The following is a 56250-nucleotide window of genomic DNA, read 5'->3' on the forward strand; positions in this document are numbered from 1 at the left end:
TGGAGGGGTGATAAAAATATATATACGGTCATTTCCGGCCCGGCGACAGGCATTTTCAGCTGCGTACAAAATCAGGTTGTTTATTTGCTCGTGGACGCGTGGGCGATATCCGGCCGCCTGACCTTTTGGGTTTACAACAAACATCGGCGCGGCAACTCTCTCTAGAGGGGATTCGGACAACCCTAATGCGCCGCGTGGTAAAGGGTTGTTAGCATGCCTGCCCGGCTGTGCAAACCAGGCGGTCATCGCAACAGCCGAATGGGGCCGGGGTTATCTGAATCGCGCCTAAGGTTTCTCTCCGAAGCAGCCACCAGTCTTACACCTAGCGTCATCCGAAATCACCAACAGACAAGTAGGTGGTGACCTGGCAAGTGGCGTTAAGTTTCTTAACATAGCTGCAATCTCCGCCTTCTGAGGTGATGCCTTTAGTCGTCTGGGCCTACGCAGAAGTAGCAACTCCCTCTGAAATGAAATCCTGCGTCAGCTGAAAAAATTGAATTCTTTGAAAGCCTAGGGGCCGTCTTGAATCAGAACCGAGGTTGTTGGTTTGCCGTTTATCCTGTATGACTTGACTCCCGTCCCGTCAGCCGACAGGTTCTTAAAGATCTCAGTTTTTTTGTTCTTCAAGTGCGGAATCTCCTCAGGTGCTTTGTTCTCGATAAGAAAATCGTGCAGCATTTTGGCCGGGTTTTTCAAGAAAACGCGCTTCTTGGCGGTGTCGTGAATGAGGAACGGAGAATGAAATCCTTCGTTTAAAAGCCATGTTCGGAAATCATCGGAAATCGCTTCAAAGGAATCCTTGAGGTCGCTGAGCTCTTGAGAAATGCTGTGCCTTCTATGAAAATCATTCAGGTACTTCGTTGCCTCTCGGTCTGCCAAGTCTCGTCCCATAGAACGATAAAGCGCCACCTGGTTATTGAGGTGCTCCGCCATCCAGGACGTAACTGTGCTCCGGTAGCTCGTGGTGTTTTCGTTGAAGAGATCCCGCTCGTTAAGGGTCCCGGTCTTACGGATGAAGCTGAAACGCCGAGAGAACTGTTCCTCGACTCCATGATCAGTGGCCATATCCGGAACATTGTCCGCGGAGGTGAAAAGCTTCGCGAAAACGGGGACTTTCGATGCCAATTGATGTTTCGGTGCAAGCTCGAGTGTGTGCTCAAGCTGTTTGATTTCGGGTTTTATGGAATTAAACTCGTTTACAACGAGCACCCATGAACGTATGAAATCGCGAGGCGTCTTAGCGACCGGCGACCCTTGGAACATTTTTTGGATCTCCGTGACAGAGAGCTCTACCACAAGGCCGAGATCGGCTAAGCAGCTAGTGACAAACCCTTTCCCCCAGTCGGAGTCTGCACGCAGCCAAAGAAAGGCTTTTTTTCTGTCCCTAGAAAAGCGGGCGGCGGCAAACATATTGAGCACGTCGACACATTCCGGGAAGTGCTCCTTAAAATCTTCGATGATGCTTGGGTCTGGCTCGGTGGTCTTTTTAAAACCGGTGTGTGGGATTGTAATATGTACACTGTTTTGTTTGACTCTAACTCCGGGTTTGGAGGCGAACATATCTTCTCGCCACATGCTTCTGCTTGCCTGGGCTGTGGACTTGAGCTCGGTAAAAAACTCATCCCACGGCATCCTGGTGATACGGCGCACTTCTCTTTGTGTTTTGTCCCGAGAAGTTTTGGGGGGCTGTATAGAAATAACACGCGACTTGATGAATTCGGTGTTTGCAATATCTCCGAAGCGGTCTTTGAGAAAGCGAGGGACATCCTTCTCCTTCAAAACGACATAAGAACCGTCATCGTTAACACAAATAAAATCATATCTCGAGATGTCGAAAAAACACCGTTGGAAAGCGTTCTGGATGGGCGTTTTGTCGATGTTCAGGGCTTCAAGCTTGTCAGCGTCTTCCTCCTCGTCAATGTCCAGCTCACGACACATTGTTTCTTTGATCACACTTTGGAGGCGTGCTGCTTTTTCTGCGAAGGTATCATCGTCATCTTCAGGCTTCCAATAGGCTCCCGTGACCGAGCCACCCCAGAAGAGTGCCAAGGGCGAAACAGACATGTCCCCACGGATGGCCTGCAGGGCATTGTCCTTGTTTTTCTTCGAAGACTGCGGCCAAAGTGGGCCGCCGCGCACTTCGCTTGTAGGTTGCTTTAGCTGTGATTTCAGCATGATCCTGCCTCTTTCTAGTCGTTTGGTTGATGCCTCGGGTCTATGTTCAGGCTTGAGGCCTCGTCGAGCTGTTTGGGGCTCTGTAGGGACTAGGTGAGGCTGTGCAGAGAATCCGGGGTGTTGGGAAAAAAAATGGCCATCGGCGGATCGGCCGTTGGCATTGACTGGGCCGATGGTCCGGAGTCTTCGGCTCGGGCGTGCCGCGTCGAGCTGGAAGGTGGGAGCCTTGGCGGCGGGTGTGTTCGGCCCCGAGTCCGCGGGCCGGATTATGGTCAGCGAGTGCCCGAGCTTGTGCATCCGATGGCCGAACGGTGCGGGAGTGCTTGCCGTTGGTACGCGAGCACTTGGCCCCAAAAGAAGAGTGGAGCTGCTCGGCGATCCGGAGGTCTGGGCTTAGGTTTCTGGCTGGATGGGAAGTCTTGAAGGTCCGTCGAAGGTGCTCGCGCGCTCTGAAAGGAGCGGTGAGCAGTGCCACCGCTCCGCGGTCACGTTAAAGAGGAGATGTTGTGCTAGTCGTCATCCTGGTCCCGCGTGAAGGCATGTTCCTGGTTCTGCGCACACAGCCAAACAGCCTTGAAACGCTTCAAGAGGTCCTCTCGCTTGCGGATCAGTCGCAAAGCCTCCTGAATGAGTTCCTCAGTCTCTGGGGTATAGGTCGGGCTATTACGGATGCTTCGGAGTGGATAACGGATGGTCTTTGCGGACCAGACCATCAATCGCCCGTCCCGAGGCGAGGAGCCCCTGATATTCTTCTTGCTCGGCTTCGCAAACCATTGCTTCCACGTCGGGTGCGGGCAACCGGCGCAGTTTCGGCCGCAAGAGTTCATATACAAAAGAACGGCACCCGGAACTCTGTCTTGGGCAGCCCGCAGTTGCTGCTCGATGTGTAGGAGCTGCTGCGTGATCAACGCCACCAATGCAATGCAGTACTCCATTCGCTCGATTAGGCGGTCAACCCCGCCGGATTCGGAGCCATTCTGGTCAATTGAGTCATCGTCTGAACACATCCCGTCACTCCTTTATCAAAGTCCATACGTTGAGGGCATGCCTTCTCAAGACCCGGCGGAAAGCCCTGAATCGGATACTTCTCCGCTCTTGCGCTCGTCCATGCTGAGAACCGGTCAGGCATGGGGAGCGCGAGGCCCTTGAGTTCGGCTGCCTCGGCCCATCTCACGCAGAAACCTCGGTGCCGGTGGCCGCAGCTGGAAGGGCCGCCGGTCCGCCGGCCGTCCAGGCTGCAGGTAGGCACTCAAGATCCCCGCTGTGGTGATAAGGGAAGGGAGTGCAGAAAAAAGCGAGTGATCGAGATCGGGGAACCGGAGTTCGACAGCAAACGGCCCCAAAAGCGGCTTCCAACGGGTGCAGCGCTCCGTGGATCAGTGGGTTAGCCAGAAAATCGCGTCGCGAGCTGTTGTGCCAGGGGTAACGAGCGAGGGTGTTGGTCGGCACTGGAGACTGCGCTATTGTGGAATCCCATGTTCCTACGCGTATCCGGGGTCGGCAACCGAATACTGATGATGGCTGGGTAACTGTGAAAGCGCCGGAGGGCACCGATCTCCAACATGCCCTCGTCTACAATGGAGCTCCTTCTGGGGGATGGCACGGACCCGACTCGCTCAAGCAACTGGAGGTGACACCACCGACCAAATAGGCCATCGCGTCCGCGTAGTGCCAATCTGACCCACCCGAGAACGGCGGATCAAGCGGTTACGAGCGGATGTGTCGAACTCCGGGGGGAAGGCTTTGGGAGAGGCGACCAGCCAGCGCGCGCTGCCCTTGATCCGGCTACACTGCCACCGGGTTGAGGGGCTTGCAGCGAGGGCTGTGGCGGGCGTGGCGAGGAGCTCCAGACGGTAAGGGCCGTGCCCAGGGCGCCTGTTGGTTTCCCATGAGCCTGGCCCGGATCGTCAGCAAGGTGCCTGGAAAGGCCGGCTGCGCCCGTTCTCGGTGATGCCCCTCATCCCCTGGCGGGGATTTCGAGCGAGCGATGCACTCAGCCACGGAAACGGCACACCCTAAAGTTGGCGGTCGGATTATTGACATTGCCGCCTGGCCACGCCAATTGCGACCCACCTGCCGGGAGCCGTTGGCCATACAAGCCCCTACCTGCTATCCGACCGCGCTCTTCGAGTTAGCAGAAAAGGCTTGGCCTCGGGCGCCGGCTTCCCGGGCGACCTCAAGCACCGGCTCTTGCCGATGTTTCGCGAGCCACGCATCCACATCCTCGCGACGATAGCGGATCTTGTGACCCACCCTCACCCACGCAGGGCCAATCCGCTGCCGCCGCCACCGCTCAAGCGTTCGTTGTGACACGCAAAGATAGCCTGCCAACTCCTCAGTCGTAGCCAGTTCATCAACCATTGTTTTCAGATCCTTGATTGCTGCACGGATTGTGCTGTTGTTCAAGGACTACGGTGGGCGGTGCAGAAGACTGCTGACGGAGGGAAGCAGGCCAACGCCACGGGGCTTGAGCCGGGAACGAAGAAGCCGCTGAGCAACTGTGACTTTTCCGTGACTCAGGCCCCTTTTGTGACTCGGCACGTCGCCGCTTGGCCCCATAAACTACTGTTTTTGGCGGAGAGGGAGGGATTCGAACCCCCGGAGGGCGCATGCCCTCACCCGATTTCAAGTCGGGTGCTTTCGACCGCTCAGCCACCTCTCCTATGGAACAGGATGGTAGCGCACAGGCGCCACTGCGGGCCACCCGGGATACCGGCGAACGCCGCCCGGGTCAGTCCTCGGTACCGCCCGGCAGCGGGTATCGCATCTCAAGCGTGTTGCCCTCCGGGCGCCGCAGGTAACAGACCTGCCACATCAGGGCCTGGATGATCCGCAGCCCGCGGCCGCCCTCGTCCAGATCCACCGTGCCGCCGGACGCCTCCACCGGGGGCAAGTCCGGGCCTGTTGCCTCGCCCTCATCGTGGATCCGGACGATCAGCCAGTCGTCGTCTTGCCGGACGGTGATGCGCACGGTGTAGCCTGCTCGTTGGCCGTGGGCGTGGATGATGGCGTTGTTGACCGCCTCGCACAGGGCCTGCTCCACCGCTCCAGCCGCCTCCTCGCCCAAGCCCAGCTGCTCCGCCAGCCGTTGCCACGCCCGACAGGCTTCGGCCACCTGGCGCAGGTCGCTGTCGAGCTGCAGTTCCAGCAGTGGGCCCGCGTTCACGCCTTGGCCAGCTCAGCGACCGCCCGCTCGGCATCGGGATAGATGGGAAACACGCCCTGATCGAGCCGGGTCACCCGGAACAGCTGGACGACCTTGGGCGCGTGCACGCCGGCCAGCGCCAGCGACCCGGCGGGGTCGATGTTCTTGCGCAGCGACAACAACGCCGACAGGCCGCTGGAATCTACGAAGTCGACCCGGGCGAGATCGACCACCAGGCGGGTCATGCCGGCATCCATGGCCTCGAGTGCCGCCCGCTTGAACGCCGGTGCCTCGCTGGCGTCGAGCCGCTCAACATGAACCTCCACGACGGCCACCCCGTCTCGATCCGCGCGCCGGTACCCCATCCGCTCACTCCTTTGTGCTACCGCCCTGTTGGCCTGCCCCTAGGAAACGCAGACAGGCAAAGGTTACGTCATCGCTCGGGGGTTGGTCCGCGTGATCTTCCGTCATCCGCCGCACCCCCTGGATCACCGTGTCCACCGAGCAGCCGCGCCAGTCCCGCAGCGCCCGCTCCAGGGTTTCGGCCGACAGCGGGCAACCCGCGGCATCCTCCACGTCCACCAGCCCGTCCGTGTAGAGGAAGAGTAAATCCCCCTCCGCCACGGCGAGCCGACCCTCCTCGTAGCCCCCCCAGCCGCCGACACCCACCGGCAGCCCACCGGCCTGCAGGGGCAGACTCCCGCCTCGCTCGCGGATCAACAACCCGGGCGGGTGTCCGGCGTTGGAGTAGCGAATCTCCCCCGCCGCCGGGTCGTAGATGACCACCATCAGCGTGAAGAACTTATCGAAGCGCTCCAGCGGGAACGCCTCATCCAGGGCGTCGAGGATCGCCGCCGGTGAGACCTGGCGGCGCTCGGCAACCCACTGGCGGATCGACTGCGCCACCGAGACCGAAACCAGCGCCGCCGCCACGCCGTGCCCGCTGACATCCAGCATATAGAGCACGACCCGACCATCGTCGAGCGGGATCGCCCCGAAGACGTCGCCACCAAGGACCGCACTGGGCTGGAAATACCAGTCCAGGGTATAGCCGACATCCACTGGCGGCGGATCCAGCAGCAGGGACTGCTGGACCCGCGAGGCGACACGCAGCTCGGCCTCGATCTGCCGCTGCTGCACCTGCAACTGCCGGTGCTGGGCGGCAAGCTGATCTGAACGGGCCTTGAGCTTGGCGTGGGTGCCGACCCGAGCGCGCACCACGGCGCTGTTGAACGGCTTGGTGATGTAATCCACCGCCCCGCGGGCCAGACCGTCCGCCTCCTCCTCCCAGTCGCTGAGGGCGGTGATAAAGATGACCGGGATCGCCCGGGTTTGCGGATCACCTTGCAGGGTCTCCAGCACTTCATAGCCGGTGATCCCCGGCATGGTGATATCGAGCAGGATGACATCGGGCAGCGGCCCGCGGGCGATGATCGCCAGCGCCTGCTCCCCGCTACGGGCGATCAGGATGCGGTAGGCGTCGCCCAGCACCCGGGCGAGCAACTCCAGATTGATCGGCTCGTCGTCCACGATGAGGACGGTGGGCCGGTCCTCACAGCCAGCTTCCCTGCGATCCTTACCATCCATGCCATCCTCCGGCTGAGAAACGTCACGCCCCCCATGTTCGGGGCTACTGTCACTGCTACGATACAGGGCAAAAACTGGGGACGATAACGCTGTGCGCAGACGCAAGAACGGACTCTTCGCCCTCTTTGTGGTCGCCGTCGTTGGTATCACCGCAGCTCTCTACCTGCGCGCCCATCCCGACACGGTGCACTTCCGTGTCGCCGAGTGGCTGGGCCAGCTGGATCGGACCGACACCGCCACCGAGCATCTGGGCCGGAGCATCGAGGCCGGGCTGAGCCACCCCGACCGACTCACGGAGGCAACCCTGACCCTGCTCGGGCGGGATCACACGGAGCCGGCCTTCGTTGGGGCCTGGCGTCTGCACGAGAACGACGTCCTGGACCCGGACATGCGTGCCGCCCTGGCGGGGCACTTCGACCGCCTCGGCGAGCCGGAGCGGGCGCTGGCACTCTACCAGGCCAACGGCAGCCTCTCCCCGGCCGGCATCCTGCATCACGCCTCGCTGCTGCGCCGAAGCGGGCAGGAAGAGGCGGCCATCGGGCGCTACCAGGATCTGCTGCACAGCCTACCCACCGAGGACGTCGACACCCGTGCAAGGCGTGCCCCGGACGCCGAGACCACCGAGGCCCGGCTGGAGCTCGCCCGCCTGCTCGCCGAACGGGGCCGGCACGAGGAGGCGATCGGCGAGTATCGCCGGGTCCTCGACGACGAACCGGACCATCCCGCCGCCCGGCTCGGGCTGGCCCGCACCCTCTTCTGGGCGGGCGACATCGACGGGGCCGCCGCCGAGATCGGTCACCTGGAAACCGCCGAGCTGGAACCGCCGGACCGGCTCTTCCTGGCCGATCTGCAGCTCAGCCGGGGCGCCTATGAGGCCGCCATCGAACTCTACCGGGAGCAGCTCGACGCGGATCCCGGCGATGACGAGACCCGGTACAAGAAGGCTCTGGCGCTGGCCTGGTCAACCCGCTACGACGAGGCCATCGAGGCCTTCGACCAGCTCCTGGCGGCCCGCCCCGACGACCGGCAGCTGATGCGCCAGTTCGCTCAGGTCCTCACCTGGGCCGATCAGCCCGACCGGGCCATCGAGCTGCTGCAGCGAAGCCTGGAGGATTAGCGTGCCAGGTAGGATGCGAATCGCCGCCCTCGGCCTGGCCGGTACCGCGCTGATCCTCGCCACCGGGCTCTCCGGCGAGCGTGTCGGGGCGCAGCCACTGCCGGCCCCGGATCTGGCCCAAACCAGCCTGGTGGCGGCCCACGAGCACATCAGCGATCGCGACGCCCGTCAGCAGCTGGCGCGGCTGCTCTCCTGGCAGCCCGAGCGCCGCCCCGAGGCGTTGGCCGAATACCGGCGCCTGCTGCAGGAGACCCCCCACGATCCGGCACTGGTCTACGACACCGCGGAGCTGCTGCACTGGATAGGAGACGATGCAGCCGCCGCCGACCTGCTCGCCGCTCTGCCGGAGGGTGTCGAGCGAACCCGAGCCAGCCTGCTCCTACAGGCCCGGGCGGAGTTCGCACGGGGGCGCACCGGCCGCGCTCGCACTCTGCTTGAGGGGCTGCAGCCGCTGCGCGAGCGCGCCGAGCAGCAGCTCTACATCGCCACGCTGACCGCCTCCGGGGTGCTCCACGGCGCGGAAAACGCCCTGCGCGGGCTCCTCGACGAGACCCCCGGGGACCAGGAACTGCGGCGCCAGCTCGGTGACATCCTTCAGGCCCAGGGCCGGCCTTACGCCGCTGAGCACCACTACGCCCGCATCCTGGAGGCAGATCCCGGGAATGCCCGGGCATCGGCACGCCTCGAAGGGCTGGCCCACCGGGCGACACCCGGGCCGGCCGACGACCCGGAGCCGGAACCCCTGACTGCAGAGCCGCCGGCGGACCCGCGCAGCGACCGGGATTACCTCAAGGTCGCTGAACACGCCGCGGCCCGCGGCGAACGCGAGGCCGCCGAGGCAGCCGCGCGCCGGGCCCTGAGGCTGGAGCCGGAACTGACCCGGGCGGGCTACCTGCTCGCCGATCAGCTCATCGCCCGCGGCGCCCTGGCCGAGGCCGAGGACCCCCTGGCCACCATCCTGCAGCGCTTCCCCGATGCCACCCAGGCCGGCCTGACCCGGGCCCGGCTGGCGTCCTGGCAGGGCGACTACGAGCGCGCCCTGGAACTCTACGACACCCTCGCCGAGGCCAACCCGACGGATCCGACCTTCGCCGTAGAGGCCGCGCGCGTGGCGGGCTGGGCCGGGGATCGAAAGCAGTCCAAGGAGCGCTACGCCGCCTTGCTGAACCAACTACATAGCACCGCGGACGCCGAGGACGAGGCCTCGGCCCGTCCCGTGCTGATTACGCCCGCGCCCGAGAAGGCGCCGCTGCCAGCACCGGCCCACCCGGACTATCCGGCCCTCGCCGAGCACCGCGCCGTCCACCAGGAGGCCCACGCCAAGGCCCTGGTCCAGGACCGCCAGCCGCGGGCCGCCCTCGCCGTCCTCCAGCGTGCCGCACGCTTCCAGCCCCACAACCTGGAGACCGCCTTCGATCAGTCCGAGATCGAGTGCACCCTCGGCCTATGTGACGCCGAACGGGCCACCTACCGGCGCGTGCTCGAGATGGCACCGGGGCACGCCCAGGCCGGGCAGCGCCTGGCGCACCTGGAGCGCCGGCGCGGCCCGCGCGCCGGCGTCCACGCCGAGTACCGGGATGAATCCGGGCGCGACGCCGAACTGGAGATCCTCGGTCTCGGGGTTCATGGCAGCCTGCCAGTGGCCGCACGCGGGCGCGGCTACGTCTCGGTGGACCGGCTGCGGTACCGCTTTGATCCGGATGCCGACCCCGAACTCGAGCAGGCCCGGGGCAACCGGGTCCACGCCAGGCTGCGCAACGTGGTCAACGCACACCTGAGCTGGCGCGCCGAACTGGCGCACACCCGCTTCGACGACGCCGACGTAGACGACGCCACCGAAGGCCGCGCCGAGGCCGAGTACCACCCCGGTGACCGGGTCCGCACCCGCGTCGCGGTCGCCCAGGAACGGGTCCTGCGCAACCCGGCCACCGCCCTGGAACGCCTCGACCGCCGCCTGGTCGAGACTGAGCTGAACTACTACGCCGATCGCCATGTCGATCTGACCGCCACCGCGCGCGCGGCCCGCTACACGGACAGCAACCGCGGTGTCCTGCTGCAGTTCCAGCCACGGGTACGCCTGACCGAGCACCCGCACCAGCTCACCGGTGGGGCGACCTTCCAGTACCGCGACACACGGAAGAACGAAGAGGATTACTGGACGCCCCAGGACTACCTCGCCGCCGGCCCGTTCCTGGAGTGGCAACACGACCTGGCCGAAGTCTTCGGCTGCCGGGCGCTGAAGCACGAGTACCGGATCCGCCTCTCCGGGTATCGGGACAGCGAGCAGGATTCCGGGACGCGCCTGGCCGGCGCCTACCTCTGGGACGCCGGTGAGCACCTGCAGCTGGCCACCGACGCCTTCATCGAGCGCTCCAGCGAGTGGGATGCCGAGGGCGTCCGCCTGAGCGCCACCTGGCATTTCCATTGACCACCGCCCCCGGGCGGCTCGCCACAGGCCGGAGTCGATAACCCATGGGTCCACGCCGTCGCTTCCTGAACCGAAGCCTGCTGATCACCCTCACCGGCGCTGCCATCCTCAGCGTCTTCACCTATCTGATCGGCCGCACGGCGCTGTTCCTCTTCGCCGACTACCTCTGGTACGAGAAGATCGCCGCGGCGCTGCTGCTCTTCGCCGAGGCGTTCATCATGCTCCACGCCCTTGGCTACTTCCTGAACATCTACCACGCCAACCGCATCCGGGCCGTGGAACCGGCGGCTGCCGACGCCGAGGGCCACATCCCGGCAGCCACGGCACCGCGATTCAACTCAGACCAGGCACAGAAGGCACTGGCCAGCGACGACCCACCCGAGCTTGCGGTGATCGTCGCCGCCCACAACGAGCCCCTGTGGCTGATCGAAGAGACCCTGACCTGCTTCTACAACCTGACCTATCCCAACAAACGGATCTTCCTGCTCGATGACACCCGGTATGCCCCACCCGAGCAGCGCACGCCGGAGACGATCGAGTATCGCCAGCAGATCGAGGCGCTGTGCCAGCGCATCGGCGTGCACCTTTTCCGCCGCCCCTGGCGGGGTGCCAAGGCGGGGATGATCAACGACTTTCTCGCCTTTCTGAACGACCAGCCGCCGACCGGCTTCGAGTTCACCCGCAGCCCGCTGGATGACGCCCCCTTCAACATCGACTACGTGGCCGTCTTCGACGCCGACATGAACCCGCTGCCCGAGTTCGCCGAGCCGCTGATCGCCCAGCTCGAGAGCGAACCGGATCTGGCCTTCATCCAGACCCCGCAGTACTACTCGAACTTCGAGGGCAACCGCGTGGCACGGGCCGCCGGCATGCAACAGGCGATCTTCTACGAGTACATCTGCGAGGGGAAAAGCACCCAGGACGCCATGTTCTGCTGCGGCACCAACGTCATCTTCCGCCGCGCGGCACTCGAAGACGTCGGCGGCTTCGACGAAAGCTCAGTAACCGAGGATTTCGCCACCTCACTGCGCTTCCACGCCCGCGGCTGGCGTTCGGCGTACATCAATCGGCTGAGCGCCTTCGGGCAGGGCCCCCAGGACCTGGGCGGCTACTTCAAACAGCAGTTCCGCTGGGCGCTGGGGACCGTGGGGCTGTTCCGCACCATCCTCGGAACCATGATCCGCGCACCGCGGCAGCTCTCCGCGGCCAAGTGGTGGGAGTACACCCTCTCCGGCACCCACTACTTCGTCGGCTGGGTGTTCCTGATCCTGGTGCTCAGCCCGGTGCTCTTCCTGCTACTCGGTGTGCCGAGCTTCCTCGCCCGGGCCGACCTCTATCTACTGTTCTTCTTCCCCTACATCGTGCTCACGGTGACCCTGTTCTCCTTCGCCATGAGCCAGCGCAAGTACCGGCTGCGGGAGCTGGTCGGCGGCATCGTGCTCCAGGCCACGGCCTTCCCGGTCTACATGAAGGCCAGCCTGCTGGGCATCCTGGGGGTGCGCGGTTCGTTCACCATCACCCCGAAGGCCGGCAGCAGCGCCATCCCGCTGCGCTCGCTGTGGCCGCATCTGCTGCTGATCACCCTGTGCACGGCGGCCATCACCTGGGGCGTACTGCGTGCCGTCTTCGAGCAGGATCCTCTGTGGGCGCTGACCATCAACACCCTCTGGTGCGGCTACCACCTGGCGCTGCTGCTCGCCGTCTTCTACTTCAATCACCAGCCTGAGGAGCTGACGGCATGATCCACCGCCGACTGATCCGCTGGGCCGGCGGCACCCTGCTCGGCGCCCACTGCCTGCTACCGGCGGCACTGCCCGCGGGCAGCGCGCCGCCCGCCGTACAGCCCGTAGGCTTCGGCGTGGCCCTGGACGGGGCCGCCACCGGTGAGCGGCTGGCCGAACTCGAACAGGAACTGGCCCTGGGGCTCGATCTGGTGGTGATCTTCATCCAGTTCCCGCAGGACCCCGGATACGACAACTTCCCGGCGGAGCAGCTTGAGGCCATCCGCGAGGCCGGGGCGCGCCCGGTCCTGACCTGGGAGCCGATGTACATCCGCGATGGCGAGGAGCACGTCATCCCCGCCGAGGCCCTCACCGACGGCGGCTACGACGCCTACCTGCGCCGCTTCGCCCGGGGCATCCGGGAGTTCCCCGAGCCGGTGATCGTCCGCTTCGCCCACGAGATGAACCTCGAGCGCTACCACTGGGGCAGCGCCTCCGCCGAGGGCTTCGGCCCGTCGACACCGGCGCGCTACCGGGCCATGTTCCGGCATGTGGTGGAGGTCTTCCGTGACGAGGGGGCCGCGGACAACGCCCGCTTCGCCTTCAACCCCAACGCCGAGTCGGTCCCGTCGCCGGAACACGACCCGGACGCCGACTGGAACCGCCCCGAGGCGTACTACCCCGGGGACGACTACGTCGATCTGCTGGGGATGGACGGCTACAACTGGGGCACCACCCGCACCCGCGAGGAGCACGGCTGGGACAGCCGCTTCCTCCCCTTCGAGACGATCTTCGAGCCCCTTTACCAGACCCTGCTCGAGCTCGCCCCGGGCAAGCCGATCTACGTCTTCGAGACCGCCAGCGTCACCGACGGCGGCGACAAGGCCGCCTGGATCGAGACGGCCGCCGCCACCGCCGTAGCCTGGGAGCTGGCCGGGCTGGTCTGGTTCCACAACGACAAGGAGGAGGACTGGCGGCTCGATGCCGGGGTGCCATCCGAGGCCCTGGACCCGCTACGACGGATGCGCAGCGAGCCCGCCGCCCTGTTGGAGGGACGATCCCATGGTGACTGAAAGCGCCCGAGCGGCCATGGACGCCCGGCGCGAACTGCGCCGCCCGGTCGAGTCCATCGCCCTGCCGTTCCTCGGCTCGCGCGGCGAGGCCCTGCAGCCCTTCCAGTACCTGCTGCACGACGTCAGCAGCGGCGGGCTGGGGATCTTCCTGCCCGACTGGCTGGCCAGCCGGGAGCGGCTTCGGGAGGGGGACCAAATCTTCTTCCACGTCCCCTTTCGTTTCGGCGAGCGCATCCTCAACCGCGGCTACGTCGCCTGGCAACGCTGGTCCGCCGAGGAGGGCGGTCAGTGGGCCGGGGCCACCCTGACCAGCGGCACGCCCCTGCCCTATCCGCTCTACATCGCCCTGGACGCACGTGAGATCCGCATCGACCTGGGCCGCTTCGAGACGTCCGAGGCGCTGGCGCAGCGGATCGTCCACGACTCGGTGCTGCTCAAACGCGGGGTGCTGATCTACCTGCGCCACCTCGAGGCGCTCTTCTCACGCGTCAGCGAACTGCGCGGCGGGGACTACCGCGTCTTCCGGGAGGAGATTATCGGCGACGTCCGCCAGCGGATCCTGCGCAGCGTGGCCTACCTCGAGCAGTTCGACCCGCAGAGCAACGATGATACGGCGCAGCCGCCATCGCCCATCATCGACGCCATCGACCTCGACGAGTTCCGCGCCGCCATGGAGCCAGAGCTGCCCCTGGAGCTGTTCAACCACGCCCTCGGCGCCGAGAGCACCCGCCTCTACCTCGAGTCGATCAAGAAGCTCGAGCACCGGCTCTACCTCAACCACAACGCCTACGTCATGATCTATATCGCCGGGCTGCAGCCGCAGAGCGGTCGGCCCGACGACGCCCCCTAGCCGGGCTGACCGGCGTGCCGGGCGGCGGCACGTACGGCCTCCTGCACCAGACCCGGTCCGCGGTAGATCATGCCGGTATAAAGCTGGACCAGATCGGCGCCCAGATCCAGGCGCCGGCTCACGTCCTCGCCGGAGCAGATCCCCCCGGCGGCGATCAGGGCCGTACGCCGCTCGCGCCGGGCCGCCACCTGCTCAAGGACGCGCTCAGCCTGCTCGCGCAACGGCGCCCCGCTGAGCCCGCCGCTCTCGCGGCCCCGGGGATCCCGGCCCACCCCGGGGCGCCCCAGCGTGGTATTGGTGGCCACGATGCCGTCCACCCGGCGCTCGAGCAGGATATCCAAGGTGGCATCCAGCTCCCCGGCATCCCAATCCGGGGCGATCTTGACCACCAGGGGCACCCGCTTGTCGTGGAATTCGGCCAGGCGCTTGCGCTCGGTCTGGAGGCGATCGAGGAGGTTGCGAAGCGCGCCCTCATGCTGCAGATCGCGCAGCCCCGGGGTGTTCGGCGAGCTGAGGTTGATTGCCACGTAGTCGGCCACCCCGTAGACCATTCCCAGCGCCAGGGCGTAGTCCTCTACGGCCCGCTCGGGGGGCGTATCCCGGTTCTTGCCGATATTGATACCGATCACACCACGGTGCTGCGAGACTTCGAGCCGGCGGGCGAGCGGCTCGGCGCCCTGATTATTGAAACCCATGCGGTTGATCAGGGCCTCGTGCTCGGGGATCCGGAAGACCCGGGGGCGCGGATTGCCCGGCTGCGCGCGCGGGGTAACCGTCCCCAGCTCCAGGAAGCCAAAACCGAGCTTCTCGAGTACGTCCATGTACTCGCCGTCCTTGTCGAAGCCGGCGGCCAGACCGACCGGATTGGGGAAATCGATCCCCATCACCCGTCGGGGCACCGCGGGCAGGCCCCGCACCCCGGGCACAGCGGCGATACGCAGACCCAGGCGGGCGAGTCGCATGCTCACGCGGTGGGCTTGCTCGGGTTCGAGCCGGAATAGCAGACGGCGGATCAGGGCGTACATCGGACTCCTCGCAGCAGCGGTCGACCGGTTGGCGGCGCTATCTTACACTGCACGCAACGCCCTGTGAGGGGCCCCGTTCAGCCTGGAAGAATCGAGACCATGCCGCGCCCCCCCCGCTGGCCGATGCTCATGGCGGTGTGCCTGACCGCCCCCGTCCTCGCCGACGACTTCGAGCAGTGCGTCACCAACCTGCGCGCCGATCTCAAGGAGCAGGGCCGCGACGCCGCGGTGGTCGAGGAGACCTTCGCCGACGTCGAGCAGCTCGAGCGCATCCTCGAGCTCGACCGCGAGCAGCCGGAGTTCGTGCAGACCTTCCGCGAGTACCTGGACGCCCGGCTGACGGATCAGCGCATCGACCGCGGGGAGGCGATGATGGACGAGCACCGGGAACTGCTCTGGCGGATCCACGCCGACTTCGGCGTACCGCCGCGCTACCTCGTGGCGCTGTGGGGCATGGAGACCCACTACGGCAGCTACTTCGGTGAGGTGCCCATCATCGACGCCATGACCACCCTCGCCTGCGAGGGCCGCCGGGCGCGTTTCTTCTTCCACCAGCTCGACGCTACGCTGGCGCTCCTGGAGGATGGCAAGCTCGCGCGTGACGGCCTGCGCGGCTCCTGGGCCGGCGCCCTGGGGCACACGCAGTTCATGCCCACCACGCTGCGCGAGCACGCCGTGGACTACGACGGCTCCGGGCGCATCGATCTACGCGACAGCGTGGCCGATGCCCTCGCCTCCGGCGCCAACTACCTGCGGTCCATGGGCTGGCGCCCCGGCCTACGCTGGGGCCGCGAGGTCAGCCTGGCCGACGGCTTCAGCTTCGAGCACCTGGGCCTGGACGACCCCCAACCACTGGACGAATGGCAGCAGCTGGGCGTGCGTCGGGCCGACGGGTCCGACCTGCCGGAAAGCGACATCCCGGCCGCGCTGCTCCTGCCCATGGGGCGCAACGGCCCGGCGTTCCTGGTCTACGAGAACTTCCGCCGCATCATGGGCTGGAACGCCTCGGTCTCCTACGCCCTGTCTGTCGGCCTGCTCGCCGACCGGCTCGACGGCGCCCCGCCGCTGCGCGCGGACTTCCCCGACGAGCCGCCCCCGCGGCACAACGAACTGCGCCAGATCCAGGAAGTCCTCAACGAGCTGGGCTTCGACGCCGGCCCCGTCGACGGGCTCCTTGGCCCGCAGACCCGCGCGGCGCTGCGTGCCTATCAGCAGGATCGGGGGCTGCCGGCCGACGGCTACCCGGACCAGGCGATCCGCGACCGGCTCCTGGAAAAGGCGGATTGACCCCCGCTCACCCGTCGCGCCCGTCGGGGCCGAGCTCCTCGACCAGTGCGCGCAGGTAGGCGGCGATATCCCCCGACTCGTAGAGCCACTGTCCGTCGCCGCCGTCGGGGATGTAGAGGCAGGGCACCATGCGCTTGCCACCGTGCTCCTCGAGCTCGCGGGCGGCCTGGGGATCCTGGCCGATATCGCGGCGTTCCAGCTCGATGCCGAGGCTGCGCAGGGTCATGTTGACCCGCATGCAGAACGGGCACCATGACCGCTCATAGAGCACCAGCCCCGCCACCGCGCGGTCGATCCGACGCTGCAGGCGGCGCTGCTCGCCGGGGTCCTCGCTGGGGTCCGCTGCGGGGCGCTCGTCGCTCATGATCGTCGCTCCTCGATGGTTGTCGGGCTTCACATTCGCAGGATGTCATAGAATCGAAAAACCGCCCAGAGGCGGATTCTGCTAGCGTAGAAGGCATGCAAGAACCGACCGACCTCAAACAGCCCGAGCTCTACAACAACCGCCTGCTCAGCCTCCTCGAGTTCAACCGCCGGGTCCTGGAACAGGCCAGGGATCCGAGCGTACCGCTTCTCGAGCGGCTCAAGTTCCTGTGCATCCTCAGCACCAACATGGACGAGTTCTTCGAGATCCGCTTGGCCGGCGTCAAGCAGCGGGCGGAGCTCGGCTCGGTGCAGACCGAGGCCGACGGCCGCAGCCCCCAGGAGGTGCTGCGCGCCACCGGCTCAGTGGCCCACGAGATCGTCCACGAGCAGTACCGGGTGCTCAACGAGCAGCTGATCCCCGCGCTAGCCGAGCAGTCGATCCACTTCGTACGCCGCCAGGACTGGAGCGAGGCACAGCGCGACTGGCTGCGCCACTACTTCGAGACCGAGCTGCTGCCCATCCTCAGCCCCCTCGGCCTGGACCCGGCGCATCCGTTCCCCAAGGTGCTCAACAAGAGCCTCAACTTCATCGTCTCGCTCGAGGGCAAGGACGCCTTCGGTCGCAACACCGGCTACGCCATCGTTCAGGCGCCCCGCGCCCTGCCCCGGATCATCCAGCTGCCGGCGGCGGAGATCGACGGCGGCGGCCCGAATAACTTCGTTTTCCTCTCCTCGGTCATCCACGCCTTCGTCAACGACCTGTTCCCGGGCATGACGGTGCGCGGCTGCTACCAGTTCCGCGTCACCCGCAACGGCGATCTCTTCGTCGACGAGGAGGAGGTCGACGACCTGATGCGCGCGCTGGAGGGCGAGCTGCCGCAGCGCCGTTACGGCCAGGGCGTGCGCCTGGAGGTGGCAGCCAACTGCCCGGACGCCATGGCCGACTTCCTCCTCGAGGAGTTCGAACTCGGCCGCGACGACCTCTACCAGGTGGACGGCCCGGTGAACCTCAACCGCTTGATGGCCGTCTACGACCTGGTCGACCGCACCGACCTCAAGTACCCATCGTTCACACCGGGGCTGCCCGCGGTGCTGAGCACCGGGACCGACCTGTTCAAGGCCATCCGGCAGCGGGACATCCTCCTCCACCACCCCTTCCAATCCTTCCTGCCGGTGGTCGACCTGGTCCGCCAGGCCGCCCAGGACCCCAACGTCCTGGCCATCAAACAGACGCTCTACCGCACCGGCCCCGATTCGGCCATCGTCGACAATCTGGTCCGCGCTGCCCGCGCCGGCAAGGAGGTCACGGTGGTGGTGGAGCTGCGTGCGCGTTTCGACGAGCAGGACAACATCCGCCTGGCCAACCGCCTCCAGGAGGCCGGCGCGCACGTGGTCTACGGAGTAGTGGGCTACAAGACCCACGGCAAGATGATGCTCATCGTCCGGCGCGAGGGCGGCCGCCTGTGCAACTACGTGCACCTCGGCACCGGCAACTACCACTCGCGCACCGCACGGCTCTACACCGACTACGGCCTGCTGACCGCCGACCGGCGCATCGGCGAGGACGTGCGCAGCGTCTTCCTGCAACTGACCAGCCTGGGTCGGTTCAAGGATCTGCACCGCCTGCTCCAGGCCCCGTTCACCCTGCACGACGGCGTGCTCGCCCGCATCGAGCGCGAAGCCGAGCACGCCGCCGCAGGTCGCGGCGGACGGATCATCGCCAAGCTCAATGCCCTGACCGAGCCGCGCGCCATCCAGGCCCTTTACCGGGCCTCGCAGGCCGGGGTGGAGATCGACCTGATCGTCCGCGGCATGTGCGTCCTGCGCCCCGGGCTGCCCGGGGTCTCGGAGAACATCCGCGTGCGCTCGATCGTCGGCCGCTTCCTCGAGCACACCCGGGTCTTCTACTTCGAGAACGCCGGAACCCCGGAGATGTACGGCGCCAGCGCCGACTGGATGGATCGCAACTTCTTCCGCCGGGTGGAGACCGCCTTCCCCATCGACGACCGGGAGGCGCGTGAGCGCATCGGCAAGGACCTGGCCTACTACCTGGCGGATACCCAGCAGGCGTGGCTGCTCCAGGCGGACGGCTCCTACGTGCGCGCCCGGCCGGAGGGCGATGAAGAGACCCCGTTCAGTGCCCAACAGGCCCTGCTCGCCCACCTCGCCGAGGACGCCTAAACCTGGCCCGCGCGCCGGCGCCGCCCTAGCCGGCCGACTCGGCCAGCTCCAGGGTCATGCCGGCGCGCTCCAGGTAGCGCTGCTCCTGGGCCAGATCGGCCTGCAGCAGAGGATTGTCGGCCAACCACCCCGCCGGGAACCACAGGCGCATGCCGTCGCCCAGCGGCTCGACCCGTGGCTCGAGCACGCTGCCGTCGGCCCGGCCGCGGTGAAGCAGCACGGCCAGGCGCAGCACCACCGCCAGCCGCTTGCCGGTATCCAGCCACCGCTGCGGCAGGGCCTTCAGCTGCCCGCGGGCGAGCTTGCGGCGGTGGACCCGCACCAACAGGGCCAGCAGCTGCTGCTCCTGGCGGGAGAAGCCGGCCATGTCCGCATTGCGCAGGATGTAGGCACCGTGCTTGTGGTACTGGGCGTGGGAGATGTCCAGGCCGATCTCATGGAGCTGCGCGGCCCAGTCCAGGATGTCATGGTAGAAGCGATCGACCAGCCCCCAGCTAGGCGCCACCTGCTCCAGCAGCGTGGCCGCCGTCGCCGCCACCCGGTCGGCCTGTCCCGACTCCACCGAGTAGCGCCGGCGCAGCGCCGCAACCGTGTTGGCCCGGGCGTCTTCGCTGTGCTGAAGCATGCCCAGCCGGCCCGCCAGGTCGTGCATCACCCCCTCGCGCATGGCGCCGTCGGCAACCTCCATGCGCTCGATGCCCAGCGCCTCGAAGACGGCGCACAGCGCCGCCAGCCCAGCCGGGAAGACCTGCCGGCGGTCGCCGGACAGGCCCAGCCACTCGCCCAGGACTTCCGCATCGCCGGCCTCCACCGCCAGCCGGCGCAGTCGGCCCAGCGCCTCGGCGGTGATCCACCCCGGCGGCGACCAGTCCCGGCTGGCGCAGGCGTCCGCCGCGGCGCGCACGGTCCCGGAGGCGCCTACCGCACCCTGCCAGGCCGGCGCCCGAAAGGCCCCCTCCACCGGCCCGAGTTCGAGGCGGGCCAGAACCCCCGCCTCCCGGAACCGCCGCTCGGTGATGCGACCGTCGGCGAAACAGCGCCCGGTCAGTGACACACAGCCGAGATGGACGCTCTCCATCTGCTCGGCCCGGGGACCGCGGCCCAGGATCAGCTCGGTGCTGCCCCCGCCGATGTCCACCACCAATCGGCGGTGCTCATCGAAACCGAGGCTGTGGGCCACCCCGAGGTAGATCAGGCGCGCCTCCTCGTAGCCCGAGACCACCTCGATGGGGTGGCCCAGGGCGTGCTCGGCCTCCTGCATGAAATCGGCGGCATCGCGCGCGCGGCGCAGGGTGTTGGTACCCACCGCCCGCACCTGCTGCGCCTGCAGGCGGCGCAGCCGGTCCCCGAAGCGGGCCAGACACGCCAGGGCACGCTCCCGGGCGGCCTCGCTCAGACGCTTCTGCCCCTGCTCCAGCCCGGAGCCCAGGCGAACCGTCTCGCGCAGCCGGTCGATGACGCGCAGGGTACGGGTGGCCGGATCGATGCGCGCGACCACCATGTGGAAGCTGTTCGAACCCAGATCAACCGCCGCGATCACCTGCTCATCGTGCATCACTGCGCCACCTCCGACAGGTCGCTGAGTACCCGGGGAGGATAGTGACCGATCAACCGCGCCGCACCGGGGGCCGCCCCCTCGGGGAAGTCAAGCAGACAGACGGACGCCTTGGGGAAGGCGAGGAAGGAGACCGGCGAGCCGATCAGGGCGTGCCCGACCCAGCAGCCGAGATCGGGCTCGTGGCCCACCAGGGCCACCGGCGTCTCATCGATCCCGGCCAGCCACTGGAAGATGGCCGCGGGATCCCCGCCGGGGGCCAGCGCAGCCAGCTCGCGCCGGGCAGTAGACTCGGGGAAGGCGGCATCCAGGATGGCTGCGGTCTGCACGGCACGGGTCAGGGGGCTGTGCGCCACCAGCGGCAGGTGTTCGACCACCCGCCGCAGCCCCAGCGCCGCCCGACGCATGACCCGCTGCCCCTGATCCGAGACGCGGCGGGTCCGATCCCTGCCGTCGGGGGCCTGGTCGCGGGGTTCGGCAATGGCATGCCGAACCACCAGGACCGGACCCATGGAGACTCCCGTACGACTCAGGCCACCGACGAGGAGCGGTCGCCGCGCCCCACGTCGCGATCACCGGAGCCGACGCGCTCCGCCACCTCGCGCACGCCGGCGTCGCGGGCCATTTGCTCGAGGGTGATGCCGTTGAGGAAGTCGTAGATCTGCCGGCTCAGGTCGACCCACAGGTCGTGGGTCAGGCAGCGGTCGTCGTCGGCGCCTCCCTCACCAACGCTCTGCCCCTGGGCCGTGCCTTCATCCACTGCGGTGATGATCTGCGCCACCGAGATCTCGCCCGCCGGACGCGCCAGGCGGTAGCCGCCGCCGGGGCCGCGCACCCCGACGACCAGCCCGTCGCGACGCATGCGCGCGAACAGCTGCTCCAGGTACGACAGCGAGATGCCCTGGGTGTGGGAGATTTCCGCGAGGGTCACCGGCCCCTTCTCGCTGTTGAGGGCCAGCTCCATCATCGCAGTGACCGCGTAACGCCCTTTCGTCGACAAGCGCATAGCCAATTCCTTAACAAGATGGGGGGTATCTCTGGTTATAGCGGCCGGATTGCGTCCGGTCAAGGTCGATCCGTCGAACTCCCGGACTGCAGGCGAAATCCGTGCCCCTCGCCCAGGCTGAACCGCAGCCAGCGACTCAGGAACCGATTGCTGACCCAGCGCTGTTCCAGGCTGCCGGCCGGATCGCGCACCGTACGCCCGCCGGTGGCCATCACCTCGGCCACCCGGGCGTCGTGGTAGACCCGCACGGTCAGCTCCGGCAGCGATTCGGCCCCGCAGCCGGATGCGAAGCGGTGGGTCAGAAGGACGGTGGTGGTGTAGCGACTGCGTTCGAGCACCTCGAGACGAAGCGCCACGCCGTCCCGCGAGAAGGAAATCTCGCGCTCGGCATCCGCCCGTTCCAGATCGGGCACCAGGCGGCGCATGTAGATGTAGTTCGTCTCGTAGAGCTCCATGAGCGCCGCGAAGGTGCGCGGTTTCGCCTCAAGGGCTCGGTGCGTGGCGGAGGCTTCCTGAACCATGCGCGCGAGCATAACATGCCCCGCCGCGCAGCAAACCCATGGCCTAGACGCGCCGGGTCAGCGCGTGCTGATGGATCACCGTCGAAGAGATCTCCTCGATGGACATGGTGGTGATGTCCAGATAGGGGATCCCCTCGCGGCGGAACATCGCCTCGGCGCGCGCCACCTCGTACTCGCACTGGCGCAGCTCGGCGTAGCGGCTGTTGGGGCGACGCTCACTGCGGATCTGGTGCAGCCGGTCCGGGTCGATGGTCAGCCCGAAGAGCTTCTCGCGGTGCGAGACCAGCGCCCGGGGCAGCCGAGTGGCGATCAGGTCGTCGTCGGTGAGCGGGTAGTTGGCGGCGTAGACGCCGAACTGCAGCGCCAAATAGAGCGATGCCGGGGTCTTCCCGCTGCGCGAGACCCCCACCAGGATGACGTCGGCGCGGCCGTAGTGCTGATGGGTGGCGCCGTCGTCATGATGCAGTGCGAAATTCATGGCATCGATCCGCACATCGTACGTGCTATCATCCGCGATTCCGTGCGACCGGCCGATGACATGGTTCGACGGCACCTCCAGCTCGCGTTCGAGCGGCGCGATGAAGGTGTCGAAGAAATCGAAGAGGACAATGTGCTCGCTCCCGCGCAGGACGGCGAGCACCTCCGGGTCGATGATGGTGGAGAAGACAATGGGCGGATGGTCATCCTCGGTGGATGCCGCCGTGATCCGGCGTAACGCCGCCCGTGCCCGCTCCACCGTTTCGACGAAGGGGATCGTGGCCTGCTCGGTGGTGACCGAGAACTGGGTCATCAGCGAGTGGCCGAGGGCCTCGGCCGTGATCCCGGTACGATCGGAGACAAAGAAAACCCTGCGCACATCAGTCATCGGTGGGTTGGTCCCGTTGCGGCCATGTGTCGGCGGGCCATCTTAGACCAAGACCGCCGGCCGCGGCACGCAGCACCGCGAGCACGGCCATTGTGACGCTTCAGGGGAGCACAGCCTTGCAAGATTACGTAGTGGAGTTCGACGCCCTTGGCATGGGCGATGTTGACCAGGTAGGCGGCAAGAACGCCTCCCTCGGCGAGATGATCAGCAACCTCGCCAAGGCGGGCGTCCGTGTCCCGGGCGGGTTCGCCACCACGGCGAAGGCGTACTGGGAGTTCCTCGACGCCAACAACCTGCGCTCGGGGATCCGTGACGCGCTGGCGGGGCTGGATGTCGACGACGTCGAGCAGCTCGCCGCCACCGGCGCGAAGATCCGCCAGATGATCCTCGACGCGCCCCTGCCCGAGAGCCTCGACGCCGCCATCCGCGCCGGCTACGAGAAGCTCGAGTCGCAGCACCCGGGCGAGGCCTCCTTCGCCGTGCGCTCCTCGGCCACCGCCGAGGACCTGCCGGATGCCTCCTTCGCCGGTCAGCAGGAGACCTTCCTCAACGTCCGCGGCCTGGACGGCATCCGCGAGGCCATCCACCACGTCTTCGCCTCTCTATTCACCGACCGCGCCATCGCCTATCGCGTCCACCACGGCTTCGACCACGAGCAGGTGGCCCTTTCGGCGGGCATCCAGCGCATGGTGCGCTCGGATATCGGCGCCTCCGGCGTGATGTTCACCATGGACACCGAGTCCGGCTTCCGTGAGGCCGTCTTCGTCACCGCCTCCTGGGGCCTGGGCGAGACGGTGGTCCAGGGCGCGGTCAACCCCGACGAGTTCTACGTCTACAAGCCCAACCTCGAGCAGAACCGCCCGGCCATCCTGCGCCGCAACCTCGGCGGCAAGGCGATCAAGATGGTCTACTCGGGCAGCACCGAGCACGGCAAGACCGTCGAGACCGTCGACGTCCCCGAGTCCGACCGCATGCGCTTCTGCCTCAACGACGCCGACATCGAGGATCTCGCCCGCCAGGCGGTGATCATCGAGAAGCACTACGGCCGCCCCATGGACATCGAGTGGGGCAAGGACGGCGAGGACGGGCAGCTCTACATCCTCCAGGCCCGCCCGGAGACGGTGAAAAGCCGGGACGGCGGCCAGGTGCTCGAGCGCTACCACCTCAAGGATCGCGGCCAGGTGCTGACCGAGGGTCGTGCCATCGGCCAGCGCATCGGCGCCGGCCCCACCCGCGTCGTCCAGGATGTCAGTGAGATCAACCGCGTCCAGGAAGGCGACGTGCTGGTCACCGACATGACCGACCCGGACTGGGAGCCGATCATGAAGCGCGCGGCAGCGATCGTCACCAACCGCGGTGGCCGCACCTGCCACGCCGCGATCATCGCCCGCGAGCTCGGCATCCCGGCAATCGTCGGCTGCGGCAATGCCACCGAGACCATCCCGGATAGCATCGACGCCACCGTCTCCTGCGCCGAGGGCGACACCGGCTACGTCTACGAGGGCAAGCAGGACTTCGAGGTCCGCGAGGTCTCCCTGTCCGACATGCCGGATCTGCCGTTCAAGATCATGATGAACGTCGGCAACCCGGACCGCGCCTTCGACTTCCAGTTCCTGCCCAACGAGGGCGTCGGCCTCGCCCGCGTGGAGTTCATCATCAACCGGATGATCGGCATCCACCCCCGGGCGCTGCTCGAGTTCGATCAGCAGGAGGAGTCGATCAAGCGGGTCATCCGCTCGCAGACGGCCGGCTACGAGAACCCCGAGGAGTTCTACGTGGACAAGCTCGCCGAGGGGGTCTCCATGCTCGGCGCCGCCTTCCACCCGAAGCCGGTGATCGTGCGCATGTCGGACTTCAAGTCCAACGAGTACGCCAACCTCATCGGTGGCGAGAAGTACGAGCCGCACGAAGAGAACCCGATGATCGGCTTCCGGGGCGCCTCGCGCTACATCAGCCCCGACTTCCAGGAGTGCTTCAAGCTCGAGTGCCGCGCCCTGCGCCGGGTCCGAGACGAGATGGGCCTGGACAACGTCTGGCTGATGGTGCCCTTCGTGCGCACCACCGCCGAGGCCGAGCAGGTCATCCGCCTGCTTGCCGAGAACGGCCTGGAGCGCGGCAAGGACGGCCTGAAGGTCATGATGATGTGCGAGCTGCCCTCCAACGCCGTGCTCGCCGACGAGTTCCTGGAGCACTTCGACGGCTTCTCGATCGGCTCCAACGACCTGACTCAGTTGACCCTTGGACTGGATCGTGACTCGGGTGTCATCGCCGATCAGTTCGACGAGCGCAACGAGGCGGTCAAGCGCATGCTCTCCATGGCCATCCAGGCCTGCCGCCGCCACGGCAAGTACGTCGGCATTTGCGGCCAGGGCCCGTCGGACTACCCCGACCTGGCCCGGTGGCTGATGGACGAGGGCATCGAGAGCGTCTCCCTGAACCCGGATACGGTCGTCGAGACCTGGCTGTATCTGGCGGGCAAGGAGCAGTAAGGCGCTGCTCCCACGGACCGGGGGGGCGGCGGCGCCCCTCCCCGGTCCGCCCTTCCCCACGGTTACCCGCTGCGATGCACTGCTACGGGCCGCCCTCGCGGACCGGCAGCTCCGGATCGTTGCCCCACTCCGACCAGGAGCCGGCGTAGGCGCGCACCCGCTGGTAGCCCAGCGCGCGCAGCACCACGTAGGTCAGGGATGAGCGGTGGTGGGTCTGGCAGTGCACCACCAGCTCCTGCTGCGGGTCGTCGATGCCGCGCTCGTGCAGCAGCTGCTGCACCTGCGGCGCCGGGCGCAGTAGCGGCGGATCCTCGGGATCCATCAGCGCCTGCCAGTCCAGGTGCACCGCCCCCGGGATGTGACCACCCCGGCGGGCGCGGACGTCGGTACCGGTGTATTCCCCCCGGGACCGGGCGTCGATGAGCGTCACCGATGGGTCGTCCAGGTGCGCCAGCACCCAGTCGCGGTCGACCAGGCACTCGGGATGGCGGATCTGCGCCGGGTAGCTGCACGGCTGCGGTGCCACCGCGCCGCCTTCCACCGGCCCCTCCTCGGCGAGCCACCCCTGAAGACCACCGTTGAGCAACCCATGGCGGGGATGACCGAGTAGATCCAGCGTCCATAGCAGGCGGCTCGCCCGCCCCCCGCCGTCGGAGTCATAGGCAATGACCGTGACCGAGTCGTCGATCCCCACCGCGCCCAGGCGTTTGCCCAGGACCGCGGCGTCGGGGACCAGCCCCATCGCCGGCGGCTCGGCGCGCGTCAGGTGGCCGTAGGGCAGGTGCACCGCCCCCGGGATGTGCGTCTGCCGGTAGCGGCCGTCGTCGTCCCCGACATCCACCACGAGCACCGGTTCGCGCTCGCGCAGGGTCTGCAGATCGCCCGGATCGAGCAGCAGCATCCTCCCCTCCCGCCGGCGTCAGGCCGGCATGCGCAGGAACTCGCGCCGGTAGTGGCGCAGCTCGTTGATGGAGTCGCGTATATCGTCCAGGGCCAGGTGGTTGCCGGACTTGCGCACCCCGTCGGCCACCTCCGGCGCCCAGCGCCGGGCCAGTTCCTTGAGGGTGCTGACATCGATGTGGCGGTAGTGGAAGTAGGCCTCCAAATCCGGCATCCAGCGCGCCAGGAAACGGCGGTCCTGGCAGATGCTGTTACCGCACATCGGCGAGGTGCGCGGCGGCACGTGCTGCTTGAGGAATGCCAGCACCTGCGCCTCGGCCTCCGCCTCGGTCACCGTGCTGGCCCGCACCCGCTCGGTCAGCCCCGAGCGGCCGTGCTGTCGGGTGTTCCACTCGTCCATGCCATCGAGCAGGGATCGATCCTGGTGGATGGCCAGCACCGGCCCCTCGGCCAGCGTGTCGAGGTTGCTGTCGGTGACCACCACCGCGATCTCGATGATCCGGTCGCGACTCGGATCCAGACCGGTCATCTCAAGATCGATCCAGATCAGATTCCATTCAGAGAAACCCATACGTGTGCTCTCGCCTGCGCGTGAGTGGTTCAGTCTAGCATCGGCGCCGAGCCCGGGCGTCACCAGGTCTCCGGCTCGGCCGGGGGCTCCAGGTCGGGCATCTCCACCTCGGGGCCCGCCTCCTCCCCGTCGTCGTCCGGCGCCTCCTCGGCCTCGCCGTCGGCCTCCGCCGCCTCATCCTCATCGACCTCCGGGACCGTCTCGTCGACGTCGTCGAGCCCCTGCTCGATCCGCCGCTCCTCCGGGGTCAGCAGCTCCCGCGGCCGGCGCGGCAGGGCATCCAGGGCGTGCTCATCGGGGTCCATGCGCCGCTCGCGCTCGGCGATGCTCGCCACCGCCGCGCGGCTGAGCAGGACGACGGAGATGCGGCGGTTGATGTCGGCCCGGGGGTCGTCCGGGTCGGCGGGGATGGTATCGGCGTAGCCGACCACCTGGCCGATGCGCCCCGCGGGCAGCCCCCCGTCGACCAGCGTCTGCCGAGCGGAATGGGCCCGGTCGGTGGACAGCGACCAGTTGTCGTAGTCGTCCCGGGCAAACGGCCGGGCGTCGGTGTGACCGGAGAGCGAGACCGGATTGGGCACCTCCTCGAGCACACCGGCCAGGGCACGGAGGATCTCCTCGGTGTGGTCCTTGGGGTCGGCGCTGCCGAGTTCGAACATCGGCCGACCGTCGTGGTCGACCAGCTGGATGCGCAGACCGTCGTCGGTGATATCGAGCATGATCTGATCGGCGTACTCGGCCAGGTCCGGGTCGTCCATCACCGCATCCTGGAAGCGCTCGGCCAGATCCTGCATCTCCTCGGCCCGAATGAACCCGCCCTCGCCCAGGGGCATGCCCTCCAGGTCGATGGGCGCGCGGCGCTCGCCCTCAAAGTCGATCACGTCGCGGGCCGCCGGCGGATGGGCCGCCTGCGGATCCCGGAAGTACTGGCCGATGCCCTTGCGCTGATCATCGTCCAGGGCGAGCAACAGCCAAAGGACCAGGAAGATGGCGAACATCGCCGTCATGAAGTCGGCGAAGGCGATCTTCCACGAGCCGCCGTGGTGCTCCTCGCCGTGCTTCGCCACCTTCTTGATGACGACCGGGCGGGTCTTGTTCTCCTCGACCATGCCCCGGGGCTGCCCTTAAGCGTCCTGACTGCGGGCGGCCTGCATCTTCACGTGCTCCTCGAGCTCGAAGAAGGTCGGTCGCTCCGCCTCGAACATCGCCTTGCGGCCGAACTCCACCGCCACCACCGGCTTGTAGCCGTTGAGCACGGCCAAAAGGGTCAGCTTGATGGTCTCCAGGAACTTGGTCTGCTCCTGCGCCCGGTGCTCCATGGCCTGGCCCAGCGGGCCGACGAAGGCGTAACCGGCGAAGATGCCGGTGAAGGTGCCGACCAGCGCCGAGGCCACCAACCCGCCGATGGTCATCACGTCCTCGTCCAAAGAACCGAGGGCGATGACCACGCCGAGCAGCGCGGCGATGATGCCGAACCCGGGCATGGCGTCGGCCACCTTGTTCACCGCGGCCGCCGGGTGCGACGCCTCCTTGTGGTGGGACTCGATCTCCACGTCCATGAGGTTCTCCATCTCGAAGGGGTTCATGTTGCCCCCCACCATGAGACGGAGGTAGTCGCAGAGGAACTCCAGGGCCACGTGGTCGTTGAGGATGCGCGGGTAGGACTTGAACAACTCGCTCTCGTGGGGGTTGTCCACATCGTCCTCGATGGAGAGCAGCCCGTCGCGCTGGGCGCGCTGGAAGATCTCGTAGAGCAGCGCGAGCAGATCCATGTAGTGCTCGCGCCCGTAGGGCGCTCCGCCGGGGATCTTGGGGATGGTGCTCAACACCCGCTTGATGACCTTCAGCGGATTGGCGATCAGGAAGCCGCCGATGGCCGCGCCGAAGATAATCAGGAACTCGTACGGCTGCCAGAGGATGGCCAGCGGGCCGCCGTGGGCGGCGTAGCCGACGATCACCGAGAAGAATGCGATGGCAGCGCCAATGATAACCAGCATGTGTGCCTGCCTGCCCCCCTGTGGCTGCTGGCTGGAGGATCCGTGGCCGCCAGTCTAACCGATCAACCCTGTCGGGGCAGCGCCCTTTCCATTCCCGGAGCCGTTCAGGGGCCCTACAATGACGCCATGAACAAGGATCCCGAATCCCCGCAGCGGCGTCTGGAGGACTGGGTTGCGGCCATCGGCGAGCCGCGGCTGCCGCGCCTGCCCCGGCACACGCTGGACTATGAGCTGCCGCCGCGCGATCTGGCCGCGCAGATCTACGTGGACCCGGCCCTGGTCCTCGGGCTGATCCGCGACGTCAATACCCACGCCTCGCGCCACCTGGACTCCGGCGTGCACAGCATGGAAGAGGCCGTGCTCCTGCGCGGGGTGCGCAACGTCCGCGCTGTGGCCGACGGGCTACCCCGCGCCGAATCGGCCCTGACCCGGGTCAACTACCGCGGTTACCTGTTCACCTGCGAGCGGGCCATCCACGCCGCCTGCCAGGCCCGGCGCTGGGCGTGGCAGCTCGCCGATCTGCTGCCCAACGAGGTCTACACCGCCGCGATGCTGCGCCACAGCGCCGAGCTGGTCATGTGGAGCCACGACGAGGGCCGGGTGATGCGCACCATCCACGAGATGGCCCCGGAGCCCGCCTACGCCTCCGAGGCGGAGTACGTCGCCCTGGGCTTCTCCCTGGGCGAACTCAACCTGGCCCTGGCCCAGCAGTGGCAGCTGCCCGCCCTGGTGGCCGAATCCAGCGAGGCGCTGGCCGCCGACACGCGCTCGCCGCGCAGCTGGGCGGTGGGCCTGGCCACCCGGCTGTCCGCCCTGGCCCGCCAGGGCTGGCACCACCCGGAGATGCCGCCGCTGCTCGACGCCCTCGCCGAGCTACTCGAACTCGACGACGAGGCCACCCGGGCGGAGATCTCCGCCGGCGCCGCCGAGGCCGCCGAGCTGCTGCCCTGGAAACCGGTGACCTTCGCCCCGCTGCTGGGCGAGACGGACGAGGACGAGCCGGAACAACCGGCTCGCGCGCCGATCAGCGAGACCTCCGACAACCCCTACCTCTCCGACGGCACCGCCAAGGGCGGCGTCTGCCTGGCGCCGCGTCGCGAGGTCTTCCAACGGGTGCGCCATGAACTGGAGAACCGCGACTACGCGCGCTCCGAGGCGCAGATGCGCCGCCGCCAGGGCCGCGTCTCGCCCCGCGACTGCATCCTCAACCTGGTCCTCACCGGGCTCTACGACGGCCTGGGGCTGAGCCGCGTGCTCTACGCCCAGATGCTCCCGGACGGCGAGACCCTGGCCGGACAGTACGTCCTCGGCGCCGCCGGCGACCCGAACTTCCACCGCTTTCGGGTGGACCTCGCCCGCCCCTCGCTCCTGCAGGAGCTGATGGCGAAGCCCTCGGCGGTGTGGCTGACGCCGCAGCGCTACGAGCGGATCCGGCACCGCGTGCCGCAGCCCCTGCACGCCCTCGCCGACGGCCGTTCGGCCTTCCTCGCCGCGGTGTTCGCCAACGGCCGCCCGCAGGGGATGGTCTACGCCGACCGCCACCGCATCGACAACGCCCTCGACGAGCCGAGCTTCCAGGCGTTTCGGCGGCTCTGCGCCCTCGGCGGCCAGCGCCTCGGCGAGCTGTAGCCCACGACCCGCGGCGGCGGCCGCGGCGCTCAGCCCGGCGGCCAGGTCATCTGCCGGCCACCGAGCAGGTGCAGGTGCAGGTGGTGGATCTCCTGCCCGCCCTCGTCCTTGCAGTTGAAGACGGTGCGGTAGCCGCGCTCGCTGAGGCCCTCCTGCTCGGCCAGGGTGCGGGCGGCGGTGAACATCTCGTTGAGCAGTTCGCCGTCGTCGGCGGTCAGATCGTGCAGCGTCGGCACGTGGCGCCGCGGGATGATCAGGATGTGGGTCGGCGCCTGGGGATGGAGATCCCGAAAGGCGATCACCTGCTCGCCGCTGTGGACGATATCCGCGGGGAGTTCCCCGGCGACGATCTTGCAGAAGATACAGTCGGTCATCGGTGCCTCCTTTTCCGGCCGATGCTCAGCCCTCGTAATCCCGCCGCCCCATGAAAGCGTGAGAGAGGGTCCCCTGGTCCACCTGCTCCAGCGCGCCGCCCATGGGCACCCCGTGGGCGATGCGCGTGGTGCGCACCCCGCGCTCGGCGGCCAGGCTCTGGACGTAGTGGGCGGTGGCCTCGCCCTCGATGGTGGGATTGGTGGCGAGGATGATCTCTTCGACCTCGCCGGCATCCAGCCGCTGCTGCAGCCGATCCAGCCCGAGCTCTTCCGGGCCGATGCCGTCGAGCGGCGACAGCGCCCCACCGAGGACGAAGTAGAGCCCCTGGAAATCCGTGGCCTGCTCGAGGGCAAAGACGTCGGCGCTGCTCTCGACCACGCACAGCAGCGTACGACGGCGCTGCGGGCTGGCACAGAGCCCGCAGCGCTCTTCCTCGGTCAGCAGCCCGCAATCGGGGCAGTGGCCAACGCCCTCCACCGCCCCCTGCAGCGCAGCGGCAAGCTGCCGGGCACCGTCACGGTCGCGCTGGAGCAGATGCAGCGCCATGCGCTGCGCCGTCTTGGCGCCCACTCCGGGCAGACGGCGCAGCCCCTCGACCAGCTCGCGCAGCCGCGGCGAGTAGACGCTCATCGGCTGCCGATCAGAACGGCAGCTTCATCCCCGGGGGCAGGCCCATGCCCTCGGCCATGCCGGACATGCGCTCCTGGCTCTCGCGCTGGACCTTCTGCACGGCGTCGTTGACCGCCGCCGCCACCAGGTCCTCGACCATCTCCCGGTCGTCCTCGAACAGCGAGGGGTCGATCTCGACCTTGCGCACCTCGTTGCGCCCGGTCATGGTCACCTTAACCATGCCCGCCCCGGCCTCGCCGCTGACCTCCATGGCAGCGATCTCCTCCTGGGCCTTCTGCATGTCCTCCTGCAACTGCTGGGCCTGCTTCATGATATTGCCGAGTCCGCCCTTCATCGCCTTCTACCTCGATGCTCGTCTTTACGGATGATTGCTCTCGCCATCGGCCGGCCGCACGCCGTGGAGCTGGCCGTCGAAGGCCTCGCACAGCCCCTGCAGCCCGGGGTCCGCGGCCAGGGCCCGCTCCGCGTCGGCCTGGCGCTCGCGGGCCTGCTGCCGTTCGGCCATCGCCGGCGTCCACCGGGTCGGGCCGATGTCGATGCGCAGGGTGATCGCCTCGCCGAAGACCCGCCCCAGCGCCGTCTGCAGCCGCTCGCGCCGCTCGGCATTGTTCAGGTATTCGTGGCTTTCGTCCAGCCGCAGGATAACACGCTCCCCCTCGCGGCCGACCCACTCGCACTGTCCGGCAAGCATGCGCAGCGGCCCGTCGAGCTCGCCGACGATCCGCGTCCAGCGCGCCGCGCCCTCCTCGTCGTCGCTGGCCGGCTGCGGACCCGCCTCCGCGCCTTCAGCCGGGGGCGGCGCCGACGCCGGAGCCCCATCCCGGGGCGCGGCCGCACCCGACCCCGCTCCCGAGGGCGGCGCGTTCGCCACAGACGGGCCGGCCCCACCGCCGGCCGCCGCCCCACCACTGCCCGCTGGTGCGCTGATCCGCGGCGCCGTCTCGGCGGGGCGGAAGGCGTGCATGCGCAGCAGGGCCATCTCGAAGCCGGTGGCCGGGTCCGGTGCGTAGGGCAGATCGCGGCGGGCATTGACGCCGATCTGGTAGTAGAGCTGCAGATCCTCGGCATCGATGCGCTCGGCCAGCGCCAGCAGCCGATCGCGTTCGGGCTCGTCCTCGCCGATGGCCGAGGGCACCTGCTGCGCCAGGGCCAGGCTGTGCACCGTGGCCACCAGCTCGGCCAGGGCCTCGTCGAAGTCCGCCGCCGCCTCGGCCATCTGCCGGGCAGCACCGATCAGCGCCGCGCCATCGTCATCGGCCAGGGCGGTGAGCACCGCCAGCACGTGGTCGCGTTCGATGGCGCCGAGCATCGCCGCGACCTCGTCGTCCCGGGCCGCCCCTTCGCCGAAGGCCAGCGCCTGGTCGAGCAGGCTCAGGGCGTCGCGCAGGCTGCCGTCGGCGGCGCGGGCCAGGCGAGCGGCGGCGCCGGACTCCACCGTCACGCCCTCTTCCTCAGCCAGCCCCAGCAGCCGATCGCGGATCAGGGTGCTGGAGAGACGGCGCAGGTGGAACTGCAGGCAGCGCGAAAGGACGGTGACCGGCAGCTTCTGCGGATCCGTGGTGGCCAGCAGGAACTTCACGTGGTCCGGGGGCTCCTCCAGCGTCTTCAACAGCGCGTTGAAGCTGTGGCTGGAGAGCATGTGGACCTCGTCGATGAGGTAGATCTTGAACCGCCCGCGGGTGGGCGCGTACTGGACGTTGTCCAGAAGCTCGCGGGTATCTTCGACCTTGGTCCGCGAGGCGGCGTCGACTTCGATCAGGTCGACGAAGCGCCCGGCGTCCAGCTCGCGGCAGCTGTCACAGGTGCCGCAGGGCTCGGCGGTGATGCCCTGCTCGCAGTTCAGGCACTTGGCGAGGATGCGCGCCACGGTGGTCTTGCCGACCCCGCGGGTGCCGCTGAACAGGTAGGCGTGGTGGAGACGGCCATCGGCCAGGGCGTTGGCCAGCGCGCGCAGGACGTGCTCCTGGCCGGCCACCTCTTCGAAGCGGCGTGGCCGCCACTTGCGCGCAAGGGCTTGGTAGGTCATGCCGACGGCGGCTCCGGTTGGGTGGAGGCAGCCACACCAGCCACACCCCGGCGCCCGAGGATCGCTGCTGCCGCTGCTCCCTTCCGGGCCTGACGGGGTTCACAGCGACTCGTCGCGGGGGGACCGGTGCAGCCACCATCGCCTGGCGGAGAGGGAGGGATTCGAACCCTCGGTACCTTTCGGTACACGCGCTTTCCAGGCGCGCTCCTTCGACCGCTCGGACACCTCTCCTGAGTCGCCAATCGCCGTGACGATTGGAACGCGAAAGCATAAGGCATACGGCGGGTGGACGCAAACGCCGCGCCGCGGCCGCCCCCCGCTCCCGGACCCGAAAGAGGGCTTTTTAACATGCTGATCTTGCAACGGGTGCATTGGGCATGTTCTAGTTGAAAAGCATGACCAAGCAAAAAGGCAGCGCACACGCGCTCGCTTCACACCAGCCGTCGCCCGGCCCGGGCCTTGTTCAAGCTACTGATCCCCCAGTGGCCGCGGCACGCGCACCCCTAGCATTGATTGCACCACGCTCCATTCAAACCGACGGATCAGCATGACTGAAAAACTCGTCGTAGAAGACCTCTACAAGATTTTCGGCCCGAAACCCGAGCGGGCCATGGAGCTGCTCAAACAGGGCTACAACAAGGACGACATCTTCCAGCGCACCGGCAACACCGTCGGCGTGCGCGAAGCGAGCTTCACCATCCACGAGGGTGAAGTCTTCGTCATCATGGGGCTGTCGGGCTCCGGCAAGTCGACCATGGTGCGGATGTTCAACCGCCTGATCGACCCGACCTACGGCCACATCTATGTCGATGGCCACGACATCATGGCGATGAGCCAGCAGGAGCTCATCAACATGCGCCGACGCGACATGTCCATGGTGTTCCAGTCCTTCGCCCTGCTCCCGCACAAGACCGTCGCCGAGAATGCCGCCTTCGGCCTGGACGTCTCCGGGCACGGCACCGCGGAGCGACGCGAGAAGGCCCTGCAGGCCCTCGAGGCCGTCGGCCTGGCGGCCAACGCCGACAGCTACCCCGACGAACTCTCCGGCGGCATGAAGCAGCGCGTCGGCCTTGCCCGCGCCCTGGCCACCGACCCCTCCATCCTGCTCATGGACGAGGCCTTCTCGGCCCTCGACCCGCTGATCCGAACCGAGATGCAGGATGAGCTGATCCGTCTGCAGCAGGAGCAGAGCCGCACGGTCATCTTCATCTCCCACGATCTGGACGAGGCCATGCGCATCGGCGACCGCATCGCCATCATGGAGGGCGGTCAGGTGGTCCAGATCGGCACGCCGGAGGAGATCGTCTCCAACCCGGCCAACGAGTACGTGCGCTCCTTCTTCTACGGCGTGGACGTCAGCCAGGTCTACAACGCCGGCGACATCGCCGAGCGCCGCCGGGTCACCGTGATCCAGCGCCCCGGCGTGGACGTGCGCGCCGCGCTCGAGCGGCTCAAGCACTACGCCAGCGACATCGGCGTGGTCATCGACCGCAACCGCCGCTTCCAGGGGCTGGTCTCCGTCGACAGCCTCACCGACGCCATCCGCAGCGGCGGCAGCACCGAATACGGCGACGCCTTTCTCAGTGGCGTGCAGACCATCGCGGCCGACACGGCGATCTCCGACGTGCTCGGGCCGTCGGCCGAGAGCGAGTACCCGCTGGTGGTGGTGGATGACGACGGGCACTACGTCGGCACCCTCTCGCGCAGCCAGCTGCTGCTCACCCTTGATCGCACCCAACAGGCGTAAGGGACAGACATGCAAGATCAACCGGATATCGAGGAACACGAAACCATCGGCCCGATCGACCAGGCCGCCGAGTGGTTCAGCGACAACGTGCTGGACCGGATCACCATCGGCGACTGGATCGAAAACGGTGTCGACTGGATCAGCGACAACCTCGAGCCCCTGCTCGACGGCATCGAGGGGGCCATCCGCGCCCTGGTCGACGCCACCGAGTTCCTCCTGCTCTACCCGCTTTGGGTCGCCGCCTTCTTCCTGGTGGTCGGCGCCTGGCGGACGTGGGGCCGCAAGGCCGGCCTGATCGCCCTCGGCGTGGCCGTGGCGCTGTTCGGCATGGGGCTGTTCTCCGAAGCCATCCAGGCGCTGCTCTGGTACCCGCCACCCTGGGTGCTGGCGCTGTTGGTGATCCTGGTCAGCTTCTGGCGCGTGGGCTGGCGCTTCGGCATCTTTGCCGTCATCGCCCTGGCGCTGATCTTCAGTATGGAGCTCTGGCCCGAGACCATCCGCACCCTGTCGCTGGTGGTGGCCTCCTCCATTGCCGCGCTGATCATCGGCCTGCCCATCGGTGTGGCCATGTCGCGCAGCGACCGGGTGGAGATGGTGGTCCGCCCCATCCTGGACCTGATGCAGACCATGCCGCCCTTCGTCTACCTGATCCCGGCGGCGATCTTCTTCGGTCTGGGCACCGTGCCGGGGGCCATCGCCACGCTGATCTTCGCCATGCCGCCGGCGGTGCGCCTGACCAACCTCGGCATCCGCCAGGTCAGCCAGGAGCACGTGGAGGCCGGCCAGGCCTTCGGCTGCACACCGCGACAGCTGCTGGTCAAGATCCAGCTGCCGCTGGCCATGCCGTCGATCATGCAGGGCATCAACCAGACGATCATGCTGGCCTTGTCCATGGTGGTCATCGCCTCCATGATCGGCGCCGGTGGCTTGGGTGGCACGGTGCTCACCGGCATCCAGCGCCTGCAGGTGGGGCTCGGCTTCGAGGGCGGCCTCGCCGTGGTCTTCCTGGCCATCCTGCTGGATCGCATCTCGCAGAGCTTCGGCGAGCGCCGGCACGGCCAGGGGCGCGATTACGGGGCGCTGCTGCGCTGGTTCTTCGGCAACCGCCAGCAGGGCCCGGCCGCCCAAGGCTGAACATGAACCCGGCCCCGTGGCCGGCCCTCCGGGGCCGGTGCGGGGCGGACTGAGGGAAAGCAGCAGAGGAGTGGTACCATGCGACGCAAGCTGACCACCGCGGCGGCCACCGCCGCCATCACCGCCGGCATGGCCTCCGCGGCCAACGCCGACGAGATCCGCATCGGCTGGACGGCCTGGGCCGACGCCGAGTTCATCACGCGGATGGCCGAGGATGTCATCACCAGCGAGTTCAACACCGACGTTGAGCTGGTGCAGACCGACATCGCGCCGCAGTACACCGGCCTCGCCCAGGGCGACATCGACCTGATGCTCATGTCCTGGCAGCCGATCACCCACGAGGACTACATCGAGGAGTTCGGCGACGACATCGTCGACCTGGGCGTCCTCTACGACGACGCCGCCCTGGGCTGGATCGTCCCGCAGTACCTCTACGACGAGGGCCTGACCTCCATCGAGGACCTCAAGGATCCGGAGTGGCAGGATCGCCTCGACGGGCAGATCCAGGGCATCGACCCGGGCGCCGGTCTCACCCGCCTCTCCCATGACGTGATCGAGGACTACGACTTGGACTACAACCTGGTCGAGGCCTCCGACTCCGCCATGACCGCCTCGCTGGCCCGTTCGGCCCGCCGTGACGAGGCCATCGTGGTCACCGGCTGGAGCCCGCACTGGAAGTTCGGCGCCTGGAACCTCGCCTACCTGGAGGATCCGGAGGGCAGCCTCGGCGGCGCGGAGCACATCAACGCCATGTCGCGTGAGGGCTTCCCCGAGGACCACCCCGAGGTGGCGGAGTTCGCCAGCTGCATCAACATCGACATCGATCTGCTCAACGAGTACATGTTCCTCGGCCGCGAGGAAGGCACCGAGGCGGCCGTCGAGCAGTTCCTCGACGAGGAGGCCGATCTGGTCGACGAATGGATCCGTTGCGCCCGCGACTGATCCGCTCGGCCTGACGCGGGGCCCGGCCCTTGCCGGGCCCCCGCCGTTTCGGCGAAAGTATTCGGGCACCACGATTCAATAGAGAGCCAAAAAGAGGGAGCACCCATGAACAACAAGACCAAGAGCCTGGTCCTCTCCGGTGCGGCCGTGGCCCTGGCCACGCCGATGTCCTCGGCGCTGGCGTTGGACGACGTCGTCGGCTTCGGGGCGTGGTTCAACTACAACTACGATGTGGACAGCGATGCTAGCGAGGATCGCTACGGCGATCTCGACTTCGAGTCGTTCAACATCTACGCCAATCATCAGCACGGTGACTGGTTCTTCGACGGTGAGGTCCGCCTCGGCGCCGGCAGCTTCCAGGTCTCCGGCGCCGGGGAGGACGCTGACCAGGCGGCAGACCGCAACGTCATCGGCATCAAGGAGCTGGCCATCGGCCGCCATTACGGCGAGGAGTGGACGATGACCGTCGGCAAGACCGAGGTCCCGTTCACCTACAGCCGCTTCAACTTCTGGCCCGGCGAGCGCCTGGCCTCCGGCTTCGGTGACCAGTACAACCCGGGCATCCGCTTCGACTTCGACCCGGTGAACAACCCGATGGACATGAGCTTCATGTACATCAAGAGCCAGAACTGGGGCACCGACACCACCTCGCTGGACGACGGCACCCTGGGCCATTGGGGCAGCAACGACACCTATCACAAGATCAACACCCTGGTTGCTGATCTTGGCTTCACCCAGGGCGATTTCCGCTACGGCGCCTCCCTCCAGGCCGGTCAGCTGGCCAACCAAAACATCGAAGACGACAGCGGGAACGAGATTACGGCAGCCGAAGAGATCGAGACCCACTGGGCCGCGGGCCTCTACACCGAGGGCACCGTCGGCGCCTGGGACCTCGCCGGCCAACTGGTCCATTACGACCAAGGGGATATTGACGAGTTCTATAGTGGCCTCGACAACGCAGGCATCGATGACGACGAGTGGTTTGAGACTCAGGGCTCCGGCCAAGTCATGATGCTCAGCGCCGGGTTCAACGCGGGTGATTGGTACCACTACGGCGACCTCACCGGCCGTTCCCCGGACAGCGATTTTGACAACCTGGACGACACCTACGACCTGGTCCTGGGTACCCGCTACAACTACGGCCCGGGCTGGATCTACGCCGAGCTGCAGCTGGATAACATCACCGGTGAAGACGACGGCATCACCGGCGATGGCGACGCCGGCGACCGCGATTCCACCCAGGCGGTCTACCTGACCATGGACTACTACTTCTAAACCCATCCGGGTCTAAGAAGCATGTAGCCACCTGCAAGGGCGCGGCCTCGGTCGCGCCCTTGCTGTTTGTGGGCTACTGCTTTGGCTCCCCCAAGATCCCCCGCGGTCTGAATTGACTCTCCGGGGAGCCTTTGCGAGGCTTTTGCCGTACCCCGCACTGCGACATCCCGCCGTGCGGGTCCCGTCAGCCACAGGGAGCTTCACCCGTGACCGATCCCGAGAATACCAACCCCAAAGAGGTGAAGAAGGAGATTGAGGAGCTCGAACAGGCGTACGAGACCGAGCACGAGATCGGCGAGCAGAACATCACCCCGGAGATCCGGCCCATCGGGCTGGCTCTGGATCTGCACAACCCGGTCTTCATCGTCAGCTCCGCGCTCATCTTCGTCTTCCTCATCGGCACCCTGATCTTCACCGCCCCCGCCCAGGAGGCCCTGGAGGGCGTCCGCGGCTGGGCCACCAGCAACTTCGACTGGTTCTTCCTCACCGCCGGCAACATCTTCGTCCTCTTCTGCCTGCTGCTGATCATCCTGCCGCTGGGCAGCATCCGCATCGGCGGACAGGACGCCAAGCCGGATTTCTCGCGACTGTCCTGGTTCGCCATGCTCTTTGCCGCCGGCATGGGCATCGGCCTGATGTTCTGGGCGGTGGCCGAGCCGGTGGGCTACTACACCGAGTGGTTCGGCTCGCCGTTCAACATCGAGGGCGGTACCGATGAGGCGGCGAAGGCGGCCATGGGTGCCACCATGTACCATTGGGGCCTGCACCCGTGGGCCATCTACGGTGTCATGGCCCTGGCCCTGGCGTTCTTCACCTACAACAAGGGGTTACCGCTGACCGTGCGCTCGGTCTTCTACCCCCTGCTCGGTGAGCGGGTGTGGGGGCCGCTGGGCCACATCATCGACACTGTGGCGGTGCTGGCCACCATCTTCGGCCTGGCCACCTCCCTGGGCTTCGGCGCCCAGCAGGCGGCCAGCGGCCTGAGCTACGTCTTCGAGGCCGTCCCCGATACCCTGGCCACCCAGGTCGCCATCATCATCGGCGTTACGGTGGCGGCGCTGATCTCGGTGCTGCGCGGCATCGACGGCGGCATCAAGCTGCTCAGCAACCTGAACATCAGCCTGGCCGGGCTGCTGATGCTCTTCGTGATCATCGCCGGTGGCGCCATCGCCTTCGTCACCCAGCTCTGGCACACCACCGCCGCCTACGCCGGCGACTTCTTCGCCCTCTCCAACCCGGTCGGCCGCGAGGACGAGACCTTCCTCCACGGCTGGACGGCGTTCTACTGGGCGTGGTGGATCAGCTGGTCGCCGTTCGTCGGCATGTTCATCGCCCGGGTCTCCCGCGGGCGCACCGTGCGCGAGTTCATGACCGCGGTGCTGATCGTGCCCACGGTGGTGACCGTCTTCTGGATGAGCGCCTTCGGCGGTGTGGGCCTGCAGCAGGCCATCGAGGGCATCGGCGCGCTGGCCGACGGCATCGGCGCCGACGAGTCCATGGCCCTGTTCCACATGCTCGAGCAGCTGCCCTGGACCCTGCTCACCGCCTCGGTGGCGGTCTTCCTGGTGCTGGTCTTCTTCGTGACCTCGTCGGACTCCGGTTCGCTGGTCATCGACAGCATCACCGCCGGCGGCAAGACCGACGCCCCGGACGCCCAGCGCGTCTACTGGGTGGTGCTCGAGGGCCTGATCGCCGGTGTGCTGCTGTTCGTCGGCGGTGACGCCGCGCTCAGCGCCCTGCAGGCAGGGGCCGTTTCGGCCGGACTGCCGTTCACCGTGATCCTGCTGCTCATCTGCCTGAGCCTGCTCATCGGGCTGCGCCACGAGCGCCGCCTGATCAAGCTCAGCCAGCAGGTCTAGAACCGGCGCCTGCGGGCGCCCGCAACCGCCCCCGGTACCCGCCTGCGGGTATCGGGGGTTTTTTGTGGCTCCGATCCCACCCGCCCCGGGTGCTAGAATCAGAGTCTCACTCACGCCCCGGCAACCGCTTCATGGCCCACTGGCGAACGCTCTCCGGACTCTTCGGCCCGCGCTGGCGTCACCCGGACCCGGCCACCCGTCGTCGCGCCGCTATGGACCTCGATCCCAACCAGCCGGAGACCGCCGAGGCCCTGGCCGCCCTGATCGACGACCCGGCCCCGCCGGTGCGTGAGGCCGCCGCCAAGCGCTGCAGCGACCTGGCCACCCTGCGCCGGCTGCGGCGCGACGACCCCGACGCCAGCGTGCGCACGGCCGCCACGGTCCGCTACCGCCAGCGGCTGGTAGGCGACGCCGCCCCGGAAGCGGTAACCGCCGAGCTGCGCCACTGCGACGACCCCACGGTGGCCGCACACATCGCCCAGCAGGGCCGCACCCCGGCGGTGCGCCGCGCCGCCCTCGCCCACCTGGACCAGGCGCCGGTGCTCCGGGAGGTGGCCCTCCACGACGACGACCCCGAGACCCGGCTGCACGCCGTCGAGCAGCTCTCCGACCCCAAAATCCTGCGCGACCTGACCGAACGCGCGCGCAGTCTGGCCCCGGAGGTGGCCGAGGCCGCCGAGCGGCGCCTGAACCCGCCGGCACCGCCCACCACCGAGGGGCACACCGCCACCACAGAGACCGACGCGGCCCCCGCCGCCGACCAGGACGATCCGGCACCGGCCACGGGCGCCGCCGCCTCGCTGGCCAACGCCATGACCGGCCTCGCCGAGGGCGGCTGGTGGCCCGGCTACCACACCCGCCGCCGGGCACTGATGGCCCGCTGGCGGGAACTGGACGAGCCACGGCCGCCGGCACTCAGCGAACGCTTCCGCCAGGCCACCCAGGCCGCCCTGATGCAGCAGCCGCGCAACCACGGCGGCGACGCCACCCGCACCCGCCTGCAGCTGGAGCAGCTGCTCACCGAAATCGAGGGTCAGGAGGATCCGGCCCGCGCCGCCGGGCAGCGCTTGGAGGCGCTCAGCCGCAGTGTCGCCGAGCTCGCCGGCGACCACCCCGACGAGGCCCGCGCCCGCATCCTCCTGCAGCGCCTGGGCCGGCGGATCCCCCAGCTCCGCCCACGCCGCCCGGCGGGCGGCGCGGTGCGCCCGCCCCGTCGGGCCGGCGACCAGTGCGACCTGGCCGCCGTGGCCCGCAGCCTGGCCGAGGCCGAGGAGGCCATCGCCGGCGGGGACCTGCGGCGGGTCCGCCAGGCCCTGGCCGAGGCGCAGCGGCTGGTGGGGCCACCGCCCGGCGGCGAGCCGCCGCCGGGCTGAGCCGGCGGCGGCCGCCCGGCCGGTTCAGCGGATCAGGCGGCGGCGGAAGAGGTACGAGGCCACCGTGAAGGCGGCCGCGATGTAGCCCAGCGGCACCACCAGGTGGAGCAGCGCGCCCGGGGCCAGGCCCTCGCCCACCGCCAGCGGCCGGACCACCTCGACCATGTGCGCCAGCGGCAGCAGGTAGGCCAGCCCGGCGACCAGCGCCGGCAGCTGCTCGATGGGGAAAAAGACCCCGGAGAGGAGCAGCATCGGCGTCAGGACCAGCGTGAAGTAGTAGAGGAAGAAGTCGTAGCTCGGCGACAGCGCGGTGATGATCAGCGCCATGCTGGCGAAGGCCAGGGCGGCGAGGAAGACCACCGGCAGCGCCAACAGCATGCCCGGCAGACTGAGGATGCCCAGGGCCACGGCGACGATGCCGATGGCCCCGGCGCTGAGTAGCGACTTGCTCGCCGCCCACACCGCCTCGCCGAGGACGATGTCGTCCACCGACAGCGGCGCACCGAGCATCGCCGCCCAGGTCTGCTGGGTCTCCATGCGCGTGTAGGCGGAGTACAGCGCCTCGAAGCTGGAGGTGAACATGGCGCTGGAGCAGACGATGCCCGAGGCGATGAAGACGATGTACGGCATCCCGGAGTCGAGATCGCCGATCAGCGCCCCGAGCCCGTAGCCGAAGGCCAGCAGGTAGAGCACCGGCTCGCCGAAGTGGCCCAGCAGCGACGGCCAGATCAGTCGGCGCCAGACGCGGAAATTGCGGCGCCAGACCGGGATGAAGCGCACGCTCGGGCGCGGCAGCCAGCGGTCGCGCTCGGAGGGCGGATCCGCCTCCTCCGAGGCGATCTCCACGCGTTCGCTCATGGTCACTCCCTCAGCTCGTGGCCGGTCAGGTGCAGGAAGACGTCCTCGAGGTTGGTCGGGCGCTGCAGGTAGGTCAGCCCCTGCTCGTGCAGGGCGCCGGCCACCGGTGCCGGGTCGTCGGCGTAGAGCAGCACCGTCTCGCCCACCTCACGCACCCGCGCCGCACCGGAAAGCCCCGCCCGACCGAGCCAGGCCCGCGCCTCGTCGCCGCGCAGCTCCACCACGTAGCGCTCCAGGTGGCTGCGCGCCAGCGCCGCCGGGCTGTCGCAGTCGATGATCCGGCCGTGGTCCATGATCGCCAGCCGGTCACAGAGGCGCTCGGCCTCCTCCATGTAGTGGGTGGTGATCACCAGGGTCCGTCCCTGCTTCTGCAGCGCCCGCAGCTTCTGCCAGATGTTCTGCCGCGCCTGGGGGTCGAGCCCGGTGGAAGGCTCATCGAGGACCACCAGATCCGGGTCGTTGACCAGCGCCCGGGCCAGGGTCAGGCGGCGTTTCATGCCGCCGCTGAGTGAGGCGATGGGCGCATCCGCCTTGCCCTCCAGGGCGGCGAAGGCGAGCAGCTCGTCCACCCGGGGCCGCGCGGCCTCGCGGCCGAGGCCGTGGTAGCTGGCGTAGGTGAAGAGGTTCTCGCGGACGGTGAAGTCCGGATCGAGGTTGTCGATCTGCGGCACCACCCCCATGCGCGCGCGCATCGCCCGGGCGCGCGCCGGCACCGGCTCGCCGAGGACCTCCAGGGTGCCGCCATCCGGCGGCGTGACGCCGAGGATCATGCGCAGCGTGGTGGTCTTGCCGGCGCCGTTAGGTCCGAGCAGCCCGAAGCACTCGCCGCGGGGGACATGCAGATCGATGCCATCGACCACCGTCGTCCCGCCGTAGCGCTTGAGCAGCCCCTCGGCCCGGAGCGCCGGCCCGGAGGCGTCGGATTCGTTCACCATAGAGCCATCCCGCATCGCTGGAAGCCGACGATGGTACACGCTGCGGCGCCGCGCCGCAGCCCGCCGGCCCGGTCACTCCGCCGCCGCGTCCAGGCGCTGCGCCACCCGCGCCAGCGCCTCCGGGGTGTTGATGTTGACCAGTGCCGCCGCCTGATCGTCGAAGTCCGCCGCGGCCACCCGGTGGCGCGCCAGCCAGCCGTGGACGCGGCGCTCGCCGGCGGCCAGGGCGGCGTCGAGATCGGCGCACAGGCGGCGCTTGAGCAGCGCGAAGACTGGCTGCAACCGACCCTCCAGCCGGGCCACCGCCAGCTCGGCGTCGGCGGCCTCCAGGGCATCGGTGAGCCGCGCCGCCAGATCATGGGGCAACAACGGTGCATCGCAGGGGACCACCAGCACGCGCTCCGTCCGCGCGCAGGCCAGGGCGCTGGCCATACCCGCCAGCGGCCCCAGCCCGCCCGGGGGGCGGTCGCCGTCCACCGGTACCCCCAGGGCCCGGTAGCGCGCCGCGTGGCGGTTGGCGTTGATGCGCATGGCCGCCACCTGCGGGGCCAGTCGGGTCAGCACATGAGCGGCCAGCGGCCGTCCGGCCAGCGGCACCAGCCCCTTGTCGCGGCCGCCCATGCGCCGGCCGCTGCCCCCAGCCAGGACGACGCCGGTGATCCGGGCATCGGCAGCGGGCGGCGCCATCGCCAAGGCCGGCTAGCGCTGCAGCCCCTCAAGGGGCTGTACCTGCACGGTCTCCCCCGCCGCCACGTCGCCCCGCTCCGCCTCGAGGACGATCAGGCAATCGGCGTGGACCAGCGAGGTCAGCATCCCCGAACCCTGGGCCCCGGTGGAGCGCACCTGCACGGCACCGTCGGCGCCGGGCTCGAGGATGCCGCGCTGGAATTCGGTGCGCCCGGGGCGCTTGCGCAGGCGCTCGGCGGCGATCACCGGCAGCTGGACCGGCTGCAAGGTGCCGGCCTCGCCCATCAGCCGGCGCAGGGCCGGCTGGACCAGCTGGTAGAACGTGGCCGCCGCCGAGACCGGATTGCCCGGCAGGCCGAAGAAGACCGACTGGCCGACGCGGCCGAAGGCCAGGGGCCGCCCCGGCCGCACGGCCACCCGCCAGAAGGCCACGTCGCCGGCGCAGTCGACGGCATCCTTGACCGTATCCGCCTCGCCCACCGAGACCCCGCCGGTGGTGATCACCGCATCGGCGTAGCAGCCGAGTTCGCTCAGGGCCGCCTTGAGCGCCCCCACGTCGTCGCCGATGACGCCGGCGTCCAGGGCCTCGACACCGAGCCGGCGCAGCGCGGCGCCGATCAGGTGGCGGTTGCTGTCGTGGATCTGCCCCGGCCCCGGGGTCTGGCCCGGGGCGCAGAGCTCATCGCCGGTGGAGAGGAAGGCAACCACCGGACGCCGGTGGACCGCCACCTCGACACAGCCCAGGGAGCCGAGCACCCCCACCTCCTGCGGTCGCAGGCGCCGTCCGGCGCCGAGCGCCACGCTGCCGGCGGCCAGGTCCTCGCCGGCACGGCGGATGTTGGTGCCGGCGGCGACCGGTCCGGGCACGACAACCTCCGCCCCCTCCATGCGCTCGACCTGCTCCTGCATGACCACGGCGTCGGCGCCGGGTGGCACCGGCGCGCCGGTCATGATGCGCACGCACTCACCGGCGCCCAGCGGCTGCTGGCGCGCCTGCCCGGCCAGCACGCAGCCCACCTCGCGCAGGGGCACCGCCCCCTCGCCGGGCACATCGACGCTGCGCACCGCATAGCCGTCCATGGCGGCATTGTCGGCCCCGGGCACATCCAGCGGGGCGTGGATGTTCTCCGCCAGCACGCGCCCCAGGGCATTGCCCAGGGCGACCCGCTCCTGCCCGATCAGCGGGGCGACCTCGTCGAGGATGCGCCGCCGCGCCTCGGACAGGGGCAAGCCGCCAGCGTGGTGCCCCCCGGCCGCCGTCCCCTTCGCTTCACTCATCGAATCCGGTCTCCCTCCTGATGCCTGCACGCCTCACGATGGTTCATCCTCCTCGGCGTCCAGCTCTGCCAGTTCCTCGACCACCTCGGAGGCACGGTCCGGGTGGCGCACCCGCGCGACGTGGAACAGCGCGTCGCCTTCGTGGACCAGCGGCAGGTTGGTGCGGCCGATGACGATGCCGTCGAAGGCCGCCAGCGCCTGCGTCTCGCCATCGCCGAAAGGGTCGGAGATCAGCCCCAGCTGCTCGCCGCGGCGCACCCGCTGGCCCAACTGCACCGTGGTGCGCAGGATACCGCTGCTCTCGGCCCGCACCCAGCGGGTGTTCTCCACCTGCACCGGACGGCGCGGCGGATACTTGCGCTTGACTCGGGGGAGCATGCCCAGCTCGCGCATCGCCCCGGTGATCCCGCGCACGCCCAGGCGGATGCAGTCCTCGTCGAAGCGCAGCGCCTCGCCAGCCTCATACAGGAGCACCGGGATGCCGCGCTCGTCGGCGGCGTGGCGCAGCGAGCCGTCGCGCAGGTCCGAGTTGATGATCACCGGCGCCGAGAAGGCCCGGGCCAGATCGAGGGTACCCGGGTCATCGAGGTTGGCGCGGATCTGCGGCAGGTTGGTGCGGTGCGCGGTACCGGTGTGCAGATCGATAGCGTGGGAGGCCCGCTCGAGGACCTGGCTCATGAACAGATGGGCCAGCCGCGCGGCCAGCGAGCCGCCGGCGCTGCCGGGGAAGGAGCGGTTGAGATCGCGCCGGTCGGGCAGGTAGCGGGTCTGCGCCAGCACGCCGAAGACGTTGACGATGGGCACCGCCAGCAGCGTACCGCGCATCCGGCGCAGCTGCGGCAGGGCCAGCACCCGGCGGATGATCTCGATGCCGTTGATCTCATCGCCGTGGATGGCCGCACTCAGGCACAGTGTGGGGCCATCGCGGCGGCCGTGGACCACATGCACCGGCATGCCCACCGGGGTGTGGGTGTAGAGCTGCGCCACGTCCAGCTGCACCGTGCGCCGCTCCCCCGGAGGCACGGCCTGCTCGCTGATGACGAACGGGGAGCGCCGCCGGGCCATCAGCCCCTCCGGCCCTTGGTCCCGGTCTTGCCCGGCTTGCGGTTGCGCTCGATAAACTCGATGATCATTCCGGCGACATCCTTGCCCGTGGCGGTCTCGATGCCCTCCAGACCCGGCGAGGAGTTGACCTCCATGATCACCGGACCGCTGTTGGCCCGCAGTATATCCACACCGCAGACGTTCAGGCCCAGCACCTTGGCGGCCTTCACCGCCGTGGCCCGCTCCTTGGGCGAGATGCGCACCAGGCTGGCACTGCCGCCGCGGTGGAGGTTGGAGCGGAACTCGCCCTCTTTGCCCTGGCGCTTCATGGCGGCCACCACCTTGCCGCCAACCACCAGGCAGCGGATATCGGCGCCGCCGGCCTCCTCGATGAACTCCTGGACCAGGAAGTGCGCCTTGAGCCCGCGCAGAGCCTGTATGACGCTGGAGGCGGCCTTGCGCGTCTCGGCCAGCACCACACCGATGCCCTGGGTCCCCTCGAGGAGCTTGATCACCACCGGCGAGCCGCCGACGAGCTGCATCAGGTCGTCGGTATCGTCCGGGGAGTGGGCGAACCCGGTCGCCGGCATCCCCACCCCCTCGCGGGAGAGCAGCTGCATGGAGCGCAGCTTGTCCCGCGAGCGGCTGATGCCCTGGGACTCGTTGAGCGGATAGGTGCCGAGCATCTCGAACTGCCGCAGGACCGCCGTGCCGTAGAAGGTGACCGAGGCCCCGATGCGCGGGATCACCGCATCGTAGGGCTCGAGCTTCTGCCCCTTGTAGTGGATCTCCGGGTTGCTGGTGGCGATGTTCATGTAGCAGCGCAGGGGATCGATCACGCGGATCTGATGCCCGCGGCTCTGCGCCGCCTCCACCAGTCGGCGCGTGGAGTAAAGCCGCGAGTTGCGCGAGAGCACGGCGATCTTCATACGGTTTCAGCGTCTCCTCATCGGGTCGCGGTGACACGGGGGCGGAGCGCGGCCCGCCCAGTCAGGTAGGAGGCTTCGGGGTCGACCACGAAACGGCCGGCCATGGCCGTTCGGCCGAGCAGCATGCGAAAGCGCATGGTGTCCCGATCGGTCAGGGTGAGTTCCGCCCGCCAGCGGATTCCACCGAGTTCGAGCAGGGTCGCGATCACCCAGCGCGACTCCCGGTGGCCGCCGGAGTCGGCCACCACCCGGCGATCCGCCACCGGGGCCTGGCACCAGAGCTCCGGCTCGGAGGAGCGCTGACGGGGGTGGATACCGAAGCGCACCCAGGTCCGCCCGTCGCGCTCAAAGGGCTCGATGGCGAAGGTGTGCAGCGCCGAGGTCCGCGCCCCAGTGTCCACCTTGGCCTTGAGCCGGTGGATATCCAGCTCCGGCAGCGCCACCCACTCGCGCCAGCCGATCCGCTGCCGTTCAGTCATGGCCGGACCCCCGGTCGGCCGGCCGCGGCGGGCCGGGGACGATGGCATTGCGCGCGGCGGCGTAGTCGGCGTAGTCGCGCCGGGTATCGCGCAGGTGCGCCTCGAGCAGCGGCACCCCGGAGACCCGCAGCAGCAGCCCGGTCATCAGCAGCGGGGCGAAGACCGTCCACCAGCCGCCGGCGGCGGCGGCCAGCCCCCACAGCCCCCAGGCCACCAGGATCTCGCCGAAGTAGTTGGGGTGGCGGCTGTAGCGCCACAGGCCGCGGTCGCAGACGGCGCGGGCGTTGCGCGGATCGGCCCGGAAGCGGGCCAGCTGGGCGTCGGCCACCGTCTCGTAGAGCCAGCCGACGAGGAAGACCGCCGCGGCGACCAGCCCCAGCGGTGCCGTCCACGCCTCGGCATCGCCCCGGGCGATGGCGTGGAGCAGCGGCGCCGCCGCCAGCCACAGCACCACTGCCTGGAGGCCGAACACCGTCACCAGGCTGCGCCGGGCCCAGCCGGGCCCGCCGGATCGGCGCAGCGCGGCGTAACGGGCGTCCTCGCCCGCTCCCCAGCTGCGCCAGGTCAGATAAAGGCTGAGCCGCCCGCCCCACAGCGCCACCAGGGCGACGATCCACCAGCCGTGGGCCGGGAACCCGGCCAGCGCCTGGTAGAGCAGCGCCAGGAGCACGAAACCGGCGCCCCAGAAACGGTCCACCAGACTGGCGTCGCCGGTTCGCAGGCTGTACGCCCACACGGCGGTCATCAGCAGCAGCACGGCGCCCAGACCGGTCACGGCACTGACGAGCATCGGCCCCCTCCCCGGGGTCACGGCGAGACACCCACGTAACGTAACCTCAAAAGCTGGCGCCGCCAATGACGGGGCAGGTACCCTGAGCCGCCAGCGCTGGCGCGCTCTCTCGGCCGCGCCTCCGCTGTCGGCCGTCGCCACACCCGCGAGGAGGATCATCGACCCATGCGCATGCTGATCTCCGCCCTGGTGATGTTCGTCATCATCATGGTCGTACTGGCCTTCGCCCGCGAGCATCTGCGCCCGGCCCAGGAGGCGGATCTGCGCCTGACCGAACTCACCGCCGAGACGCCGCGCGAGGAGCTGGAGGACCGGCTGGAGAAGGTGGAATTCGAGTGCACCGATGACGAGACCGGCCTGGAGACCGGCGAGCGGGTCTGCTTCGCCCCGGTCAGTCGCGCCGACGATTACGCCGCCGACTACCTGGCGCTGTTCTTCGACAGCGACAACGCCCTGGCCGCAGTGAACGTCGTCCTCGACCCGGCCGAGCACGACGCCAACCACGAGCGCCTGCGCGAAGCTCTCGGCGAGCCGGACCGGCGGATCGAGGACGCCTTCACCTGGCTCGTCTGGGACCGCGACGAGCACCTGATCCTCACCCAGGAGGAGGTGCCGGAGGCGGAGGCCCCCACCCTGATGTGGTTCCGCAACGCCGATTTCATGGAGCGGCTGCTGCCGCGCTAGCGCCGCCGGCGGGCACATCGGCCAGCACCAGCCGCTCGCCCCAGGGCGGCTCGGCATCGGCCCAGGCCGGCGGCACCACCCACAGCAGCGGCCATGGTGGGCGAAAGCGCGCCGGCCCCTGCAGATCGGTGAGCACCACCGCCTGATCCGGCGCATGCCGGTCCGCCTCCTCGAGCAGCGGGGTGAAATCCGTCCCGCCCCCGCCGTGGAAGGTGAGCTCGGCTCGCGGCGAGTCGCCCGGGGCCAGGTGCACCACCCGGCGCACCCGGTCGTCGCCAACGATCACCACCAGCTGCGCCTCGCTGCGCCGGGTGATGGCCGTCAGCTCGCTGGCGAAGCGCTCCAGCAGGGCGTCGTCGATGGACCCGGAGGCGTCCACCACCAGCGCCAGCCGCGGCACCCGCCGCGCCGTAACCACCCCCGGCTCCCAGGGCATGCGCCGTCCGCCGGCGGTGCGGCCGCGGTTGGCCAGCCACGAGCGCGCCGGGCGCGACCAGGAGCGCTCCGGGAGCCGCGCCAGCCCGCGGGCCAGGCGGGTGCGCAGGATGTGCTCCCAGGGCGTACGCGGCGTCGGCCGATCGGCCAGCAGCCCGCGCAGCATGGAGAAGGCGCCGTCATCGGCGTGCGCCCGCAGCAGCCGCTCGGACCAGGCGCGGGCCCGCTCCGCGGCCACCTCCGGCGCTTCGCCCTCGGCGGGCAACAGATCGGCCTCGGCGCCGGCAGCCAGCTGGCGCAGCCGCGCTGCCCGCGGCCCATCGCTGCGCCCGGTGGCGCCATCGCGCCGGCCCGAGCTCGCCGCCCCGCCCTGCTGCCCGGCCCGGCCCCGGTCCTCGCTGCTGCCCCCGCGCCGATCGTCCACGGCGCGGTAGAGGCGCTCCACGTCCCACTCGAGCAGCGCGCGCTCGGGGGTGGCGGCGTCATCCGGCAGGACCTCGCGGAGCACCCGCTCCAGGGTCACCGCCCCGGCGGGCAGTTCCAGCCAGTCCAGGTGGCCAAGGGTGGTGTTCACCAGGGCGTCTGCACAGTGGTTGAACAGCGCCGGATCGACATCGCCGAGGACCCCCGCCAGGGCCTCCCGGCGCTGCGCATGGCGAAGGGCCACATGGAGCACCTCGTGGGCCACCCACCCCACCTGCTGCGCCCGCGGCAGTCCGGCAAAGGCCGGTGCGTAGTAGAGGGTGCGGCCGTCGTTGACCACCGGCGCCTCGAGGTCGCCCGCCTCCACATCCTGGTGGTGGGCCCAGAGGGCCAGCCCGCCGGTACCGGGGGCCTGCTCGACCATCACGCGAATCGCCGCCGTGCCGCGGTGGGTGTAGGGCTCAGTCGCCATCGGCCCGGCGCTCGGCCATGTAGCGCTGGTACGCCTCGCTGTGCAGGATCGCCCCCTCCAGGCCCCAGGCCAGACCGCGCTGGAAGAGCAACTCCATGGCCAGGGTCTGCGCCTCGCGCGCCGGCAGCGGCGTGCGCCCGCGCATCTCCGGGAACTGCTCGATGATCTCCAGGGCGCGGGTAAGGGTCGGCTCGTCGGTGACCGCCGCCACCAGGCCGTAGACCATGCCATAGAGGCCATCCAGGCTCTCGGGCAGCAGCGCCGCGGTCTCCGGCCCGGGTTGCGCGGCCAGCAGCCGGGTGACGTCGGCAGCCGCCTGCAGCTCATCGAGCACCCCGAAGAATTCAGCGGCGTTGGCGGCCCCGATGCGCCCCTGCACGAACAGCCGCCGCACGGCATCGCCCAGATCGGCCCGGAGCACCGAAGAGACATCCTCCCAGCCCCGCGGGCTGGCGCCGACCAGGTGGTCGTTGGCCAGCTGCGTGGCGGTGTCGTCGAGCCGGTCGGCGCGCACCCGCAGGAAGGCCATCACCTCCGGGGCCAGCTCGCGCTCGGCGGCGTAGTCGAGGAACGCCTCCAGGGCCGTCTGCACGTTGAAGTGGAACATGCGATCGGCCAGCGCCGTGCCCATGTCGTGGCTCACCGCCCCCTGGAAGCGGGCATTGCCCGCCGCCACCACCTGCCAGCCGTCGGGCAGCCGGTACGCCCCCACCTTGCGATCGAGGATCAGCGAGTAGGCAGAGATCTGCAGACGCTGATCGGCGGCGGTGAGCTCGTCGAGGAAGAGGATTCCCTCCGGCTGGTCGGCACCGGGGAGGAACTCCGGCGGGAACCACACCGTGCGCTGCTGCTGCTCATCGGCGTAGATCGCCCCGCGGATGTCCACCGGCTCGATGGTGGTCAGGCGCAGGTCGACCAGAGGCACCCCGAAGTGCTCGGCCACCTGCGCCACCACCGAGGACTTGCCCACGCCGCGGGTGCCCCACAGCATGGTGGCCCGCCGGCGTAGGATCGGGTCGGCGTACTGCTCGATCAGCGCCTGCCGGGCGGCGGCCACCGAGACCGCCGGGATGTTCATCGGATCAGCCGCCATCGCTCCCTCCGTGCCAGGTGCTCGCCGTCAGCGGCCGCGGCAACGGCGGTCGGTCCACCAGCGGGACCTCGGTCCCGGAGAAGAGCAGCGCGCCGATGGCCAGCAGCGGCGGGACACCGTGGAGCCACGGCGGCATCTCGCCCTCGGGCAGCACCACGCCGAACAGCGGCACCGCGGCGAGGATCAGGAAGAAGACGGTCATCGGCAGCAGCCGGCGGCCCACCACCGCCCAGCGCCGGCGACGGAAGCGCCGGTGGAAGGCGCTCGGCGGCTCGGCGAAGACCGCCGCCAGGTGGGCGACGAGCTGCTCGATCCGGGCCTCGACGGCCGCCCGCCGGCGCGGCTCCTCCCGGGGCAGCGCCCGGGTGCTGCGCCACGCCTTCTGCCGCCAGACCAGCGGCCGCCAACCCCAGCCGAGGACGGCGATCAGGTCTTCGGGCAGCGCAGGCTCGCCCTCGGGGTGGGGCGTGATCTCGATTTGCGCCGGCAGGCCGGCACCCGGGGTGGCGTCGAGCACCACGCGCCGCCCGGCCAGCCGCGCCTCGGCGCCCACGGCCCGCCACCGCGGGTCACCGGGGTCGGCCTCGGAGGCTTTCGCCCAGTAGCTGCGGCCGATACAGACACCGGCGATGCGGATGAACAGCCGGGGGCGCAGCTCCGTGGCCTGCAGGCCCGCGAGCAGGTCGGCGGGACGCCCACCATCAAGGGCGAGACCGGCCCAGGTGCCATCGGCGGCGGTGTAGGTGGCGCTCAGCCGATAGAGCCCGGGCTCCCGCTCGGCGAGCACCAGCTGCTCGGTGACCGGCCCCTCGGCGGCGTCCAGCCCCTCGTGGCTGCGCGGCTCAAAGGCGATCTCGCGGTGGGCCCGGTCGCTGGCGGCCAGATCCACGGCCCACCCGGCCTCGCTGAACGGCGCCACCCGGGTGAGGATCTCATGGTGGGAAAGCGGCTTGACCAAGGCGGTCGTCCCCTGCGCGGGCTGCTCCGCAGTTCAGGGTACGCCCGGCCGGCGGCGCAATGAAGCCACTCGCCGCCGGGGTATCCCACCCGGGCCCTGGCTCGGCCCGCCCTATTCCGGGCGCAGCAGTTTGCCGCTGAGCATCTTGATCACGGTGGCGACGAAGACCACGGCGATGACCAGCGTGGTCAGCACCACCAGCAGCATCACGCCGCGGCCACCGCCGGTCTGGTAAGCCTGCACGAAGTGCTGGCTGGCCAGGCAGAAGGCGGCCAGGGGGAAGGTGTACGCCCACCAGGAGGGGTAGTACGGCAGGCGGACGAGCCGTGGCACCTGGATGAGCAGCAGCAGAAAGGTGAACAACGCCTTGTAGTAGAGCAGCCGACCGACCACCCCGGGATCGCCGCCGTCAAGCAGCGACACCCAGGCCAGGTAGCCGGCCGCCGGCGGGGCCAGGAGCACGAAGAGTGTGGGCAGCAGGAACGCCGGCAGGTTGGGCGCGAAGATCAGCCGGTAGTACACCAGGGTCATCAGGATCAGCCAGAAGAACAGCCCGATGCTGAAGAAGAACCAGGCCACCTCCATGTAGCCGGCCTGCGCCGCCGGGATGGGCACCAGGACGTTGCCCACCGCCGGGATGAACCAGACCGGATTCAGGGTGCCGAGCTCCAGCTGACGCTGCATCCAACTGGTGACGATGGCCAGCATCAGGATCAGGTGCAGCAACGCCCCGCTGCCCCACAGGGCGGTGGACAGCGGTTCCGACTCGGTCACGATGCCCAGCAGGATCAGCGAGATGGAAACCGCCGGCAGGAAGTTGAGGCGCACCGGGTGGGTGACCTCGCCCCACGCCGCCGATGGGTGTAGCGCCGCCTTGAGGGCATAGCCTGCGGCCATGGCGACGAAGCTGATCACCGCCAGCACCACCACGGCCTCGGCTACCCAGGCGGGCCAGCCCCAGAGGCTATGGCTCTCCTCCCAGACCATGGCCAGGCCGGCCAGGCCCATGGTGGCGGCAAACAGCGGCAGCGGCAGGTGGGCCAGGCTGACCCGGGCATTCTCTTCCTGACTCATGCGAGGCTCCTTCAGCTCGGGGTGGTCACCGCATGCCGGCATACATTACGGATCGGGCATATGCTTGTCACGCGCCGTCGCCGTCCAGGCGCAGGGTCACGTGCATCAGCCCCGGGTCGTCGCTGCTCGGCTCGATGCGAAAGCCCATGGCCTGATTGATCTTGAGCATCGGCTCGTTCTCGCGCAGCACCTCGCCGTAGATCTCGCGGATGCCACGGCGCCGGGCGTAGTCGACGATCCGGTGCATGAGCATCGGGCCCAGCCCCATGCCGGCCACCGAGGGGTCGAGCATGATGTCGTACTCCGCCTGCTCCAGGTCGGGATCGGCGCTGATGTGGACCATCCCCAGCAGCGGCGCCCGGCCGGCGATGCCGTCGCGGGTGATGACCAGCGCCATCTCGCGGTCGAAATCGATCTGCGTCAGCCGCGCGGCCATCTCCTGGGGCAGGCTCTTCAGCGCCTGGAAGAAGCGCATGCGCACCTGCTCCGGCGGCGTGCGCTCGACCATGGCGTTGAGCTGCGGGGCGTCCTCGGGCAGCACCGGGCGCAGGTTCAGGCACTGGCCGTCGGGCAGTTCGATGCGCTCGCTGAGCTCCTGGGGGTAGGGGCGGATGGACAGCGAGTCGGCCGGATCCCCGCGCTGGGGCTGGATGCCCACCCCGGCGTCCAGGGCCAGCACCCCGCGGCCGGTGGCCCAGAGCGGGTTGATGTCCAGCGACTGCACGGCGCCGAAATCGATGACCAGCTGCGAGAGCTTGACCAGGCTCAGCGCCACCGCATCCAAATCCGGCTTGCGCAGCCCGCTGTCCACCAGCAGCCCGTAGATCCGGGTGCGCTGCATGATCTCCCGGGCCAGGTGCATATTCAGCGGCGGCAGCCCGCAGGCCCAGTCGGCGATGGCCTCGGTCTCGGTACCGCCGTGGCCGAAGTAGAGCACCGGCCCGAAGGGCCCGCCGGGGCGCACGCCGAGGGTCAGCTCGAAGGCCCCGTCGCGGCGGGTCATCGGCTGCACGGCAAAGCCGTCCACGGCTACGTCGTCGCCGCGAAGCTCGTGCAGGCGCGCCAGCATCGCCTCGGCCTCGGCGCGCACCGCCTCGGGGCTGCCCAGATCCAGGACGACGCCGCCGGCCTGGGACTTGAGCTGCACTTCCGGCGACATCAGTTTCAGCGCCACCGGCTGATCCAGCTCGGCGGCCACCGCGGCGGCGTCCTCCGGGTCGTTGGCGCGGCGGGTTTCCACGCAGGGGATGCAGTAGGCGCTGAGCAGCCGCGCCGTCTGGTACTCATTGAGGTGGTCGCGGCCGGCGGTCAGCGCCGCCGACAGGATCAGCCGCGCCTGCTCGTAGTCCGGGGTGAAATCCTCGGGCAACGAGGGCGGCGTCTGCATCAGCAGGGTCTGACTGCGCCGGTACTGAAGCAACCGGCTGTAGGCGCGCACCGCCTCCTCGGGGTAGGCGAAGGCCGGCACCGCCGCCGCGAGCCGCCGCAACCCGGCCTCTCCGGCGGAGGGGTCCCAGGCGGCGAGTACCGGCTTGCGCAGCCGCTTGGCGTGGCGGACCACCACCTCGGCCACGCCCTCGCCGTCGTCGCTGGCGCCCGGCGCCTTGAGTGCCAGGATACCGCTGATGCGCCGGTCCTTGCCGAGGATCTCCAGGGCCCGATCGTAGGCGTCGGCGTCGGCGTCGACGCCCATGTCCAGGGGATTGTGGCTGCTGGCGTTGCGCCGGGCCAGCTCCTGCAGGGCCTCATTGCTCTCCGCGGAGAGCTGCTGCGGACTGCTGTCGTAGCGGCGCAGGGCGTTGCTGGCCAGCAGCCCCATGCTGCGGCTGTTGCCGAGGATCGCCAGCGGCCCGTCGCGGCCCGGCACCCGGCTGCTGTCGAGGATCTCGACAGCGCTGAACAGCTCCTCCAGATCGTCCACCCGCACCACGCCGGCACGGCGGAAGGCCGCGTCGTAGACGAAGTCGTCGATCTCCGCCTCGCCCACCTGCGGCGGCTTGAGGATGATCACCGGCTTCATGCGGGCCAGCCGCCGCAGGGCCGACATGAACTTGCGCGCCCGGCGCACCCGCTCGATATAGACGATCACCGCGCGGGCGCGGTGGTCGGTGGCCAGGTAGTCGAAGCTGTCGCCCAGGTCCACGTCGGTGGCGGCGCCGATGTGGATGATGTGCGACAGCCCCGAGTCGTTCTCGCGGCACCAGCGCAGGGCGGCCCCGGCCATGGCCGAGGATTTGGTGACCAGCGCCGCCTTGCCGCTGG

Annotated in this window: 50 protein-coding genes, 2 tRNA genes and 1 other RNA gene (1 of these 53 only partly in view); 16 read left to right on the forward strand and 37 right to left on the reverse strand. The window is 68.8% G+C overall.

The annotated features are described in order from the left end of the window. Positions 1-510: 510 nt before the first annotated feature. From LRF89_RS06095 to LRF89_RS06125, 7 genes are all read right to left on the reverse strand, one after another. The gene (locus LRF89_RS06095; protein ID WP_238636752.1) at positions 511-2175 is read right to left on the reverse strand and encodes a hypothetical protein; all 1665 of its coding nucleotides are present in this window, start codon (positions 2173-2175) and stop codon (positions 511-513) included. 509 nt (positions 2176-2684) lie between these two features. Beyond that, on the reverse strand, positions 2685-3182 hold the full coding sequence (locus tag LRF89_RS06100) for a hypothetical protein (protein WP_238636753.1): 498 nt from the start codon (positions 3180-3182) through the stop codon (positions 2685-2687). A 1102-nt stretch (positions 3183-4284) separates the two neighbouring features. Beyond that, positions 4285-4536, reverse strand: coding sequence for a helix-turn-helix domain-containing protein (locus LRF89_RS06105; protein WP_238636754.1), 252 nt, complete (start codon positions 4534-4536; stop codon positions 4285-4287). Positions 4537-4747: 211 nt separating this feature from the next. Beyond that, positions 4748-4837: transfer RNA gene (locus LRF89_RS06110), tRNA-Ser, on the reverse strand. Between the two features lie 69 nt (positions 4838-4906). After that, entirely contained in the window at positions 4907-5341 is a 435-nt protein-coding gene (locus LRF89_RS06115; protein WP_238636755.1) for an ATP-binding protein, read from the reverse strand. Beyond that, the gene (locus LRF89_RS06120) at positions 5338-5685 is read right to left on the reverse strand and encodes an STAS domain-containing protein (RefSeq protein ID WP_238636756.1); all 348 of its coding nucleotides are present in this window, start codon (positions 5683-5685) and stop codon (positions 5338-5340) included. Before LRF89_RS06120 ends, LRF89_RS06115 begins: the two co-directional genes overlap by 4 nt. 4 nt (positions 5686-5689) lie before the next feature. Continuing rightward, on the reverse strand, positions 5690-6907 hold the full coding sequence (locus LRF89_RS06125) for a PP2C family protein-serine/threonine phosphatase (RefSeq protein WP_238636757.1): 1218 nt from the start codon (positions 6905-6907) through the stop codon (positions 5690-5692). Between the two features lie 91 nt (positions 6908-6998). Here LRF89_RS06125 and LRF89_RS06130 point away from each other — a divergent pair, with 91 nt between their 5' ends. Genes LRF89_RS06130 through LRF89_RS06150 form a run of 5 tightly spaced genes read left to right on the forward strand, consistent with a single transcriptional unit; the run spans position 6999 to position 14096 of the window. Next, positions 6999-8024: a tetratricopeptide repeat protein gene (locus tag LRF89_RS06130; RefSeq protein ID WP_238636758.1), complete on the forward strand. Its 1026-nt coding sequence runs from the start codon at positions 6999-7001 to the stop codon at positions 8022-8024. A 1-nt stretch (position 8025) separates the two neighbouring features. Next, positions 8026-10452, forward strand: coding sequence for a tetratricopeptide repeat protein (locus LRF89_RS06135; RefSeq protein ID WP_238636759.1), 2427 nt, complete (start codon positions 8026-8028; stop codon positions 10450-10452). A 44-nt stretch (positions 10453-10496) separates the two neighbouring features. Then, a complete protein-coding gene (locus LRF89_RS06140) occupies positions 10497-12194 on the forward strand; it encodes a glycosyltransferase family 2 protein (protein ID WP_238636760.1) in 1698 nt (565 codons plus the stop codon). Then, on the forward strand, positions 12191-13246 hold the full coding sequence (locus LRF89_RS06145) for a glycoside hydrolase family 26 protein (RefSeq protein WP_201242895.1): 1056 nt from the start codon (positions 12191-12193) through the stop codon (positions 13244-13246). Before LRF89_RS06140 ends, LRF89_RS06145 begins: the two co-directional genes overlap by 4 nt. Next, complete coding sequence (locus LRF89_RS06150; RefSeq protein ID WP_238635512.1) at positions 13236-14096, forward strand: PilZ domain-containing protein; 861 nt, start codon at positions 13236-13238, stop codon at positions 14094-14096. Before LRF89_RS06145 ends, LRF89_RS06150 begins: the two co-directional genes overlap by 11 nt. Here LRF89_RS06150 and LRF89_RS06155 read toward each other — a convergent pair. After that, the gene (locus LRF89_RS06155) at positions 14093-15121 is read right to left on the reverse strand and encodes a quinone-dependent dihydroorotate dehydrogenase (protein WP_201167932.1); all 1029 of its coding nucleotides are present in this window, start codon (positions 15119-15121) and stop codon (positions 14093-14095) included. The two genes, LRF89_RS06150 and LRF89_RS06155, sit on opposite strands and share 4 nt — an antisense overlap. A gap of 99 nt (positions 15122-15220) precedes the next feature. On the opposite strand from LRF89_RS06155, the gene LRF89_RS06160 reads away from it, so the two are divergent. Continuing rightward, positions 15221-16408 carry a lytic murein transglycosylase gene (locus LRF89_RS06160; RefSeq protein ID WP_238635513.1) on the forward strand — a complete coding sequence of 396 codons (1188 nt, stop codon included), beginning with the start codon at positions 15221-15223 and terminating at the stop codon, positions 16406-16408. Between the two features lie 7 nt (positions 16409-16415). Here LRF89_RS06160 and LRF89_RS06165 read toward each other — a convergent pair whose 3' ends face one another. Then, positions 16416-16772 (reverse strand): glutaredoxin family protein, encoded by a 357-nt coding sequence (locus LRF89_RS06165; protein ID WP_201167938.1) that lies wholly within the window; start codon positions 16770-16772, stop codon positions 16416-16418. Positions 16773-16867: 95 nt separating this feature from the next. Here LRF89_RS06165 and ppk1 point away from each other — a divergent pair, with 95 nt between their 5' ends. Beyond that, entirely contained in the window at positions 16868-18955 is a 2088-nt protein-coding gene (gene ppk1, locus LRF89_RS06170; protein WP_238635515.1) for a polyphosphate kinase 1, read from the forward strand. 25 nt (positions 18956-18980) lie between these two features. Here the strand turns inward: ppk1 and LRF89_RS06175 are convergent, their stop codons facing one another. Genes LRF89_RS06175 through ppsR form a run of 5 tightly spaced genes read right to left on the reverse strand, consistent with a single transcriptional unit; the run spans position 18981 to position 22902 of the window. Then, on the reverse strand, positions 18981-20510 hold the full coding sequence (locus tag LRF89_RS06175) for a Ppx/GppA phosphatase family protein (protein WP_238636761.1): 1530 nt from the start codon (positions 20508-20510) through the stop codon (positions 18981-18983). Beyond that, the gene (locus tag LRF89_RS06180; protein WP_201167947.1) at positions 20510-21022 is read right to left on the reverse strand and encodes a SixA phosphatase family protein; all 513 of its coding nucleotides are present in this window, start codon (positions 21020-21022) and stop codon (positions 20510-20512) included. Before LRF89_RS06180 ends, LRF89_RS06175 begins: the two co-directional genes overlap by 1 nt. Before the next feature lie 17 nt (positions 21023-21039). Next, positions 21040-21516, reverse strand: a complete 477-nt coding sequence (locus tag LRF89_RS06185; protein WP_201167950.1) for an Rrf2 family transcriptional regulator — start codon at positions 21514-21516, stop codon at positions 21040-21042. A gap of 59 nt (positions 21517-21575) precedes the next feature. Further along, positions 21576-22049, reverse strand: coding sequence for a DUF1249 domain-containing protein (locus LRF89_RS06190; protein ID WP_201167952.1), 474 nt, complete (start codon positions 22047-22049; stop codon positions 21576-21578). Positions 22050-22080: 31 nt separating this feature from the next. Beyond that, entirely contained in the window at positions 22081-22902 is an 822-nt protein-coding gene (ppsR, locus tag LRF89_RS06195) for a posphoenolpyruvate synthetase regulatory kinase/phosphorylase PpsR (RefSeq protein ID WP_201167954.1), read from the reverse strand. 116 nt (positions 22903-23018) lie between these two features. Between ppsR and ppsA the strand changes: the two genes are divergently transcribed. Continuing rightward, positions 23019-25391, forward strand: coding sequence for a phosphoenolpyruvate synthase (gene ppsA / locus LRF89_RS06200; protein WP_238636762.1), 2373 nt, complete (start codon positions 23019-23021; stop codon positions 25389-25391). A gap of 82 nt (positions 25392-25473) precedes the next feature. Here the strand turns inward: ppsA and LRF89_RS06205 are convergent, their stop codons facing one another. Genes LRF89_RS06205 through motA form a run of 4 tightly spaced genes read right to left on the reverse strand, consistent with a single transcriptional unit; the run spans position 25474 to position 28859 of the window. Next, a complete protein-coding gene (locus LRF89_RS06205; protein WP_238633089.1) occupies positions 25474-26292 on the reverse strand; it encodes a sulfurtransferase in 819 nt (272 codons plus the stop codon). Positions 26293-26310: 18 nt separating this feature from the next. Then, a complete protein-coding gene (gene orn / locus LRF89_RS06210) occupies positions 26311-26862 on the reverse strand; it encodes an oligoribonuclease (RefSeq protein ID WP_201242885.1) in 552 nt (183 codons plus the stop codon). A gap of 59 nt (positions 26863-26921) precedes the next feature. Beyond that, positions 26922-27971, reverse strand: coding sequence for a flagellar motor protein MotB (locus LRF89_RS06215; RefSeq protein ID WP_238636763.1), 1050 nt, complete (start codon positions 27969-27971; stop codon positions 26922-26924). Between the two features lie 15 nt (positions 27972-27986). Continuing rightward, positions 27987-28859: a flagellar motor stator protein MotA gene (gene motA / locus LRF89_RS06220; RefSeq protein ID WP_201242883.1), complete on the reverse strand. Its 873-nt coding sequence runs from the start codon at positions 28857-28859 to the stop codon at positions 27987-27989. A gap of 126 nt (positions 28860-28985) precedes the next feature. On the opposite strand from motA, the gene LRF89_RS06225 reads away from it, so the two are divergent. Beyond that, the gene (locus LRF89_RS06225; protein WP_238636764.1) at positions 28986-30488 is read left to right on the forward strand and encodes an HDOD domain-containing protein; all 1503 of its coding nucleotides are present in this window, start codon (positions 28986-28988) and stop codon (positions 30486-30488) included. A 29-nt stretch (positions 30489-30517) separates the two neighbouring features. Here LRF89_RS06225 and LRF89_RS06230 read toward each other — a convergent pair whose 3' ends face one another. The 6 genes from LRF89_RS06230 to LRF89_RS06255 all read right to left on the reverse strand — a co-directional run bounded on the left by LRF89_RS06230 (position 30518) and on the right by LRF89_RS06255 (position 33750). Next, positions 30518-30862, reverse strand: a complete 345-nt coding sequence (locus LRF89_RS06230) for a histidine triad nucleotide-binding protein (protein WP_238633086.1) — start codon at positions 30860-30862, stop codon at positions 30518-30520. A gap of 25 nt (positions 30863-30887) precedes the next feature. Next, positions 30888-31493: a recombination mediator RecR gene (gene recR, locus LRF89_RS06235; protein WP_201242879.1), complete on the reverse strand. Its 606-nt coding sequence runs from the start codon at positions 31491-31493 to the stop codon at positions 30888-30890. Between the two features lie 10 nt (positions 31494-31503). Beyond that, positions 31504-31827, reverse strand: coding sequence for a YbaB/EbfC family nucleoid-associated protein (locus LRF89_RS06240; RefSeq protein ID WP_201167975.1), 324 nt, complete (start codon positions 31825-31827; stop codon positions 31504-31506). A gap of 24 nt (positions 31828-31851) precedes the next feature. Further along, complete coding sequence (gene dnaX / locus LRF89_RS06245) at positions 31852-33519, reverse strand: DNA polymerase III subunit gamma/tau (RefSeq protein WP_238636765.1); 1668 nt, start codon at positions 33517-33519, stop codon at positions 31852-31854. A gap of 31 nt (positions 33520-33550) precedes the next feature. Beyond that, positions 33551-33648, reverse strand: an RNA gene (ffs, locus tag LRF89_RS06250) — signal recognition particle sRNA small type. A gap of 14 nt (positions 33649-33662) precedes the next feature. Then, a tRNA-Ser gene (locus LRF89_RS06255) sits at positions 33663-33750 on the reverse strand. A 316-nt stretch (positions 33751-34066) separates the two neighbouring features. Here LRF89_RS06255 and proV point away from each other — a divergent pair. The 6 genes from proV (at position 34067) to LRF89_RS06285 (ending at position 41849) form a co-directional block, all read left to right on the forward strand. Continuing rightward, entirely contained in the window at positions 34067-35266 is a 1200-nt protein-coding gene (gene proV / locus LRF89_RS06260) for a glycine betaine/L-proline ABC transporter ATP-binding protein ProV (protein ID WP_201167981.1), read from the forward strand. Between the two features lie 9 nt (positions 35267-35275). Further along, positions 35276-36400 (forward strand): ABC transporter permease, encoded by a 1125-nt coding sequence (locus LRF89_RS06265; protein WP_238633083.1) that lies wholly within the window; start codon positions 35276-35278, stop codon positions 36398-36400. Between the two features lie 78 nt (positions 36401-36478). Continuing rightward, positions 36479-37342 carry a glycine betaine ABC transporter substrate-binding protein gene (locus LRF89_RS06270; protein WP_238636766.1) on the forward strand — a complete coding sequence of 288 codons (864 nt, stop codon included), beginning with the start codon at positions 36479-36481 and terminating at the stop codon, positions 37340-37342. 105 nt (positions 37343-37447) lie between these two features. Continuing rightward, entirely contained in the window at positions 37448-38617 is a 1170-nt protein-coding gene (locus LRF89_RS06275; RefSeq protein ID WP_238636767.1) for a hypothetical protein, read from the forward strand. Positions 38618-38823: 206 nt separating this feature from the next. Next, on the forward strand, positions 38824-40476 hold the full coding sequence (locus LRF89_RS06280) for a BCCT family transporter (RefSeq protein WP_238636768.1): 1653 nt from the start codon (positions 38824-38826) through the stop codon (positions 40474-40476). A gap of 131 nt (positions 40477-40607) precedes the next feature. Continuing rightward, entirely contained in the window at positions 40608-41849 is a 1242-nt protein-coding gene (locus tag LRF89_RS06285) for a hypothetical protein (RefSeq protein WP_238636769.1), read from the forward strand. 24 nt (positions 41850-41873) lie between these two features. Here LRF89_RS06285 and LRF89_RS06290 read toward each other — a convergent pair whose 3' ends face one another. From LRF89_RS06290 to LRF89_RS06325, 8 genes are all read right to left on the reverse strand, one after another. After that, a complete protein-coding gene (locus LRF89_RS06290) occupies positions 41874-42707 on the reverse strand; it encodes an ABC transporter permease (RefSeq protein WP_238636770.1) in 834 nt (277 codons plus the stop codon). A 2-nt stretch (positions 42708-42709) separates the two neighbouring features. Continuing rightward, positions 42710-43642 carry an ATP-binding cassette domain-containing protein gene (locus LRF89_RS06295; protein WP_238633077.1) on the reverse strand — a complete coding sequence of 311 codons (933 nt, stop codon included), beginning with the start codon at positions 43640-43642 and terminating at the stop codon, positions 42710-42712. A gap of 72 nt (positions 43643-43714) precedes the next feature. Continuing rightward, positions 43715-44329: a molybdenum cofactor guanylyltransferase MobA gene (gene mobA, locus LRF89_RS06300; RefSeq protein ID WP_238633076.1), complete on the reverse strand. Its 615-nt coding sequence runs from the start codon at positions 44327-44329 to the stop codon at positions 43715-43717. Positions 44330-44341: 12 nt separating this feature from the next. After that, positions 44342-45607, reverse strand: a complete 1266-nt coding sequence (gene moeA, locus LRF89_RS06305) for a molybdopterin molybdotransferase MoeA (protein WP_238635524.1) — start codon at positions 45605-45607, stop codon at positions 44342-44344. A 33-nt stretch (positions 45608-45640) separates the two neighbouring features. Beyond that, positions 45641-46672: a succinylglutamate desuccinylase/aspartoacylase family protein gene (locus tag LRF89_RS06310; protein WP_238635525.1), complete on the reverse strand. Its 1032-nt coding sequence runs from the start codon at positions 46670-46672 to the stop codon at positions 45641-45643. Further along, complete coding sequence (gene rimK, locus LRF89_RS06315) at positions 46672-47580, reverse strand: 30S ribosomal protein S6--L-glutamate ligase (RefSeq protein WP_201168010.1); 909 nt, start codon at positions 47578-47580, stop codon at positions 46672-46674. The genes LRF89_RS06310 and rimK overlap by 1 nt, the downstream gene beginning before the upstream one ends. 17 nt (positions 47581-47597) lie before the next feature. Further along, positions 47598-48059, reverse strand: a complete 462-nt coding sequence (locus LRF89_RS06320; RefSeq protein WP_201168013.1) for an ATP-dependent zinc protease family protein — start codon at positions 48057-48059, stop codon at positions 47598-47600. Beyond that, positions 48052-48849, reverse strand: coding sequence for a DUF1295 domain-containing protein (locus tag LRF89_RS06325; RefSeq protein ID WP_201168016.1), 798 nt, complete (start codon positions 48847-48849; stop codon positions 48052-48054). The genes LRF89_RS06320 and LRF89_RS06325 overlap by 8 nt, the downstream gene beginning before the upstream one ends. A 165-nt stretch (positions 48850-49014) precedes the next feature. Here LRF89_RS06325 and LRF89_RS06330 point away from each other — a divergent pair, with 165 nt between their 5' ends. Continuing rightward, on the forward strand, positions 49015-49533 hold the full coding sequence (locus LRF89_RS06330) for a hypothetical protein (RefSeq protein WP_238635526.1): 519 nt from the start codon (positions 49015-49017) through the stop codon (positions 49531-49533). Here LRF89_RS06330 and LRF89_RS06335 read toward each other — a convergent pair. The 5 genes from LRF89_RS06335 to LRF89_RS06355 form a co-directional block, all read right to left on the reverse strand. Continuing rightward, the gene (locus LRF89_RS06335) at positions 49508-50863 is read right to left on the reverse strand and encodes a DUF2201 family putative metallopeptidase (RefSeq protein ID WP_238636771.1); all 1356 of its coding nucleotides are present in this window, start codon (positions 50861-50863) and stop codon (positions 49508-49510) included. The genes LRF89_RS06330 and LRF89_RS06335 overlap by 26 nt on opposite strands. Further along, positions 50853-51956 carry an AAA family ATPase gene (locus tag LRF89_RS06340; protein ID WP_201242854.1) on the reverse strand — a complete coding sequence of 368 codons (1104 nt, stop codon included), beginning with the start codon at positions 51954-51956 and terminating at the stop codon, positions 50853-50855. Before LRF89_RS06340 ends, LRF89_RS06335 begins: the two co-directional genes overlap by 11 nt. Continuing rightward, positions 51946-52914 (reverse strand): hypothetical protein, encoded by a 969-nt coding sequence (locus tag LRF89_RS06345; RefSeq protein WP_201242852.1) that lies wholly within the window; start codon positions 52912-52914, stop codon positions 51946-51948. The genes LRF89_RS06340 and LRF89_RS06345 overlap by 11 nt, the downstream gene beginning before the upstream one ends. A 111-nt stretch (positions 52915-53025) precedes the next feature. Then, entirely contained in the window at positions 53026-53988 is a 963-nt protein-coding gene (locus LRF89_RS06350) for an SLAC1 anion channel family protein (protein WP_238636772.1), read from the reverse strand. Between the two features lie 67 nt (positions 53989-54055). Continuing rightward, a protein-coding gene (locus LRF89_RS06355) for a bifunctional acetate--CoA ligase family protein/GNAT family N-acetyltransferase (RefSeq protein ID WP_238633066.1) crosses the window boundary here: on the reverse strand, positions 54056-56250 show its 3' portion. The gene runs 454 nt beyond the window's last position; 2195 of the gene's 2649 nt are visible here — the last part of the coding sequence; the start codon falls outside the window, past its right edge; it ends in the stop codon at positions 54056-54058.

The organism is Halorhodospira sp. 9621, from assembly GCF_022228055.1.
GTDB lineage: Bacteria > Pseudomonadota > Gammaproteobacteria > Nitrococcales > Halorhodospiraceae > Halorhodospira > Halorhodospira halophila_A.

Excerpts from the sequence above, each read along its gene's own strand:
- LRF89_RS06150 (WP_238635512.1), top strand. The coding sequence starts at position 13,236 with ATGGTGACTGAAAGCGCCCGAGCGGCCATGGACGCCCGGCGCGAACTG.
- dnaX (WP_238636765.1), bottom strand. The coding sequence starts at position 33,519 with ATGACCTACCAAGCCCTTGCGCGCAAGTGGCGGCCACGCCGCTTCGAA.
- LRF89_RS06290 (WP_238636770.1), bottom strand. The coding sequence starts at position 42,707 with ATGAGCGAACGCGTGGAGATCGCCTCGGAGGAGGCGGATCCGCCCTCC.
- LRF89_RS06240 (WP_201167975.1), bottom strand. The coding sequence starts at position 31,827 with ATGAAGGGCGGACTCGGCAATATCATGAAGCAGGCCCAGCAGTTGCAG.
- LRF89_RS06310 (WP_238635525.1), bottom strand. The coding sequence starts at position 46,672 with ATGGCCCGGCGGCGCTCCCCGTTCGTCATCAGCGAGCAGGCCGTGCCT.
- LRF89_RS06160 (WP_238635513.1), top strand. The coding sequence starts at position 15,221 with ATGCCGCGCCCCCCCCGCTGGCCGATGCTCATGGCGGTGTGCCTGACC.
- LRF89_RS06145 (WP_201242895.1), top strand. The coding sequence starts at position 12,191 with ATGATCCACCGCCGACTGATCCGCTGGGCCGGCGGCACCCTGCTCGGC.
- LRF89_RS06275 (WP_238636767.1), top strand. The coding sequence starts at position 37,448 with ATGAACAACAAGACCAAGAGCCTGGTCCTCTCCGGTGCGGCCGTGGCC.
- LRF89_RS06215 (WP_238636763.1), bottom strand. The coding sequence starts at position 27,971 with ATGGTCGAGGAGAACAAGACCCGCCCGGTCGTCATCAAGAAGGTGGCG.
- LRF89_RS06320 (WP_201168013.1), bottom strand. The coding sequence starts at position 48,059 with ATGACTGAACGGCAGCGGATCGGCTGGCGCGAGTGGGTGGCGCTGCCG.
- LRF89_RS06270 (WP_238636766.1), top strand. The coding sequence starts at position 36,479 with ATGCGACGCAAGCTGACCACCGCGGCGGCCACCGCCGCCATCACCGCC.
- orn (WP_201242885.1), bottom strand. The coding sequence starts at position 26,862 with ATGGGTTTCTCTGAATGGAATCTGATCTGGATCGATCTTGAGATGACC.
- LRF89_RS06095 (WP_238636752.1), bottom strand. The coding sequence starts at position 2,175 with ATGCTGAAATCACAGCTAAAGCAACCTACAAGCGAAGTGCGCGGCGGC.
- recR (WP_201242879.1), bottom strand. The coding sequence starts at position 31,493 with ATGAGCGTCTACTCGCCGCGGCTGCGCGAGCTGGTCGAGGGGCTGCGC.
- LRF89_RS06205 (WP_238633089.1), bottom strand. The coding sequence starts at position 26,292 with ATGCTGCTGCTCGATCCGGGCGATCTGCAGACCCTGCGCGAGCGCGAA.
- LRF89_RS06350 (WP_238636772.1), bottom strand. The coding sequence starts at position 53,988 with ATGAGTCAGGAAGAGAATGCCCGGGTCAGCCTGGCCCACCTGCCGCTG.
- LRF89_RS06120 (WP_238636756.1), bottom strand. The coding sequence starts at position 5,685 with ATGGGGTACCGGCGCGCGGATCGAGACGGGGTGGCCGTCGTGGAGGTT.
- LRF89_RS06295 (WP_238633077.1), bottom strand. The coding sequence starts at position 43,642 with ATGGTGAACGAATCCGACGCCTCCGGGCCGGCGCTCCGGGCCGAGGGG.
- LRF89_RS06185 (WP_201167950.1), bottom strand. The coding sequence starts at position 21,516 with ATGCGCTTGTCGACGAAAGGGCGTTACGCGGTCACTGCGATGATGGAG.
- LRF89_RS06180 (WP_201167947.1), bottom strand. The coding sequence starts at position 21,022 with ATGGGTCCGGTCCTGGTGGTTCGGCATGCCATTGCCGAACCCCGCGAC.
- LRF89_RS06325 (WP_201168016.1), bottom strand. The coding sequence starts at position 48,849 with ATGCTCGTCAGTGCCGTGACCGGTCTGGGCGCCGTGCTGCTGCTGATG.
- mobA (WP_238633076.1), bottom strand. The coding sequence starts at position 44,329 with ATGGCGCCGCCCGCTGCCGATGCCCGGATCACCGGCGTCGTCCTGGCT.
- LRF89_RS06175 (WP_238636761.1), bottom strand. The coding sequence starts at position 20,510 with ATGCACGATGAGCAGGTGATCGCGGCGGTTGATCTGGGTTCGAACAGC.
- moeA (WP_238635524.1), bottom strand. The coding sequence starts at position 45,607 with ATGAGTGAAGCGAAGGGGACGGCGGCCGGGGGGCACCACGCTGGCGGC.
- LRF89_RS06125 (WP_238636757.1), bottom strand. The coding sequence starts at position 6,907 with ATGGATGGTAAGGATCGCAGGGAAGCTGGCTGTGAGGACCGGCCCACC.
- LRF89_RS06155 (WP_201167932.1), bottom strand. The coding sequence starts at position 15,121 with ATGTACGCCCTGATCCGCCGTCTGCTATTCCGGCTCGAACCCGAGCAA.
- ppsR (WP_201167954.1), bottom strand. The coding sequence starts at position 22,902 with ATGACTGATGTGCGCAGGGTTTTCTTTGTCTCCGATCGTACCGGGATC.
- LRF89_RS06225 (WP_238636764.1), top strand. The coding sequence starts at position 28,986 with ATGAACAAGGATCCCGAATCCCCGCAGCGGCGTCTGGAGGACTGGGTT.
- LRF89_RS06105 (WP_238636754.1), bottom strand. The coding sequence starts at position 4,536 with ATGGTTGATGAACTGGCTACGACTGAGGAGTTGGCAGGCTATCTTTGC.
- proV (WP_201167981.1), top strand. The coding sequence starts at position 34,067 with ATGACTGAAAAACTCGTCGTAGAAGACCTCTACAAGATTTTCGGCCCG.
- LRF89_RS06140 (WP_238636760.1), top strand. The coding sequence starts at position 10,497 with ATGGGTCCACGCCGTCGCTTCCTGAACCGAAGCCTGCTGATCACCCTC.
- LRF89_RS06340 (WP_201242854.1), bottom strand. The coding sequence starts at position 51,956 with ATGGCGGCTGATCCGATGAACATCCCGGCGGTCTCGGTGGCCGCCGCC.
- LRF89_RS06285 (WP_238636769.1), top strand. The coding sequence starts at position 40,608 with ATGGCCCACTGGCGAACGCTCTCCGGACTCTTCGGCCCGCGCTGGCGT.
- ppk1 (WP_238635515.1), top strand. The coding sequence starts at position 16,868 with ATGCAAGAACCGACCGACCTCAAACAGCCCGAGCTCTACAACAACCGC.
- rimK (WP_201168010.1), bottom strand. The coding sequence starts at position 47,580 with ATGAAGATCGCCGTGCTCTCGCGCAACTCGCGGCTTTACTCCACGCGC.
- LRF89_RS06265 (WP_238633083.1), top strand. The coding sequence starts at position 35,276 with ATGCAAGATCAACCGGATATCGAGGAACACGAAACCATCGGCCCGATC.
- LRF89_RS06165 (WP_201167938.1), bottom strand. The coding sequence starts at position 16,772 with ATGAGCGACGAGCGCCCCGCAGCGGACCCCAGCGAGGACCCCGGCGAG.
- LRF89_RS06230 (WP_238633086.1), bottom strand. The coding sequence starts at position 30,862 with ATGACCGACTGTATCTTCTGCAAGATCGTCGCCGGGGAACTCCCCGCG.
- LRF89_RS06335 (WP_238636771.1), bottom strand. The coding sequence starts at position 50,863 with ATGGCGACTGAGCCCTACACCCACCGCGGCACGGCGGCGATTCGCGTG.
- LRF89_RS06190 (WP_201167952.1), bottom strand. The coding sequence starts at position 22,049 with ATGCTCGCGCGCATGGTTCAGGAAGCCTCCGCCACGCACCGAGCCCTT.
- LRF89_RS06330 (WP_238635526.1), top strand. The coding sequence starts at position 49,015 with ATGCGCATGCTGATCTCCGCCCTGGTGATGTTCGTCATCATCATGGTC.
- motA (WP_201242883.1), bottom strand. The coding sequence starts at position 28,859 with ATGCTGGTTATCATTGGCGCTGCCATCGCATTCTTCTCGGTGATCGTC.
- LRF89_RS06100 (WP_238636753.1), bottom strand. The coding sequence starts at position 3,182 with ATGTGTTCAGACGATGACTCAATTGACCAGAATGGCTCCGAATCCGGC.